The organism is Thermocatellispora tengchongensis (assembly GCF_014202315.1).
Taxonomy (GTDB): domain Bacteria; phylum Actinomycetota; class Actinomycetes; order Streptosporangiales; family Streptosporangiaceae; genus Thermocatellispora; species Thermocatellispora tengchongensis.
Genome location: NZ_JACHGN010000029.1, coordinates 1 through 56111, shown reverse-complemented (window position 1 = coordinate 56111; position 56111 = coordinate 1). Strand labels below are relative to the sequence as shown.

Below are 56111 nucleotides of genomic sequence, written 5' to 3'. Positions count from 1 at the left end.
GGATCGGCGGGCCGCTGTTGGCCACGGTCAGCGCCGCGCGGCCGTCGTGGACGCCGGTCGTCACCCTGATCCAGCCGCCGGGCACGTTGTAGCGCAGGGCGTTGTCCACCAGGTTCGCCGCCAGGCGGTCGAGCAGCGCGGAGTCGCCGGACGCCGGTGCCGGGCGCAGGTCCGTCTCGATCCGCACGCCGCCTGCGTCGCGCCCCTCCAGGGTCTGCGCGGCGACCTCGGCCAGGTCGAGCGGGTCGCGCCGGTGCAGGCCCTGCTGGCTGCGCGCCAGGGTGAGCAGGGCCTCGATCAGCCGCTCCTGGTGCCTTCCCGCGGCCAGCACCCGTTCGAGCACCGCGCGCAGCGACGCGGCGTCGGCGTCCGGGTCGGCAAGGGCGACCTCGGCCATCGCCTGTTGCAGCGTCAGCGGGGTGCGCAGCTCGTGCGAGGCGTTGGCGACGAAGCGCCGCTGCGCGGTGAAGGCCCCCTCCAGCCGGTCCAGCAGCTCGTCGAAGGTGTCGGCCAGCTCCTTCAGCTCGTCGTCCGGGCCCGTCGCGGCCAGCCGCCGGTCCAGCCGGTCGGCGGTGATCCGGCGTACGGTGGCCGTCATCTCGCCCAGGGGCCGCAGCACCCGCCCGGCCGTGTACCAGCCCAGCGCCACCGCCGCCACGGCCATCACCACGAGCGCGATCAGCGAGTTGACCAGCAGCCGGCGCAGCGTCTCGGCCTGCCGCTCCTCGAACGGGAGCGGAGGGAGGGGCAGCCTCGCCCCGCCCGGCGGCGCGGGGGCGGGCGGCGGGCCGGGGAAGGGGGAGTGCTCCACCAGCAGGTAGATCAGGGCGACCAGCACCACCCCGGCGGTCAGGAACAGGCCGGTGTAGAGCAGGGTCAGCCGCAGGCGTACGGTCCGGCGCCGGCTCATATCCGATAGCCGGCCTGCGGCACGGTCTCGATCAGCGGCGGGTCGCCCAGCTTGCGGCGCAGCCTGCTGACCGTCACCTTCACGGTCTGGGTGAACGGGTCGGCGAACTCGTCCCACGCCCGTTCCAGCAACTGCTCGGCCGACACCACCGCGCCCCCGGCGGCCAGCAGCAGCTCCAGCACCGCGAACTCCTTGGGGCTCAGCGCGAGCCGCCGCCCGGCCCTGGTGACGGTCCGGGCCGCCGGGTCGAGGCGCAGGTCACCGTGGACGAGCACCGGCGGCAGGGCCGGCTGCGCCCGCCGGGCCAGCGCCCGGACCCGCGCGACCAGCTCGGCGAAGGCGAACGGCTTGGCCAGGTAGTCGTCCGCGCCCACGCCCAGGCCGGTCACCTTGTCGTCGATCGTCGCGGCGGCGGTGAGCATCAGCACCCGCGCCGGGTCGCCGGCCCCGACCAGGGCCCGGCACACGTCGTCGCCGTGCACGCCGGGCAGGTCGCGGTCCAGCACGATCACGTCGTACCGGTTGGCCGAGGCGCGGTCGATCGCGGCCTCGCCGTCGAGCACGACGTCCACGGCCATGCCCTCGCGGCGCAGCCCGGCGGCCACCGTGCGGGCCAGCTCCTCGTGGTCTTCGGCGATCAGCACTCTCATGGTCCCGCCAGCATGCCCCGCCGGGGGTTACAGCGCGGTAAGCGCGGCCGTTCCGGCCCGGTAACCGCGGCCGGGCTCTCCTGGTGCCACCGGACCGAGGAAGGGAAACGGACGATGTTCGGATCGACGATCAGGCGGCTGGTCCTGGTGGGAGCGCTCGCGGCGGCGGTGGGCGGTGTCGCGGCCCCGGCCGGCGTGCACGGCGCGGCGGACGGCGGGGACGGGGGGAAGGCGTTCACGGTCTGCATGCGCGCGCACGGCCTGCCCCGCTTCCCCCAGGTCACCGTCTCGAAGGAGGGGCCGGTCAACCTCACCCTAGGCGGAGAGCGGGTGGACGTGCTGTCGGAGAAGTACGGCGCGGCGGTGCGGGCGTGCGAGCACCTCCTGCCGGCCGGGACCGGGCTGCCGCGACCCCCGAAGCCCCCGCCCGCCCCCCGGTCGCCCTTCTGAGGGCGGCCCGGCCGGTCACTCGATCACGGTCGCGCAGGCGCGGGGGCCGAGGACGGCGAGCGACTGGAAGGCGGTCTTCAGCTCGGCGATGACCCCCTCGGCCTCCTGCAGCCGGGGCAGCAGGAGCAACATCGTCGCCGGGTCGGCGTCGCGGGCGTTCTCCAGGGCGACGCCCAGGGCCTGGATCTTGTTGCTGCCGGCGTTGAGCCTGTCGATCGAGGCGTTGAGCTGGGCGCGGGCCGCGGCGGGCGGGGGAGTGGCGGCCAGTTCGTTCGCGGCGGCGTTGGCGGCCGCCGCCACGCCCTGGAACGCCCCGGCGCTGATCTCCAGGTAGCGGTACAACTCGTCGGACGGGCGGTCGCCGAGGCCGGACGGGAGGGTCTTGGGCAGGTCCTTCGTCGGCGCCCAGGCCGTGGCGATCTTCCGCTCGGCGCGGGCGCACACCGCGTCGGCGGCGGCGATCCACTCACCGCTCACCGCGCCGTCGGCCGCGCCGTCGCCCGTGATCACGACCGGCGGGGCGGTGTCGCCCGCGGGCGGCGGTGCGGGCTGCCCGCCCGGGGCCAGCACGATCGCGGCCACGGCGGAGATGACGCCGGTCACGGCCGCGATGAGCGCCAGGACGTACTTGTTGTTCTCGGTCGGGCGCAGGGCCCCGCCTAATCGCGCCCGCATGCCCTTGCGCGCGTTCCGCCCCGTCCCCTGGCCGCTCACGTGGCATCACCCTCGCCGGATGTGTGGCAGTGCCTCCGTTATCGATCGTGCCGCACTGATCGCTCCGCCGCGCGTACGAGGGGGCGCTTGCGGGCGCGCAGGCCGGCCGCGGTCAGGCGGCGGACCAGCTCGCGGGAGGTGACCGGCTCGGCGCCCAGGGCGATGGCCCGCGCGTGGACGGTCTCGGGCACGTCGTAGTGGTCGCGGTCGAAGGCCCGGGGCGGGACGCCGAGGAGGGCGGCGAAGTCGTGCAGCTCGGCCAGGGAGGCGTCGCTGACCAGGTGCGACCACATCAGGCCGCGCGGGCCGGGCCAGTTCGGCGGGTCGATCAACACGGTCATCCGGCAAGGGTAACCCCCGTAAACTTACGGAATGGCTTTCCCCGAGAACGGCCCCGGGTACGGCCCCGAGGCGGACGAGCTCCCGCCGTTTCCGTTCGAGCCCTACGACGACGAGCCGCACTTCGAGCCCCACTTCGAGCCGGGCGGCGGGTTCGAGGAGGGGTTCGACGACGCGCTGCCCGCGCCGGGGGCCAGGCCGCGGCGGCACGAGTACGGCGACGCCGCCGACGTCCTGCGCCGGGTGTTCGGCTACGACTCGTTCCGGGGACAGCAGCAGGAGATCATCGACCACGTGGTCGCGGGCGGCGACGCCCTGGTGCTGATGCCCACCGGCGGCGGCAAGTCGCTGTGCTACCAGATCCCGGCCCTGGTCCGTAAGGGCACCGGCGTGGTGATCTCGCCGCTGATCGCGCTGATGCAGGACCAGGTCGACGCGCTGCGCGCGCAGGGCGTACGCGCCGGGTTCCTGAACTCCACCCAGGACTTCGAGGAGCGGCGCCTGGTCGAGGCCGAGTTCCTGGCGGGCGAGCTCGACCTGCTCTACCTCGCGCCCGAGCGGCTGAAGGTGCCCGCCACCGCGCAGCTCCTCGACCGGGCCGAGGTCTCGCTGTTCGCCATCGACGAGGCCCACTGCGTGGCGCAGTGGGGGCACGACTTCCGGCCCGACTACCTCGCGCTGTCGGCGCTGCACGAGCGCTGGCCCGACGTGCCGCGCATCGCGCTGACCGCGACCGCCACCCCGGCCACGCACCAGGAGATCGCGCAGCGGCTGAAGCTGGAGCAGGCCCGCCACTTCGTGGCCAGCTTCGACCGGCCCAACATCCAGTACCGCATCGTGCCCAAGGCCGAGCCCAGGCGGCAGTTGCTCAAGCTGCTGCGCACCGAGCACGCGGGCGAGTCGGGCATCGTCTACTGCCTGTCGCGCTCCTCGGTGGAGAAGATCGCCACCTTCCTCACCGAGAACGGCATCCAGGCCCTGCCCTACCACGCCGGCCTCGACGCGCGCACCCGCGCCGCCAACCAGGCGCGCTTCCTGCGCGAGGACGGCCTGGTGATGGTGGCCACGATCGCGTTCGGCATGGGCATCGACAAGCCCGACGTGCGCTTCGTGGCCCACCTCGACCTGCCCAAGTCGGTCGAGGGCTACTACCAGGAGACCGGGCGGGCGGGCCGCGACGGCATGCCGTCCACCGCGTGGCTGGCCTACGGGCTGCAGGACGTCGTGCAGCAGCGCAAGCTGATCGACACCTCCGAGGGCGACGACGCGCACCGGCGCAGGCTCGCGGCCCACCTCGACGCGATGCTGGCGCTGTGCGAGACCGTCGAGTGCCGCCGGGTGCGGCTGCTGGCGTACTTCGGCCAGCAGGCCGAGCCCTGCGGCAACTGCGACACCTGCCTCGACCCGCCGGAGACGTGGGACGGCACCGTCGCCGCGCAGAAGCTGCTGTCCACGGTGTGGCGGCTCAAGCGCGAGCGCAACCAGAGCTTCGGCGCCGGGCACGTCATCGACATCCTGCTCGGCCGCCAGACCCCCAAGATCGCGCAGAACCGGCACGAGTCGCTGAAGACGTTCGGCATCGGCACCGAGCTGAGCGAGGGCGAGTGGCGCGGCGTGGTGCGCCAGTTGCTGGCGCAGGGGCTGCTGGCCGTCGAGGGCGACTACGGCACGCTGGCGCTGATTGAGGCGAGTCAGGAGGTGCTGCGGCAGCGCCGGCAGGTGCCGATGCGCCGCGAGCCCGCCAAGCCCGCCGCCGTGCTGCTGCCCGGCAAGGCGCCCGACAAGGGCGGGCGCGGCGGCAAGGCCGCCAAGGGCGCGGCGGTCGAGCTGCCGCCCGAGGCCGCGGCGGTCTTCGAGCGGCTGCGGGCCTGGCGCGCGGCCACGGCCAAGGAGCAGGGCGTGCCGGCGTACGTCGTCTTCCACGACGCGACCCTGCGCGAGATCGCGCTGCGCGCGCCCTCCTCCCTGGCCGAGCTGTCCGGCGTGAGCGGGGTCGGCGAGAACAAGCTGAACAAGTACGGTCAGGAGATCCTGGACACCCTCGCCGCCGCCGAATGACCCCGCGCTCCTGACCCCGCGCTACATCGGGAACAGCTCGAACGCCGCCGCGCGGCGGTCGCCGTAGCGGGGGGCGGTCAGGTCGGCCAGCCACTCCAGGAACTCGCGGGCGGCGGCCATCGGGTGGTCGCCGAGCCCGTCGAGGTAGGCCCGGTGCGCCTCCAGCGAGGCCACGGCGCGGTCCAGCGTGGCCGAGATGTCCACGGCGTGGGTCGGTTCGGGCGAGCCCGCGACGGCGACGTACTTGACGCCCTGCCACGGCTCGGCGGGCTCCAGGTCGGGGAAGATCCACCGGTTGCCGGCGTCGCCCACCGCGTCGAGCACGGCACGGCCGACGTTGCGGTGGTCGGGGCTGTTCCACCCGCCGCCGCCCCAGGTGTCGCGGTGGTTCCCGGTGATGATCATCTCCGGCCGGTGGCGGCGGATCGCGGCGGCCAGGTCGCGGCGGAGCGGCAGGCCGTACTCGATCACGCCGTCGCGGTGGTCCAGGAACTCCACCACCGACACGCCGACCTCGGCCGCGCCCGCCCGCTGCTCGGCCTCGCGCAGCGGGCCGCACTCGTGCGGTGGGATGCCGTCGATGCCCGCCTCACCCCGGGTCACCAGCAGGTAGCGCACGTCCTTGCCGGCGTCGGTCCACCGGGCGATGGCCCCGGCCGCGCCGTACTCCAGATCGTCGGGGTGGGCCGCGATGGCGAGCGCGCGGGTCCAGTCCTCGGGCAGCGTCTCCAGTTGCTCCATGCTCATGACTTTATGGGTTCATGACTTTACGGCCGGAATGCCGGAGAACTCGGTGGTCGTGGTGGTGCTCGCGACGACCCTGCCCCCGACGATCACGTGCCGGGGCGGGGCGTGCCGGGTCAGCGCCTCGCGGACGGTGCGGCCGTCCAGGACCACCAGGTCGGCGGGCGCCCCGGGCTCCAGGCGGGCGGCGGGCCGGCCGATCACCCGGGCGGCGTCCACCGTCACCATGTCGTACAGGCGCTCCAGGTCGGGGTCCGTCCGCGCGCCGAGCAGGTGCGCGGCCAGGAACGCGACCTCCAGCAGGTTGTGCCGCCCGAAGGGGTAGTAGGCGTCCTCGATGTCGTCCTGGCCCAGCGCCACCGGCACCCCGGCCGCGGCCAGGGTGAGCGCGGGCAGGTGCAGCGGCCCGGTGTGCGGGTCGGTGACGAACCCCAGCCCGGCCGCGCGGCACAGGCCGGTGAGGCGGCGCAGGTACGGCTCGGGGTACAGCGCCATCGCGCGGGCGTGCTGCGCGCTGCCGCGACCGGCCATCCGCCGGTCCAGCAGCGCCTGGGCCAGCATCTCCGTCGTACGCAGCCCGGGGTCGCCCGCGTCGTCCACCAGCATCGCCACCCGCAGCCCGTGTTCCAGCGCCAGATCGGTCACCCGGTTGACGTGCTCGGCGGCGTCGGCGTCGGTCCACTCGATCCACGGGATGCCGCCCACCACGTCCGCGCCCCGCCGGATCGCCTCCACCAGCAGCTCCTCGGTGCCGGGCTCGCGCAGCAGGCCGTCCTGCGGGAAGGCCACCACCGCGATCTCCACCAGGCCGTGGAACTCCTCGCGCAGGGTGAGCAGGGCGTCCACGCCGGTCAGGTCGGCCTTGGGATCGACGTCGGCGAACGCCTGGACGGCGCGCACGCCGTGGCGTACGGACTCGCGCAGCACGGGGCGGGCGCGGGCGAGCACGTCCTCGGTGGTCTGGTCCCGCTTGACCGCCGCCGCGCCCTCGATCGCGGCCATGGCCGCGCCCATCCCGTCGCCGGTGTAGTGGGCGAGCGCCGCCGGGCCCGCGGCGTCCAGGGTGCGCACCTTGCACAGGTGCAGGTGCGCGTCCACGAACGGCTCGGTGACCAGCGCGCCGTCGGCGTCGATGGTCGTCGCGGCGTCCGGCAGGGCGGGGTCGTCCCGCGCGATCAGCGTGAGGTGGCCCGCGGTCGCGGCCAGCGTCCACCTGCCCGCGCGCCCTCGCAGGGCCGCGTTGCGGATCAGCAGGTCGGGAGGTCTCATGACAGCACGGTAGAAGACCCGGGCCGCCGCACGTCATCGGCGAGATCTGCCAATCGGCGGCTCCACCTGTGCACGCCCCGAGGGCGGATAGACTGGTCTTTCCGCTGGTCCGGCTTCTGGGGGTTATGCGCGTGTCCGATCACGTGTCGGATTTCGACACCGTTCTCGTCGTCGACTTCGGCGCGCAGTACGCGCAGCTCATCGCGCGCCGCGTGCGCGAATGCCACGTCTACTCCGAGATCGTGCCGTGGTCGATGCCGGTGGAGGAGATGCTGGCCAAGAAGCCGAAGGCGATCATCCTCTCCGGCGGGCCGTCGTCGGTGTACGCCGACGACGCGCCCTCGGTGCCGGTCGGGCTGTTCCAGACCGGGGTGCCGACCTTCGGCATCTGCTACGGGTTCCAGGCCATGGCCCAGGCGCTCGGCGGCCAGGTGGCGCGCACCGGCGTGGCCGAGTTCGGCGGCACCGACCTCAACGTGCTGTCCGAGGGCGTGTTGTTCGCCGGGCTGCCGGCCGCGCAGCGGGTGTGGATGTCCCATGGCGACGCCGTGGCCGCCGCGCCCGAGGGGTTCGCGGTCACCGCGGCCACGGCCGAGACCCCGGTCGCGGCGTTCGAGCACCCCGGCAAGGGGCTGTACGGCGTGCAGTTCCACCCCGAGGTGCTGCACTCCGAGCACGGCCAGGCCGTGATGAAGCACTTCCTCGACGCCGCGGGCTGCCGGCCCACGTGGACCATGCTGAACATCGTCGAGGACGCGGTCGAGGCGGTGCGCAAGCAGATCGGGCCCGAGGGGCGGGCGATCTGCGCGCTGTCGGGCGGCGTCGATTCCGCGGTCGCCGCGGCGATCGTGCAGCGGGCCATCGGCGACCGGCTGACCTGCGTGTTCGTCGATCACGGGCTGCTGCGCAAGGGCGAGGCCGAGCAGGTCGAGCGCGACTTCGTGGCCGCCACCGGGGTGAACCTGCGGGTGGTGGACGCCTCCGACCAGTTCCTCAAGGCGCTTGAGGGGGTCACCGAGCCGGAGGAGAAGCGCAAGATCATCGGCCGGGAGTTCATCCGGGTCTTCGAGGACGAGCAGCGCGCGATCCTGGCCGGCGCCGACGGCGCGGTCGACTTCCTGGTGCAGGGCACGCTCTACCCCGACGTGGTCGAGTCGGGCGGCGGCACGGGCACCGCCAACATCAAGTCCCACCACAACGTGGGCGGGCTCCCCGACGACCTGGCCTTCGAGCTGGTCGAGCCGCTGCGCACCCTGTTCAAGGACGAGGTGCGCCGGGCGGGCGAGGAGCTGGGCCTGCCCGCGGCGATGGTGTGGCGGCAGCCGTTCCCCGGCCCGGGGCTGGGCATCCGGATCATCGGCGCGGTCACCCGTGAGCGCCTGGAGATCCTGCGCGAGGCCGACGCCATCGCCCGCGAGGAGCTGTCCCGTGCCGGGCTCGACCGTGACATCTGGCAGTGCCCGGTGGTGCTCCTCGCGGACGTGCGCTCGGTCGGCGTCCAGGGCGACGGGCGGACCTACGGCCATCCGGTCGTGCTCCGGCCCGTCACCTCGGAGGACGCCATGACCGCCGACTGGGCGCGGGTGCCCTACGACGTGCTCTCGCGGATCTCCACCCGGATCACCAACGAGGTGCGCGAGATCAACCGGGTGGTGCTCGATGTGACCAGCAAGCCGCCGGGCACCATCGAGTGGGAGTGACCCCGGGTCACACCGCGGGCGACTCCAGCTCGCTCGGCTGCACGTCGGGGTCGGGGTAGATCTCGCCCGGCTCCAGCTTGCGGCCGTCGCGCAGCAGGTCGGTGACCGTCACCATGTGGTAGCCCTGCTTCTCCAGGGCGGTGAGCAGCCTGGGCATCACGGTGACGGTCTGCTGCACCCAGTCGTGCATCAGGATCACGCCGTCGCGCTTGGCGCTGCGCAGCACTTCCTTGTAGATCGCGTCCTCGTTCTTGGTGGCCCAGTCGCGCGATCCGCCGTTCCACAGCACGATCGGCAGGCCCATCTCGGTCGCGATCGACACGACCCGCTCGTCGAACTCGCCGTACGGCGGGCGGATCATGGTCGGGCTCTTGCCGGTGACCTTCTTCACGATCTCGGCGGTCGACTCCAGCTCCTCGCGGATCTGGTAGTCGCTGATCTCGCGGAAGTGCGGGTGGGTGTAGCTGTGGTTGCCGATCTCATGGCCTTCGGTCACCATGCGCTTGGCGAAGGCCGGGCGCGACTTGACGTACTGGCCCTCCAGGAAGAACGTGGCCTTGGCCTTGTGCTTCTTGAAGGTGTCCAGCAGCTTGTCGGCGTACTTGCCCGGCCCGTCGTCGAAGGTGAGCGCGATGCACTTCACCTTCGCGCAGTCGATCTTCGTGGTCTTCTTCGGCTCCTTCTTGGGTCCCTGGTCGGTGCTCGCCTGGGCGGGGGGCGCCGCCAGGCCGAGCAGTGCGGATGAGAGCGCCACGGCGAGGGTGAGCCGGGCGCGGTGATGGCGAGCCATCGGGGGTGCTCCTCGCAAATCTCGGGAACTTACTCGGAGCCGTATACCGTACCGCCCCAAGCTGTAAATTTCGTCCCAAGCTTCACAGGAATCCCGGAGGTCACGGGTAGCGCTGCCCCGGCGCGAGCTCCCGGCCGCGCAGCACCGAGGACACCGTGACCACGTGGTAGCCGCGTTCGCGCAGCTCAGTGAGGATCTTCGGCATCGCGGCGACGGTCTGGGGCACGATGTCGTGCATCAGGATCACCGCGTCGCGCCGGGCCAGACCGAGTGCCTTCGCAGCGATCTTCCGGGTGTCCTTCAGCTCCCAGTCGCGGGTGCTGCCGGTCCACATCACGACCGGCAGACCGGCGAACTCGGCCACCGCCTGGACCCGCTCGTCCACGGCGCCGAACGGCGGGCGCATCAGCGCCGGCTCGCGTCCGGTCGCGGCCCGGATCGCCTGCTGGGCGTCGGTGACCTCCGCCAGGATCTCCTGCTCGCTCAGCTCGGTCAGCCGGGCGTGGGAGTAGGTGTGGTTGCCGATCTCGTGCCCTTCGCGGGCCATCCGGCGGGCCACGCCGGGCCGCTTCTCCACCTGCCTGCCGACCAGGAAGAACGTGGCCTTGGCCCGGTGCCTCTTCAGCGTGTCCAGCAGCTTGGCGGTGGAGGCGGACGGCCCGTCGTCGAAGGTGAGCGCGATGCACTTCACCCTGGCGCAGTCCACCGCTTTCGACGCCGTTTCCAGTGCCGTTTCCGGTGCCGATTTCGGTGCCGCTGCCGGTGCCGCCTGGGTGCCGCTTCGTGCCGCGCTCGCGCTCTCGCCCGCGCCGACCAGCGCGGCGGCCGTGATGGCCCCGGCCAGCAGCGCGGCGCCAACCCGCCGCCTTATCGCCCTTCCGCCCTTCCTCACCTCAGTGCGCCCGGACGGTATCTCACCATGAAGTCATGCGAAGTTCATGGCTTATGGGGTGATAGTTACCAAGCGGGTGAATTCGGGGAGCAGGTCGTAGCCGTCCCAGACGCCGCTGAAGCCGAGGGCGGCGCCGAAGGGCACCATGCGGTCCACGCCGCGCCCGGCCAGTGCGCGGGCCAGCGCGTGCAGCTCCTCGGGCGTCAGGCCGAAGTGGGTCATCGTCTGGTCCTTGCGCCGCACCACGGCGGTGAGGTCGGCGAGCGCGTCGAGGCGGGCGTGCGCGAAGGTGCCCGTGCCCAGCCAGTGCCGGGGCGGGGCGGCGGGATCGGCCAGGTCGAGCACCGCCAGCGCGTTGCCGTGGAAGGCCACCCGCGCCGCGCCGCCGTCGGCGGCCATGCCGTAGGCCGCGACGTGCTTGTGCACCGCCATGGCCGCGTCCACCGGCCAGCGCCGCGCGGCCAGCTCGGCCAGCCGGGCGGTGAAGTCGTCGCGCGCCGGCCGCGCCACCTCGGGCGGCCCGATCCAGTACACGGTACGCGGCGAGGCGCAGGCCGCCTGGCCGAACCAGTAGGCGTCGTTGGCGAAGCCCTCGACCGCCCGCTCGCGTGCCTCCTCCACCGCCGACAGCCAGGCGGCGGCCCCGATCACCGCGAACGACGAGCGGTCGGGGAAGGTCAGGTCGCGGGCGTGCGGGGCGAGCGGATGGCGCCTGATCGCGCGCACGGCCGCGTCGCCGCCCCACACCACCCGCAGGTCGCACGCCGCCGACAGCGCCGCGGTGACCTCGTCGGAGCGGTCGTAGGAGATCACCCGCTGCGAGGCGGCCACCGCCGGGTGGGCGTCGGCCAGCACGTCGAGCAGCACGTCGAGCACGGTCAGCGCCGCCTCGCCGGCGCGCGGCGACAACCGTACGACGTTGTGGTTGCCGGCCAGCGCCGACAGCGCCCACGAGTAGACGAACACGGTGTCCACGTTGGCCGGCGGGATGTGCAGCACCAGCCCGCGCGGCATCCGCAGGGCGGCGTCGCCGGTCGCGGCGTGCAGCCGCTCCAGCGCCCGGGAGACCTCGGCCCGGCGCAGGAAGAACCCCAGCGGGACCAGCTCGGGGTGGGTGCGCGCCACGCCGGGGGAGGCCAGCCGGCGGGCCACGGCCTCCAGGAACCCGCGCACCCGCTCGTCGCCCACGGTCAGCGGCCCGTCCGCCGGCTCCGCGGCGACCTGCGCCAGCACCTCGGCGACCGGCGCGAGCCCTCCGGCCGGCAGCCGCAGCTCCACCGCGCTCACGCGGCCTCCTGGTAGGTGTCGCCGCACCCCCGGGCCTCGGCGCGGGGCAGGCGGCCGAGCACCGAGAAGCGCTTGCCGGGCCAGGCGCCGTCGTCGATGCCGTGCACGATCCCGAGGTCCTCGGTGAGCAGCACGTGCCCCGGATAGGAGGTGGGCAGGGTGCTCACCACCTCGATCACGCCCGGCGTGCCGACCGGGGCCTCACGCCAGGTCTCGGGCTCGCGGATCACGACGTCGGCGAAGTCGGGGCAGTACAGGCCGCAGCCGTCGGGGCCTTCCAGGAAGATCGTGCCGATCTGCTCGACCATGCCGTAGAAGTCGTGGATGCGGCGCAGCCCGGTGTCGGCGGCGAACTTCGCGCGGAACTCGGCCGGGTTCACCGCCCGGTCGGCCAGCTTCTTCCAGCCGCCGGAGTGGATCAGCACGCCGTTGGACAGATCCAGGCCGTGTTCGCGGGCCGGCGCGTACAGGTGCAGCCAGGCCATGAACGTGAAGCCGAAGATCAGGAACGGCCGCCCGCCGTGCGCGGCCAGGAAGCCCTTGACGGCCTCCGGGTCGGGCGCGCCGCGCTCGTCCAGGGCGAAGGTGTGGGCGCGGCCGAGGTTCATCATGCCGAGCACGCCCGCGCCGCGCGCGCTGAGCGCCGGGTCGGTCACCACCGACCGGGTGTCCACGATGAGCATCGGCAGCCGCTCGGGGCCGAGCACCTGGCGCAGCGTGGCGGCGAGCATGCGCGGCTGGGCCGCGGCGGCGGCGCGGTCGAGGTGGATGCGGCTGCGCCCGCCGCCGCTGGTGCCGCTGGAGGTGAGCACCCGGAACACCTCGGCGTCGGGGATGCTCTTCAGCTCGTGCGTCTTGAACAGCCGCACCGGCAGCCAGGGCAGCCCGGCCACCCGATCCCACGGCGGCGCGGCCCCGATCGCGTCGAGGATGCGCCGGTAGGGGGCGCAGGAGCGCCGGTGGTGCTCGGTGAGCGCGGCCAGCTCGGGCAGCAGCCGCGCCTCGCGCTCGGCGCTCGTCAGGGTGAACAGGCCGGTCATGGCATGTTCTCCAGCGTGCGGTAGTCGATCTTGCCGGTGGGGAGCAGGGGCAGCGCGCCGATCCCGCGCACGTCGATGCCCGACGGGTGGGTGCGCAGCCCCGCGGCCAGCTCGCGGGCCGTCTCGGCGCACCCCGCGCGGTCGAGCCCTTCGGCCCACACCACCAGCCGGTCGTCGCCGCCCACCACGGCCACCGGCAGGCCGCGCCCGGCCAGCATCCGCTCGACGTCGTCGAGGTTGACCCGCACGCCGAACACCTTGCCGATGCGCCGGATGCGCCCATCGAGGTAGAGGAAGCCGTCGTCGTCGAGGTGGCCCAGGTCGCCGGTGCGGATCACGCCGCACAGGTCGTCGCCGCGCGCCAGGTCGGCCCCGCACTCGGCGTAGCCCATCATCACGTTGGGCCCCTCGTAGACCACCTCGCCGTCGTCGATCGACAGCGCGCCGCCGGGGATCGCCGTGCCCACCGAGCCGATCTTGTCGGCCAGTCGCTCGGGGGCCAGCACCGACATGCGCGGTGCCTCGGTCATGCCGTACATCTTGACCAGGTGGCCGCCGGTGACGGCCATGCGCCGGGCGAAGTCGGCGATCCGCTGCTCCGACAGCCGCCCTCCGGCCTGGGTGATCATGCGCAGCTTGGGGTGGTCGGCGGCGTCGAAGCGCAGCCGGGCCAGGATCTCGAAGTGGTACGGCACCGCGGCCAGCGAGGTGGCGCCGTGGGAGTCGGACAGCTCCCAGAACTCGCGGTCGAGCAGGGAGTGGCCGGTCACCAGCACCCCGCCCCCGGCCGCCAGATGGGCGTTGAGCGTGGTCAGCCCGTAGGTGTAGTGCAGCGAGAGCGTGGTGGGCCACAGGTCGCCGGGGGTCAGGCCGAGCGCCTGGGCCACCGCGCGGGCGTTGGCGGCCACGGCCGGGCGCGACAGGCGTACCAGCTTGGGGTTGCCGGTGGAGCCGGAGGTGGCGAGCAGCACCCCCAGCTCGGGATGGTGCGGCGGGGCGCCGGCGCGGATCCAGTAGGTCTCGCTCCCGGTGCGGTAGCCGTCGGGCGTGGCGGCGGCGGGCGGCGGGCCCGCCACGATCGCGGGCGTGAACCGGTTGACCAGGTCGAGCAGGGCCTCGCCGCGGATGCCGGGATCGAGCAGCGCGATCGGCCGCCGCGACAGCAGCGCCGCCAGGTAGCGGATCACCGAGCGGGCGTCGGCGGGCATGACGCTGAGCATCAGGCCCGGCGGCAGCGCGAACATGCGCTCGGCGGCGGCGTGGATCTCGCGCACCAGCGCGTCGCCGGCCAGCTCGCGGCCGGTGAGCCCGTCGATCAGCCGGGCGCCGGGGTGCAGGAAGGGGATCACAGCACCACACCGCCGTCCACGCCGAGGACCTGCCCGGTGATGAAGGAGGCCGATCCGGACAGCAGGAACGCCACCGCGGCGGCGACGTCGGCGGGCTCGCCGAGGCGGCCCAGCGGGGTGGCGCGCACCCGCTCCTCGCGGCCGTCGTCGCCCAGCGAGGCCAGCAGGTCGGTGCGGATGAAGCCGGGCGCGACCGCGTTGACCCGGATGCCCACCGGGCCCAGCTCCTTGGCGGCGGCGGCGGTCAGGCCGAGCAGCGCGGCCTTGGCCGCGCTGTAGGCGGCCTGGCCGGGCGCGCCCCGCCGCGCCAGCACCGAGGACACCAGCACCACGGCCGGGTCGGTGCCGCGGCGCAGCAGCCGGGTGGCCGCCTGCAAGGTGTGCACCGCGCCCGCCGCGTTGACCTGGAACAGCCGGTCCACGGCCGCGCTCGCGTGCATGCCGAGCATCGCCGCGTCGTGGTGGCCCGCGTTGATCACCAGCCCGTCGAGCCGCCGATGCCGGTGGTGGATCTCGCGCATCAGCGCGGCCAGCGCCGCGGGGTCGGCGACGTCGCCGTGCACGGCGTGGACCGGCGCGCCGGTCTCGGCGGCGAGCTTGGCCGCGGCCGACTCGGCGGACTCGGGGGTGCGGCCGTGCACCACGACGGACTCGCCGAGGCCGGCGAGCGCCCGCGCCACGGCCAGGCCGATGCCCCGCGACGACCCCGTGACCAGTGTGAGGCGCGCCCGGCCGGGGTCGCCGCCCGGCCCGGGGCGCTCAGCCCGCGGTGACGACACCGTGCTTCTCCAGCAGCGCGACGGCCTTGTCGAAGGAGCTGAGATCGAGCACGTCGTCGGTGTCGATCATGATGTCGAACTCGTCCTCCAGCGCGGCGACCAGTGTCATGTGGGCCAGGGAGTCCCACTGCGGGATCGCGCGGTAGGCCAGGCCGTCGACCTCGGCGTCGGGCGCCAGGTTGAGCGAGCTGCGGAAGACCGCGCGGATGCGATCGAGATGAGCCATGCTCCCTCACTGTTCGTATCGAGGTATGGGCGGAGTGTAGCCAACAATGGGCATCGCGGCCGGGCGCTCCCGGGGATTGCGGGGGGCGTGGACTAAGGTTACGTGCCGCATCCAGACGATCACCAAAGGTAATAGATCAAGGTAATGGAACCGTATAGGGCGCCTCGCCCGGACGCGGCGGCTGGTTAGGTCTGTGCGGAAGAGAGCCGACGAGGGCGCTGAGGGGGTGTGATGGACGAGTCCAACCACTGGTACGGCCATTCGCGGATACTCGCCCGCTACTGCGGCCTGGACGCGCGGCGTGTCCCGCGGATCCAGGGGTTCGTGCAGCACGGGTGGAACTACCTGCACGGCTTTCCGCCCAACGACCGCTGGGCCTCGCCCGGCTACCCGCGCTTCGTCTGGTCCGACGTGCTGGCCAGGCGCGGCTGGTCGATGGGGCGGCGCGGCCACTACGTGATCGGCTCGCCGTGGGCCTACCTGCTGGCGATGGAGCCCGACCTGGGCCGCCTGCCCGACTCCGAGCGGCGGGGCACGATCTGGTACCCGTTCCACGGCTGGGAGAAGCACTCGGTACGCGGCGACCACGCGCGGCTCGTCGAGGAGATCAAGAGCGTGGAGCCGGGGCCGGTGACGGTGTGCCTGTACTGGCTGGAGTACCGGAACCCCCAGATCCGGAAATGGTATGAAAAAGCGGGGTTCCGGGTGATTTGCCATGGCGACCGCGGCTCCCGCTGGGACACCAAGGGCGTGGACTTCCTGCGCAACCAGATGGTCGAGCTGCGCCGCCACCGGCGCGTCGCCTCCAACCGCCTGGGCAGCGCCGTCTTCTACGGCGCCTCGGTGGGCTGCGACGTCGCCGTCTACGGCGACCCGATGGAGCTGGAGGGCGAGCGCCCCGAATACGGCGGCACCGCGCGGCGCCTGCGGCTGTGGCCCGAACTGCACGGCCTGGACGTGGACCGCCGCACCGCCCGCGAGATAGCCCGCTACGAGCTCGGCTTCACCCACGTCGCCGGACCCGACGAGCTGAGGAACCTGCTGGGCTGGGAGAAAATCAAGGAGGCGTCGTGAGGACGACGGAGGTCCCGTCGATACCGGCGAGCCCCGCCAACGTGCATCTCGTCGGGGGCGAGATGCTCCTGTGGTCCGACGCGCCCGAGAGCGCGCAGGACGGCGGCCAGTGGGCCGCGCTGCGACCGGGCGGCGCCGGCGGGGCGGCCTGGGGAGGCGCCGGCCACGGGGCGGCGTGGGCGTGCGGCGAGATCGTGCGGGAGCTGATCCGCCGCGTGCGGCCCATGCCGGGCCGGGTGCTGCTGATCGGCCCGCACCCCGAGGACTTCGTGGACTGGCTGGTGGCCCGCTCGCGCTCGGTCGCGGTCGCGGTGCGCTCCTATCCCGACGCCGTGCGCCTCGGCGCCCGGCACGCGGGCCGCGCCGGGTTCGCGGTCTACTGCGGGCAGCTCGCCAAGCTGGGCGGGCTCGACCCGTTCGACGTGGTGCTCGCCCTGGACGGGTTCGAGCGGGTGCACTCGGCCGAGTCGCCCTACCGGCCCTGGCGCGAGACCCTGGCCGAGGTTGCCGCGCTCGTCGCGCCCGGCGGCACCCTGCTGCTGTCCACCCGCAACGACCTGGGCATCGAGTCGCTGGTGGAGGCCCGGCCGCACGAGCGTACCGACGCCGACTGGCATCCCCGGGGGCTGGACCACACCCGGCCCAACGGCCACCAGACCCTCGCCGCCGAGCTGGACGCGCACGGCCTGCTCGTGGACGACTGCTACGCCGCCTATCCGGCCGCGGGCGCGCCCCGGGCGCTGTTCTCCGTCGAGACGCTGGCCCGCGGACGGACCCTGCCCGACGCGGTCACCGTGGCCGCCTGCGCCCGCGGCTACCACGGCAGGGCCGTCGTCGCCGACCCGGTCCAGCTCACCCGCAAGGCGTTCCGGCACGGGCTCGCCGCCAGGCTCGCCCCCGCGTGGGTGACCGTGGCCCGCAAGCAGGCCCCCGGCCGTACCGGCGGCCCGGCGCTGCCCGCCGCGCTGCTGGAGGACGACGTCTGCGCGCCGCCCTGGACGCTGGTGCAGGAGCTCGCCCGCGGCGAGCAGGGGAAGTGGGTGCGGCACGTGCCGCCGGCCTCGCGCCCGTTCGCCCTGGACCGCGTCCACCGTGATCCCGCCCTGCTCTCCGGCCCCATCCCGGAGGGCAGGGTGCTCGACGAGGTGCTGCTGACCGCGTGCGCGTACGACGACATCCGCGCCATCAGGGAGCGCCTGCGCCACCTCGCCGGCTGGCTGTCGCGCTGGAGCGACGCCGGCATGGTCCCCGGCGAGCTGGCCTTCGCCACCACCGACAACCTGGTGTGGGACGGCGAGCGGCTGGACCTGATCGACCCGAGCTGGGCGCTGGCCGACGCGCTGCCCACCGAGGTCGTGCTCACCCGCACCCTGTGGCGCTTCGCCGTGCGCCTGCTCGGCTCCGGCCACCACCACCCCTGGCCGTGGTCGGTGGACGCCGACCGGCTGACCGCGACCCTGGTCGCGATCAGCGGGTTCCGGCACGACCGGCGGCATCTGGAACGCGCCAAGGCGCTGGACCGCGAGATCGGCACCACGCTGGGCGTCGGCGCCACCGCGGCGGCCGACGCCCCGGAGAGCTACCGGCAGGTGCTGGCCGGTCGCGAGCGCCTGCGCGACACGCTCACCGCCGCGCAGGCCCGCATCGACCGGCTGGAGGTCAAGCTCACCCACCGCGAGCGCGAGCTGCGCAAGACCCGCTCCAAACTCCGCGCCGCGCGGCGCAGGATCGCCGGGCTGCGCCGCAGGCTCGGCTTCCGCCTGATGCGCCGGGCGCGGGCGCTGACCCGGCCCCTGACCCGCCCGGTGCGCCGCCGCCTGCGGGCCGCACGCCGGATCGCGCGCGGGTAACGGGGTGGGAGGAACCGTGCCGCAGCCGCTGCTGTCCGTCGTCGTCCCCTACTACAACGTCGAGAAGTACGTCGGCGAGTGCCTGGACTCCATCGCCGGGCAGACCCTCCGCGACCTGGAGGTGATCTGCGTGGACGACGGCTCGGCCGACGGCAGCGCCGAGATCGTCCGCGCCCGCGCCGCCGCCGACGACCGGATCACGGTCCTCGTCCAGCCCAACCGGGGCCTCGGCCCGGCCCGCAACGCCGGGGTGGCCCGCGCCCGCGGGCGGTACCTCGCCTTCGCCGACAGCGACGACGTGGTGCCGCCCGACGCGTACGCGACCATGGTCGCCTCGCTGGAGGAGACGGGCTCCGACCTGGCCTGCGGCAACGTGCGCCGGCTCCAGGGCGACCGGCTCACCCAGTCCTACGCCCACCGCGAGGCGTTCCGCGCCACCGTCCGGCGCACCCACGTGCGCGAGCACCGCGACCTGGTCCGCGACCGCATGGCGTGGAACAAGGTCTTCCGGCGCGCGTTCTGGGACCGGCACGGGCTGGCCTTCCCCGCCCGGCTGTATGAGGACCAGCCGGTCACGATCCCGGCCCACGTGCTGGCCCGCACCGTGGACGTGCTCTCCGACGTCGTCTACCACTGGCGCGAGCGCGAGGAGGGCACGTCCTCCATCACCCAGCGCCGCCTCGAACCCGGCAACCTGCGCGACCGGCTGCTGTCGGTACGCGATACCGCCGCCTTCCTGGCCGCGCACGCGCCCGAGCTCAAGCCGCTGCTCGACCGGGAGTCGATGGAGATCGACCTGAAGGTCGCGGTCGAGGCGATGCCGCTGCTGGCCGGCCCCGAGCGGGAGGAACTGCTCGCCCTGGCCCGCGGCTACCTCGACGGCGTCGCCGCCGCCACCTGGGGCGACGTGCCCGCGCTCACCCGGCTCCAGCTCCGGCTGCTGCAACGCGGCCTGATCGAGGAGATCGCCCCGGTGCTCGCGTACGAGGAGGGGGCCGATCTCGGCACCACCACCGCGGCGGGCGCGGTGGCCGACGAGCGCCGGGTCCGCGTACGCCCCCGCGGCCTGCTGCGCCGCCGCTGGTACGCCGACTACCCCCTGTACGGCGACCCGCGCCTGCCCGCCGACTGCCACGACGTGACCGGCGAGCTGAAGCTGGCCGGCGAGATCGACCGGGTCGCCTGGCGCGAGGAGCGCCTGGTCGCCGACGGGCGGATCTGGGTGCCCGGCGTGGTGGCCCGCGACCTGCGCGGCGCCCGCCTGGCGCTCGCCCTGCGCCAGGGCCCGCCCGGCGGCGCGGACGGCCCGCGCCTGCCGGTCGCCGCCTGGCGCGTCTCCGCCCGCCCGCGCGACGGATTCGCCGTACGCGACGACGGGGCCACCATCGCCTTCACCGCCGACCTCACCGCGGCGCTGGACGAGAGCGGCGAGCAGAACCCGGCGGTGCCGCACGAGGGGTTGTGGCAGCTCCACGCCGAACTCCAGGCCCGCGGCCTGCGCCTGGCGGCCAGCCTGAAGGGCCAGGTCGGCGACGAGATCTACGCCCTCGGGCCGCTGCGGATCGGCGACGGCCTGTGGCTCATCCCGTCCATCGGCCCCGGCCGCCGGTTCCGGCTCAAGGTGCGCCAGGCCAAGGCCGCCGTGACCGCGTGCGCGATCGAGTCGGGCCGCCTGGTCATCTCGGGCTGGGCGCGCGGCCCCGCCGCCGACGCCGCAACGATCACCGCGTCGGGCTCCGACCTCATGGCCTTCCCCGCCCGCATGCGCGACGACGGCGCGGGCGGGGCCACCTTCACCGCCGTCATCCCGCTGGGGTCGGGCGACTTCGGCGAGGGCGGACGGCGGCTGGTGCTGCAGCGTCCGGGCGGGAGCGGCACACCGCTCGCGTTCGACGCCGCCGCGCACATCGGCGGGACCACCGGACCGCGCCGGTACATCGTGACCCGGTCCGGCCAGTGCCACCTGATACTCAGAGAAAGGACCGACATCCGTTGAGCGCAGTGCCACCGGCGCCCTGGACGCTGGACAGCATCCCCGGCACCCTGCCGGCCACCGACATGCGTGTGTTCGACTGGCTGCTCAGCTACCAGTCCCGCTTCTACACCGCGGGCGACCTGCTGGAGCTGGGCGCCCACCTCGGCCGCAGCGCCGTGCTCATGGCCCGGCACCTGCGCGAGGAGGAGCGCTTCACGGTCTGCGACCTGTTCCCCGCCGAGCCCGGCGCCCAGCCGGTCCGGGGCCTGTTCGAGACCAACTACCTCGCCTTCCACGAGGCGCTGCCGGTGATCGTGGAGGGGCCCAGCTCCGCCATCCGCGACCACGTCAAGCCCGCCTCGTGCAGGTTCGTCCACATCGACGCCTCCAAGCGCTACGAGGACGTCACCGAGGACCTGACCTCCGCCCGCGACCTGATCGTGCCCGACGGCATCGTGGCCGTGGACGGCTACCGCGACGAGGACGCGCCCGGGGTAGCCGCGGCGGTGTGGGAGGCGTGCTCGGCGCGCGGCCTGCGGCCGATCTGCCTGACCCCGCAAAAGTTCTACGGCACCTGGGGCGACCCCGGCCCGGTGCAGGAGCAACTGGCCGCCTGGCTGGCCGAGCGCGCCGACGAGTGGGCGACGTCCGAGGAGCGGGTGTGCGGCCACCGGGTGCTGCGCGTCGCGCCGCGCGCCGACGCGGGCGAGGAGGAGCGCCGCGACACCAAGCCACTGCCGGAGATCGTGCCCGGCGCGCCGGCGTGGACCAGCAAGCGCACCGGGCGCAAGGGCCGCCGCGTGCGGCGGATGCTCAAGCTGTTGTTCCCCAGCCGGATGCGCAAGCTCAGGTGAGGATGCGGGTCAGCTCCTCGATCACCCGCGACTGGTCGGCGAAGCTCAGGCCGGGGTGCAGCGGGAGCGAGAGCTGCTCGGTGTAGTAGCGCTCGGCGACCGGGCACATGCCCCGGCGGTAGCCGAGATCCTCGAACGCGGGATGCCAGTAGGCCGGGATGTAGTTCACCTGAACTCCGATCCCGGCCTTGCGCATGCGGTCGTACACCTCGCGGCGGCGCCCGTCGAGCACCCGCACCGGGTACAGGTGGCGGCACGGTGAGACGTACGGGCGGCAGGCGGGCAGCGCGAGCCCCGGCACGTCGGCCAGCAGCGCGTCGTAGCGGGCGACCAGCTCGGCCCGGCGGGAGCGGAACTCGGCCAGCCGGCCGAGCTGGGCGATGCCGAGCGCGCACAGCACGTCGGGCAGGCGGTAGTTCAGCCCGAAGGAGTGGACCTCCTGGTGCCAGCCGCCTTCGTCGGGGTGGCGCTGCTCGGCCGGGTCGCGCACCAGCCCGTGGTTGCGGAACCTGGCCGCGGTCGCCAGCCGGGCCGGGTCGGTCGCCACCACCGCGCCGCCCTCGGCCGTGGTCACGGTCTTGGTGGGGAAGAAGGAGAACGTGGTCAGGTCGGCGAGGGTGCCGACCGGGCGGTCGCGGTAGAACGAGCCCAGCGAGTGGGCGGCGTCGGCCACGAGCACCGCGTCCGCCGCGCCGGTGAGCTCGCGCAGCGCGTCGTACTCGGCCGGGTGGCCCGCGTAGTCGACCGCCGTCACGACCCGGGTGCGCGGCGTCATCGCCGCCTCGGCCGCCGCCGGGTCGAGGTTGGCCGTGTCGGGCTCCACGTCGGCGAACACGACCTTGCCGCCGAGCAGGTGGGCGGTCGCGGCGGTGGCCACGAACGTCATCGGCGGCATCACCACCTCGTCGCCGGGGCGCAGCCCGGCCGCGACGTAGGCGACGTGCAGCGCGGCCGTGCCGGAGGTGACGCTCACGCACGGCATGCCCCCGGCCCAGCGCGACAGCTCGTCCTCAAAGGCGCGCACCGCGGGCCCCGTGGTCAGCCAGTCGCCGCGCAGCACCTCGCTCACGGCGGCGATGTCGTCCTCGGTGACGGAGTGGCGGCCGTAGGGCATCATCGCACCGGCTCCGGACAGGTCATCTCGCGCAGCCGCTCGACCGACAGCCACTGGTCGTTGGTGTCGGAGCGGTAGGAGAAGCCCTCGGGCACCGCCTCGCCGGTCAGCGGCGGCACGTAGCCCCAGGTGGCGATGGTGGGCTGCACGATGTAGCGGTCGGCCAGGCGCAGCGTGCGGCGCCCGTCGTCGGGCGCGATCATCTCCTCGTGCAGCTTCTCGCCCGGCCGCACCCCGATCTCGTACGTGGGGCACTCGGGCGCCAGGGCCTCGGCCAGGTCGGTGATGCGCATGCTGGGGATGCGCGGGATGTACAGCTCGCCGCCCTGCATCTGGTCGAAGGAGTCGACCACGAACCTGACCGCCTGCTCCAGGGTGATCCAGAACCGGGTCATGCGCTTGTCGGTGATCGGGATGCTGCGGCCCTCGCGGGCCAGGCGCTGGAAGTAGGGCACCACCGACCCCCGGCTGCCCACGACGTTGCCGTAGCGCACCACGGCGAACCTGGTCGGGTGGGCGGCGGCGTAGTGGTTGGCCGAGACGAACAGCTTGTCGGCCACCAGCTTGGTGGCGCCGTAGAGGTTGATCGGGCTGGACGCCTTGTCGGTGGACAGCGCGACCACCCGGTGCACGCCGGCGTCGATCGCCGCCTCCACCACGTTCTGGGAGCCGGAGACGTTGGTGCGGACGTACTCGAACGGGTTGTACTCGGCCGTGTCGACCTGCTTCAGCGCGGCGGCGTGCACCACGTTCTCCACGCCGTGCATGGCCCGGGTCAGCCGCTCGCGGTCGCGCACGTCGCCGATGAACCAGCGCAGCCGGTCGTCGCCGCCGAAGAGCTGGCGCGCCTCGTACTGCTTCAGCTCGTCTCTGGAGAAGACCACCAGGCGGCGCGGCTCCAGCTCGCGCAGGACGTGGCGGATGAACTCCTTGCCGAAGGAGCCGGTGCCACCTGTGATCAATATCGACGACCCGGTAAGTACGCTCACGCAAGCCCCCTGGAATTCGTGACTACCCGCGGTAGTCGCCCCCGGAGCCGGTAGCATAGCGCGACCGAATGGAGACGCACGGTCACACAGGAGAATGAGGCATCGATGCGGATTGTCGGGATCATCCAGGCTCGGATGGGGTCCTCGCGGCTGCCGGGCAAGGTGCTGCGCGAGCTGTCCGGCAGGTCCGTGCTCGGCTGGGTCGTACGCGCGGCGCGCGCCGCCGGCTCGCTCGACGGCCTGGCCGTGGCCACCACCGCCGAGCCGCCGGACGACGCGGTGGCCGCCGAGTGCGCCCGCCTGGGCGTCGCCTGCTACCGCGGGCCCCGCGACGACGTGCTCACCAGGTTCATGCGCGTGGTCGAGGACGACGCCCGCTGCGGGGCCGTGATGCGCTTCACCGCCGACTGCCCGCTGCTCGACCCCGACGTCATCCGCGAGGCCGCCGAGGTCTTCCGCGTGGTGCCCGGCCTGGACTACCTCAGCACGTCGCTGCCGCCCGCCCTGCCGCGCGGCACCGACGTCGAGATCGTCGGCCGCGAGGCGCTGGAGGAGGCCGACCGCAAGGCCCGCGGCTACCACCGCGCCCACGTGACCTCCTACGTCTACACCCATCCCGGCCGCTTCCGGGTCCTCGGCCTCACCCACCACCCCTCGGCCGCCCACCTCCGCGTCACCCTGGACACCGAGCCCGACTGGCAGGTCATCCAGCGGATCGTGGCCAAGTTCGGCGACCAGCCGGTCTCGGTCGCCGAACTGATCGACTGGCTGCACCTCCACCCCGAGGTGGCCGAGCTCAACGCCCACGTCCGGCAGAAGTCGCTGCAGGAGGCGTGAGCGGCCGTGCGAGTGGGAGTTCGCTGCGACGCGGGGCGCGGGATCGGCGTCGGCCACCTGGTGCGGTGCGTGGCGCTGGCGGAGGAACTGGTGGCCCGCGGGGCCGAGGTGCTGTTCCTGGGCGACCTCGGCGGGGTGGAGTGGGCGCGGGCGCAGTTGTGGCGGCGCAGGCTGTCGCTGCTGCCCGCCGCGGCCGAGCCCGCCCGGTTCGCCGCGCAGGCCACGGCGCTGGGGCTGGGCGTGGTGGTGCTCGACCGCTACGACCTGCCCGAGGGCACCGGGGCCGCGCTGCGGGGGGCGGGCGTGCCCGTGCTGCACGTGATCGACGCCCCCGAGCCGCGGCAGGAGGCCGACCTGTACCTGGACCAGAACCTCGGCGCGGAGGCCAGGTACGACCCCGGCACGCCCGTGCTGGCCGGGGCCCGCTACGCCCTGCTGCGCGACGACGTGGTCCGCGAGGGCGGCGAGGTGCGGCCCGACGCCGCCGCGCCGCCGCGGGTGCTGTGCTTCTTCGGCGGCACCGACGCGGCCGGGGTGACCGGGCGGTGGCTGCGGGCCCTGGCCGACACCGGCGTGCCGTGCGTGTGCACGGCCGTCGGCGACGCGCCGGCGTACCCCGGGATGACCGTCATCCCGCCCACCGACGAGCTGCCGGCGCTGATGGCGCGGGCCGACCTGGTGCTCACCGCGGCCGGGTCGGCGACCTGGGAGCTGCTGTATCTCGGGGTGCCGGCCGCGCTCACCTGGGTGGCGGCCAACCAGCTCGTGGGCTACGAGGCGGTGGTCGGCAACGGGCTGGCCACCGGGCTCGGCGCCGACCCCGAGGCCGCCGTGCCGGTGCTGCGGGCGCTGCTGGCCGAGCTGGCCGCCCCGGGCGCGCGGGCGCGGCTCGGTGGCCCGGGGCGCGCGCTGATCGACGGGCACGGGCGCTCCCGGGTCGCCGACGCGCTGCTCGCGCTGTCTAGATCAAGTTCCAGGTCAGCGGCGTCCCCTTGGGCGTGTCACGGGTGAAGGTGCGGCCCATGACCAGGCGGGCGGCGTCGGGGTGCAGGCCGCCCGCCGGGCGGATGGAGCGCACGTTGGCCGGGGTCACCCGGTCGCCGGCGCGCACGTCGGCCACGACGTAGAGCGAGCGCCTGAAACGCAGGCCCTCGCGCTCGCTGGGCTTGGGGCCGATGCGGGCCTCGCCGATCGACTGCCAGGCGCGCTCGGTCTCGGCCACCAGCGCGGCCAGCTCGGCCGGCTCCAGCGAGAACGCGGCATCGACGCCGCCGTCGGCGCGCGAGAGCGTGACGTGCTTCTCGATCACGCACGCGCCCAGCGCCACCGCCGCGACCGCCGTCCCGATGCCCGGCGTGTGGTCCGACAGCCCGGTGACGCAGCCCGTGAGCGCGCCCAGCAGCGGCAGCGCGGCCAGGTTGCTCTCCTGCGGCGGGGCCGGGTAGGTGGCGGTGCACGACAGCACCGCGATCTCGTCGCAGCCCGCCTCGCGCGCCGCCGCCACGGCGGCGCAGACCTCCTCGGCCGTGGCCATGCCGGTGGAGATGATCAGCGGCTTGCCGGTGGCCGCGGCCATCCGGATCAGCGGCAGGTCCACGATCTCGGAGGAGGCGATCTTGTACGCCGGCGCCCCCAGCGACTCCAGCAGCTCGATCGCGCTCGGGTCGAACGGCGAGGAGAACGCGACCAGCCCGTGCTTGGCCGCCCGCTCGAACAGCGGCTCGTGCCACTCCCAGGGCGTGTGGGCCCGCTCGAAGAGGCGGTACAGGGTCTCGCCGCCCCACAGCTCGTGCCGGCGCCCGATGCGGAAGGCCGGCCCGTCGGCGTCGATGGTGAGCGTGTCGGGCAGGTAGGTCTGCAGCTTCAGCGCGTGGGCGCCCGCCTCGGCCACCGCGTCGACGATGGCCAGGGCGCGGTCGAGGTCGCCGTCGTGGTTGCCCGACATCTCGGCGATCACGAACGGCGGGTGTCCCGCGCCGATGGCGCGGCCGGCAATGGAGATCACGTGCTTTCCCTTCGATTGTCGCGGTCCAGGCGGACGCGTACGACCTCGCGCGGCTCGCCGTCGATGACCCGGGTGTAGGAGCCCACCTCGGCGAAGCCGAAGCGGCGGTGCAGGGCGCGCACCTGCCGGTTGCCGGCCAGCACCTCGCCGTGCAGCGTGAGCAGGCCGAGCGGCCCGAACGCGTGCTCGACCGCCGCCCGCTCGCAGCCGAACCACGCCCGCAGCAGCTCGCCCGAGGCGAGCAGCCCGTCGATGTCCAGGTAGAAGCCCCACGTCGCACCGCCGCCGGGGGCGTCGAGCCCGCTGAAGGCCACGACCCCGGCCGGGACGCCGGCGTGCTCGTACATCAGCACCCGCCGCGACGGGTCGTCGCGCACGGCGGCCCACCAGCGGGCGTGTTCGTCGGGCCGGATGACGTGGGTGGTGAAGCTGGCCGCGCGCACCTTGGGATGGTTGCGCCAGCGGCGTACGGTTTCGAGCTCGTGGTCGGCGATTCCGCGCAGCATGGCCTCGTATTCCTCACTCGTCGCGTTCATTTTGCCGCAGACAGTGATCGTTCGGGATGTGGACGGGGAAGCCCAGGCTTGGGCAAAGGCCGGGCAAGCGGCGGGTAGTCCTTCGCCGCAGAGAGGGCCCCGGAAGGCACTCTGATTCGTATGGCACCGTTACTCTCTGTTGTCGTACCCTTCCATAACGTAGTCGCATATCTGGAGGAGTGTCTCACCTCACTCGCCTCGCAGACGCTGGACGACCTGGAAGTCGTCATGGTGGACGACGGGTCCGCCGACGGCAGCAGGACCATCGCCGACGTGTTCGCCGCATGGGACCCCAGGTTCGTCCTCGTCGGCACCGGCGCCAACGTCGGGCCGGGGCCGGCGCGCAACCTCGGCATCGAGGCGGCCACCGGCCGGTACCTCGCCTTCGCCGACGCCGACGACGTGCTCCCGCGCGACGCGTACGAGCGGCTCGTGCGCGCCCTGGAGGACAGCGGGTCCGATCTGGCCTGCGGCGGGGTGCAGCGGCTGGAGTCGGGCACCCTCGGCCCCTCACCGCTGCACGCCAGGACGTTCCGGCGCGGGGCCAGACGCACCCACATCACCCGAGCGCCCAAACTGGTCCGCGACCGCACGGTGTGGAACAAGGTCTACCGGCGCTCCTTCTGGGACGCCTGCGGCCTGTCGTTCCCGCCGGGCCTGTACGAGGACCTGCCGGTCGCCCTGGAGGCGCACGTGCGCGCGTCCGCCGTGGACGTGGTGCCCGAGGTCGTCTACCACTGGCGGCTGCGCGAGTCGGGCGCGTCCTCGATCACCCAGCGCCGCACCGAGGCGGCCAACATCGCCGAGCGGCTGGCCTCGGTGCGCACCGCGCGCTCGCTGCTCGCCCGGCGCGCGCCCGCGCTGCTCGCGGCGTACGACGGGATGGTCGCGTCCTGGGACCTGGCGATCGTGGCCAAGGCGGTCGAGGCCGCCGCCGAGCCCGACAGGTCCGCCCTGCTCGGCCTGGTCGGCGCGTACGTGGACCAGATCGACGGCGAGGCCGTGCGCGGGCTGCCCGCGATCCGCCGGCTGGAGCTGTACCTGCTGCGGCACGGCATGGTCGGCGAGCTGGCCGAGGTGCGCCGGTCCAGGCGCGAGCACGGCGGGCGGGTCAGGGTGGTGCCGCGCGGGCTGCGCGAGGCGCGCTGGTTCGCCGCCTACCCGTACTACGGCGACCGCGCCCGGCGCATCCCGGCCCACCTGTACGACGTGACCGAGGAGCTGGAGCTGCGCGCCGGCGTCGAGCGCGTGTCCTGGCGCGGCCGGTCCCTGGCGATCGAGGGCTACGCCTACATCAGGCACGCCGAGGACGTACGCACGCGCATGAAGCTGTGGCTGGTCTCACCGGGCACGCAGGAACGCATCCCGGTGGTGACGTTCGCCCGCACCCGCCGCCCGCACCCGGACGGCGCCGACGGCCCCGCCACCGGCTTCGTGGCCACCCTGAACCGCAAGCTGGTCAAGGAGCTGCGCGGACGCTGGTCGCTGCACGTGGAGCTGACCGGGCCGCGCGGGCTGCGCCGCGAGGGCCCGGTGAAGCACGGCACCCTGCGGCGGCGGCAGTTGCGCAGGGCCAAGCGGGCGCGGGCGGGGCTATCCGACAAAGTCTCAGATAAAGCCACCGGTAAAGAGTCAGTCAGGACAGTTTCCCAAGGTGGCTAGGCTCCCATGGCGATCCGTCCGGCTTCATCATGCTGGCTGTCATGACGACGTACTCGCTGGCGGACGTACGTGCCGTGTGCAAACCGCGCGACGCCTGGTGGACCGTGCTGTTGGTGGATCCGATCGCGTGCAGGCTCGTACGCGTGCTGGCCTCCCGTACGTCGATCACGCCGAACGCGCTCACGGCGACGGCGTTCCTGTTCGGCATGTGCGCCGCCGTCTGCTTCGCGCTGGGCGAGTGGCACACCCTGGCGCTCGGCGCGCTGTTCTTCCACCTCGGCTTCATCGCCGACTGCATGGACGGCAAGCTCGCCCGGCTGAAGGGCAACGGCACCACGTTCGGCCTCTGGCTGGACTTCAGCCTGGACCAGGTGCGGATGGTGGTCTGCGCCTTCGCCCTGGCCTACGGCCTGTTCCAGCACGGCGGGCGGCCCGAGGCCGCGTTCCTGGCCGGGGTGATCATCGCCTTCGACCTGGTCCGCTACCTCAACGGCCCGCAGATGGCCAAGGTGCGCAGGAACATGCGCGAGAAGCTGGTCAGCGCGATGAGCTCCGCCGAGGGGGGCCAGCGGCAGGCCGCGCTGGAACGCCTGGCCGCCCGCACGGCCGGCCACGACGACCACGACGACCACGACGACATGGACGGGGCCCTCGGCCACGCGGTGCCCGGACCCGCGACGGGCCTCACGACGGGACTCGGGACGGGCCTCGGGACGGGACTCGCGACGGGGAACGCGTCGGGGGACGCGCCCGAGCGCCCGCGCCGGGGGCTGCGCTCGCGGGCCAACCAGGGCCTGCACCACGGCTTCCAGTCCCGCTTCCCGTGGTACACCCGCCTGCGCGGGATGCTCCTCGCGCACCGGATCCGCACCCACCTGGTCAGCGGGATCGAATACCAGATGGCCGTGTTCGTGGTCGGGCCGCTGCTCGGCCCGGCGGCGGTGCCGTACGTGATCGGGGTGGCGGGGGCGCTGCTGCTGATCTTCGAGTCGGCGCTGGTCTACAAGCTGTGGATGTCCACCCGTGACTTCGGGCGGGTCATGCGGCGCATCCAGCGGCAGGACGAGAAGAACCGCGTCGGCACTCCACTCGCGCGCTGAGGGCGCGCACAGACACACACGCGACTACACCACACGCGACTACACCACTACCGCGACACGCGAGAGACGCGACATGCGCGCACGCGCGGCAATCTCATCGGGGGTTTGTGCAATGCAATCGGATCGACCGATCTTCATCGTGGGGTGCCCGCGCTCGGGGACCACGCTGCTCCAGCTCATGATGCACTCGCATCCGCGGATGGCCATCCCGCCGGAGACCAGGTTCGTGATGACGGCCTACAACCGGCGGCTCACCTTCGGCGACCTGAACGACCCGGCCAAGCGGCGCGCCCTGGCCGAGTGGATCGTCACCCGCCGCCAGACCCGGTTCTACGAGCTGGGCCTGGACGCCGCCGAGGTCTCCCGCCAGATCGTGGAGGGCCCGGGGACGCTCGGCTCGGCGCTCGGCATCGTGCTGCGCGCGTACGCCGCCCGCTTCGGCAAGCCGCGCTGGGGCGACAAGCGCCCGTCGTACTTCCAGAACGTCGATGTGCTGCTGCGGCTGTTCCCCGACGCGCAGTTCATCCACCTGATCCGCGACGGGCGCGACTGCGTCGCCTCGCTGAAGGAGATGCCCTGGTACAAGGGCAACATCTACAGCGCCGTCTCCGGCTGGGCCGAGGCGATCGACTTCGCCCGCAACGGCGCGCTGCGCATGCCCAAGGGCAGCTACCACGAGCTGCAGTACGAGAACCTGATCAGCGACCCCGAGAGCACCCTGCGCACGCTGTGCGAGTTCATCGGCGAGGAGTTCGACCCGGCCATGTGCCGCCCGCACCTGGTGGCCAGCGTGGCCGTGCCCGAGCGCAAGACCTGGCACTCCCGCACCCACGGCGAGGTCACCACGTCCCGCTCCGGGAGCTGGCGCACCCGGCTTGAGCCGTGGGAGATCTCCCTGTGCGAGAGCGTGCTCGCCGAGCGCCTGGACGCCTACGGGTACGAGGTGACCGGCGCGCCCAAGGCGCCGATGACCAAGCTCGCGGCGTACGAGCGGATGGCCGCCAGGCGCAAGCTGTCGCGCCTGCGCAAGAAGGCGTTCGACCGCCTCATCCGCATGCGCGAGCAGAACCCGATCGGCGCCCAGCTCACCTCGGGCCAGCTCGCCATCACCGGCGTACCCCGCCAGCGCACCGGCTCCCCCGAACTCGCCGGCACCAGAGCCGCCGCCAAGTGAACCCGGCGCCCCATCCGGTAGACGGGTAGTGGTGGCTTGGGCGCGGGTCGTGTCTGGACTGAGGAGCGTAGGGAGCGTAGCGACCGGAGCGACGAGGGGAAGACGCGACCCTGCAGAGCGCCCAAGCCCGCGTATTGCGAAGCAATCGCAATTATCGCGCGATGTGCTCGAACAGGGTCTCCCATCCGTCGAGCACGCGGTCCAGCCGGAACTGCTCGGCGTGTGCGCGGGCGGCGGCGCCCATTCGCCGCCGCTCGTCCGCCGAGCCCATCAGGCGGGCGAGCGCCGCACCGAGCGCGTCCACGTCGCCGGGCGGGGCGAGCAGCCCCGTGCGCTGGTGCCGCACCAGTGACCTGACCCCGCCCGAGACGTCGAAGGCCACGGCCGGCACCCCGTACGAGGCGGCCTCGCACAGCACCAGCGGCAGCCCCTCGTGCTCGCTGGACAGCCCGACCACCGCCCCGCCCAGGTACTCCGCGCGCATCAGCGCCGCGGGCACCCGGCCGCGGAACACCACCCGGTCGCCGACCCCCTCGGCGCGGGCGTGCTCGCGCAGCAGCGGCACGTCCTCGCCGTCGCCGATCAGGTGCAGCTCCCACGGGTCGCGGCCGGTGCGCACGGCGCGGGCGAAGGCCGAGATCAGCCGGTCGAACCGCTTGACGCCCTCCAGCCGCCCGATGCCGAGCACCCGGGGCGCCGACAGCGGCGACGGGCGGGCGGGCCAGTCGGGCAGCGGGTTCGGGATCGTCCAGGTGTGCGGCAGCAGCGCGTGCGCGGCGAAGCCGGCCGCGTCGTCCGGGCTGAGGAACACCGACTGCTCCAGCCGCCCCCAGTGGCGGCGCACCGAGCCGAGGTGCCAGGTGCCCTGGGCGTGCTCGAAGGAGCCGTGGTAGTGCCCGATCGGGGTCATGTGCGGCGGCAGCAGCGCCAGCATCCGGCTCACCACGCCCGGCGAGGTCAGCACGATGTGCGCCGGGCCGAGCCGGTCGAGCAGCGCGCGCAGCCTCCGGTCGCCCAGGCGGCGCGCGAGCGGGCCGACCGGGCCCATGGGCGTGCGGTGGATCTCGTGCGAGCGGTACGCCGGCCGCTCGACGTACCGGAACGGGGCCGGGGAGCGGTGCAGGCCCAGCACGTGCACCTCGTAGCCGCGCCCGGCCAGGCCCTGCGCCAGGGTGTGGGTCACCCGCTGGATGCCGCCCAGCGTGTGGGCGTCCATGCAGGCGAACACCACCCGCTCCGGCAGGCCGCGCCGCGCGTACGGCCGGGCGGGAGCGAGGGAGGTGGTCACAGCAGGGCCCCCGCGGTGACGGCCTCCCGGCGCTCCGGCGCCCCGCCCGGGAAGACGGCGTTCAGGAAGAACGCGTCCACGACCCGCGCCGCCGCGTCGCCGCGCTCGTCCGCGCACCAGGTGCGGCGGAACTCGGCGTACTTGACCGCGAACGCCTCCGCCAGCCCGTCCAGGCCGCGTACCGCGTCGATCAGCGCCGCCGTCGTGGTCACGCACGGGCCGGGGGCGATGGCCGGCAGGTCGTAGACGCTGCCGCGCTCGCGCAGCCGGTAGTCCTCCCAGTCGTCGATCAGGAACACCATCGGCTTGCCGGTGACCGCGTAGTCGCACATCAGCGACGAGTAGTCCGTCACCAGCGCGTCGGAGGCCAGCATGAGGTCGTTCACCTCGGGATAGGAGCCCGCGGGGCGGACGAAGTGGCGCACGTGCCGCGGCACCGTGTAGCGCTCCACCGGGTGCGTGCGCAGCACCAGCACCCACTCCTCGGCCAGCGCCCCGGCCAGCTCCGCCAGGTCCGCCCGCACGGAGCGGCCCGAGGACATGCCCCGGTCGCGGTACGTCGGCGCGTACAGCAGGATGCGCCGGTCGTCGGGGATCTCCAGCCGCTCCCGCACCCGCCGCTCCGCGCCGGGGTCGCCGTGCACCAGCACGTCGCAGCGCGGCGAGCCGAACCGCAGCACGGGCCCCGTGTAGCGGTTGGCGGGCAGGAACGTGCGCTCGAACTCCGCGCCCGGCGAGACCAGGGCGTCCCACCGCGCCACCGCGCGCCGCCACTGCTCGCGCGGCCCGGCGAAGTCGCCGCGCAGGTCCGGGGCGTTGTAGCCGATCGACTTCACGCCCTGCCCGTGCCAGGTCTGCAGGTAGCGGGTGCCCTTGGGCTTGGGGAAGTCCAGCGGGAAGCCGTGGCTGTCCACCCAGTACGCCGCGCGGGCCAGCGTCCACACATAGCGCCAGCTCATCCGGCGCACCAGCACGGCCTCGGCCGGGAAGTCGGCCCGCCGCCGCGCCACCGACCACACCGCCTTGATCGGCAGGCCGCGCCGGCGCACCTCCTCGTAGATGTAGCGCGGGTTGCCGGTGTAGCCCTTGCCCACGTCGGACTCGAAGATCGCCAGGTCCGCCCGCCGCGGCACCACCTTGATCAGCCCTTTGTACGCGCGCAGCTTCAGCTCCGGGGAGGACAGCCGGGCGATGACACGCCGCTTGAGCCGGCCCAGCCTGGGCACCTGGCGCAGCAGCCCCTCGCGCCGCCACTCCACCCGCAGCACCCCCGCCGGCCCGTCCGGCCGGACCGTCACCCCGTGCCCCGGCACCCGCGTCCGGATCGGCGGATGGGCGGGGGAGAGGAGCAGCTTGTCGGTGGTCGCGTGGCCGTCGGGCCGTACGATCGCCACGCTGGGCTCCTGCCGCCCGTCGAACCCGAGCGGCCCCGGGGTGGCCGCGGCCAGGTCGATCGCGACCTCGCTCTCCCAGATGCCCTCGCCGTCCTCCAGGCGGCGGCGCGGCGCGAGGCGTACGCGGTGGCCGCGCAGCCGCAGCTCCGCCCGCCAGCCCGGCGTACGCTCCAGCACCCCGAACGGGTCGTAGGTGTGCACCGCCAGCGTCAGCACGCTCCCGCTCGCGGTCGCCTCCACCACCTCGTGCCGCAGGGCCGAGGCCGAGAACGGCAGCTCGGCCAGGCGCAGGCCGGTGATGTCCAGCATCGGCTCGGCCGTGCCGCCCCAGTAGGTCTTCCCGTCCACCCGCAGGACCCGCCGGGGCGCGGCCCGCGGCCCGTTCAGCGAGCGCGCGGCGACCTCCAGCTCCTCGATCTGATCGGTGAGGATGGAGTGGCAGCAGACGCGGATGATCGGGTCCACCCGCTGGAACACGTCCGGGTCGGTCCCGATGATCTCGGTGAGGTAGGGCCGTACGATCGAGGCGAACTCCTTGACCCACACCCGGTCCCGCGCCGGCAGGGGGTTGAGGTAGACCCGCAGGTCCTGGCGCAGGAACCGGTGGTGCCGCTCCGGCAGCAGGTCGGCGTGCCCGGTGTCGCGCAGCACCTGGTCGCTCAGCCGCGCGGCCAGCACCCGCTGCCGCACGTTGTCCATCTCCTTCACGCTGAGCGAGATCGAGGTCCGGGTCCCGGGCCGCTCCACCGCCCGGTGCCAGTCGTAGACCACCCACGGCACCACCGCGAACCGCCGGGTGGCGCAGAACAGCTTCGCCGAGAACACGTGGTCCTCGAAGTGGATGTCCTCCCGGAACCACAGGTTGTGCCGCCGCAGGAACCCGGCCCGGTACAGCTTGTTGGTCGCGAAGGTGTCCAGGAACATCTCCGGGTCCTCGCGAATGCCGTTTATCGTCCTGCGCCGATACAACGACGGAAAATAGAACCGCTTTTTGCCCGTCGCCTCGTACAGGCGGGCGACCTGGCCGGTCACGAAGTCGGCGCCGGTGCGCTCGATCTCCATCAACATGCTCTTGCACGCGTGCCTGGGCAGCCGGTCGTCGCTGTCCAGGAACATCACGTACGGCGTCGTGGTGGCGGCGAGCCCATCGTTGCGCGGCGCCCCGCACCCGCCGCTGTTGACGTCCCTGCGAATGGACCGCACCCGCGGGTCCTCCCGGCACAGGGCGGCCACGACCTCCGGAGTCCGATCGGTGCTCGCGTCGTCCACCACGATCACTTCGAGATTCCGCAGCGACTGTCCGAGCACGGACCGCACGGCACGAGGCAACCGCCCCGCGTCGTTGTACGTGATCACGACCACGGTGCAATCGGGCATGCGACCCCCCCAAGTCGGCATTGATCCCTATTGCAGACTGTAAGGGCGAAGTGTCCGATTGCATGGAGTGATGACGGTGTTTTTAGTGGATAGTGCCGTTTATCGCCCTTCGCCGGATTCTGTACGGGGCCGCGTGCCCGCGGCGGCGAAGCGCGCGGCCCTGGCAGTGGGCGCTCCGCGCCACCAGGCCAGGGCTGTGCCTCCCAGGGGGGCTCACGCCCCCCTTCGACCCCCCGGCAGGGGGCTCCGCCCCCCGCACCCCCCGGCTAGCGCCCCCGGCCACCGTCACCCGACCACCAGGACACCCGTGAAGCCCAACCGTTGGAAACCGGCTCACTCCCCTGAGCGTCAGAAGTGGGCTCATGATCGTCCCCCATCCCGCCCCGGACTCCGGGCACGAAGTGACCTCAGCTCACCTCCGTCCGACCAGGCGCCGTTACCGCCGCCGGGCCACCGGGGAAGCCGCCTCAGCTTGCGCTGCTTCGCAGCCCTACGGGTGGCCTTCGGCCATTCAGCAGGCCCAACCTCCCGCCGTACCCAACTGCTTGGTCAGTGCGGAATACCCCGGATGATGTCGCGAGCCCCCTTACGTGCCAGCACCGCCGCCACATACCCGCCCAACTCTTCCGGCCGCTCCATCACGTCCCACTCATGCGCGTACGCGAACTGGCCACCCTCACGCGTGAACACCATTCCGATCAGCGAGAGCTGACCATCCAACGTGGTCGAGCAATGCCCGGCGATCGGTGAATTGCAGTGCCCCTGCAACGCATGCAGCATGGCCCGCTCCGCCCGCACATGCACCCGCGTCGCGGCATGATCCAAAAGCCGCACCAGCTCCACCATCGGTTGATCCGCCGTCCGGCACTGCACCCCGACCACCCCCGCGCCCACGGCCGGGCACATGATGTCCAGCGGCAGCACCTGACCGATTCGCTTGTCCATCCCGATCCGCCGCAGCCCCGCGCACGCCAGCACCAACGCCTCGAACCGCTGCTCGGCGTCCAGACGCGCCAGGCGCGAGTTCACGTTCCCTCGGATGCGATCCACGTACAGGTCCGGCCGATACCGCAGCAGTTGCGCCTTGCGCCGCACCGAAGAGGTGCCGATCCGGGTACCGGGCGGAAGGTCGGCCAGGCTCGCATACGGCGAACCCGCGCGCCACACCACCGCATCCTGCACGTCCTCCCGTTCCAGGTAAGCGGCGAACGTCGTCCCCTCCGTCAGCGGCACATCACCGGGCACGTCCTTGATGCAATGCACCGCCGCATCGATCGCCCCCATCACCAGCGCGCGATCGATTTCCTTCATGAACGCGCCCTTGCCGCCCAGCTCCGCAAGATCACCCTGCCAGCGGTCCCCGCTGGTCGCTATCCCCACGATCTCCACCTCAAGGGAGGGGGTCAGACGTTGCAGCAGACTCCTCACATGCTCGGCCTGGTAGATCGCCATCGGTGAGGTACGCGAGCCCAGCCGCACCCGCCGCCCGGCCGGCGACCGAGCCACGAACGCGCCGACCGCTTCCGCCACTGCGACATTGCGCTCGTGGGCATCGCGGGCCACCAACTCCACGCCGATCGGCACTTCCATTGCGCACACTCCCTTCCCGTCCGGTCGATGCCAACTGTGGCCTACAGGTCACCGTGAGTGCCTGCGTTTTCCTCAGTCCCTCCCGGCCCGGGGCTGCCTGGGGTAGAACGTCACCTGATAGGCCCCCAGCGCCACCCCGGACACGAACCGGCCCCAGCACTCCAGGCTCACCAGCATCCGCTCACTGTGGCCGGGGAAGCTCACCCACGCGTACCCCCGATCGAACTGCGGCATCACCGACCCGTCGATCACCCCGTCATGAAAAGCCCGCCACTGCTCGAACGTCAGCAGCCAGGACCTCCGGGGAGGCTCATCCCGGCGCGCTCTCACCTGGACACCCGAGGCGATCCGCCGTACCTCGATCCGTTCCGTCCCCGCCGGCCCGGCCGCAACCCATGGATCGGTATGACGCCAGAGGGGCAGCGTCCAGCACTCCGACCTGCCCACCACCGGCCGCCAACGAGACCGCCGCGCACGCCATGCCATGCCCCGCTCTCCCAGCACGGCCCGCAAGGTCAGGTAACGCCGACGCCGCATGACCACCTCTCTTCTCCTGCTCCCGCGTCCGGATTCAGGGCCGCCGACGCGTCCTCCACAAGCTCCATGCCGCAAGACCGCAGAACGCCCCCACCGCGCTCATCACCATCGACGGCCACTCATCCGTCAGAAACGACCACAGGTCCATGACCTCTCACCTTCTCTCCATGCCGACCAAGCGCGCCCCATGGCCCCGCGAAGACACCCACCGGGGGGAAGCGCCGGCAGGCCCGTTCCGCTTCGCGGGGCCGAACCCCTGTCCCATCGGTGCTTATGCCATCTGCTCTCCCTTCGCCGACGACGAGGGGCCGAACCGCAGCCGACAAGGCCCCTCCGGCCTTTCTCGCTGCGGAAGCACACGCAGGTCATCCAGATGCAGCACCAGCCTTACGCCCCCCAAGATCCGCCGCTCATCCTCCGCCGCGTTCAGGCTCACCAGGGCGTACTGTCCGCCGCGCATCAGCCGCTCCACCCTGCCGGTCATGCCGAGCAGCACGTCGGCGTACACATGCAGGCGGCTGTGGCTGTGCAGCACACGCACAACGGCGACCACATCACCCGGCCGCGGCTGCGACAGGTCATCCGGTGGCGGCGGTTCGACCGGGGGATGCTCGCGCCTTCTCCCCACCGCTCAGCCCACCAATGCGCGGTGCAGGCGCAGATAGGCCGGGTCCGCGATCTGGTCACCCTGACAGACCCGGATCTCGACCATCGGCCCCGGCACGCGGCGGGCCTCGATCCGCTCGCCCCGCATCGACCTCAGCACCACCCACGAATACGGGTGCGGATGAATCGTCACCATCCCGAACCCTCCGCGAGCCGCGCCCAAACGACCTTGCCGCCCGGCTTGACCCACCGGTACCCCCAGCAGGCCGCCACCGCGTTGACCAGGTGCAAGCCCCGCCCGCCGACCTCATCCCACGCAGGGTCCAAGAGCTTCGGCGGTTCGGGGCTGGGGTCCCACACGTCCACGACGATCCCGGCGCGCCACGGGTACAGCGCCACGCAGACATACCGGCCGACCCCGGCGCACCCTCCAGCCGTCCGCCCCCCGGACTCGTGCCCCTCCCTCTCGCAACCACCGAGCGCCAGCGCCGCACGCAGACCGTTGGTCACCAGCTCACTGACCACCAGGTGCGCCGCGTCGGTCATCTCCTCTCGCCCCAGAAGCGCCAGCCTCACGGAGGCGTACACACGAGCCGACGACACCGACGCCGGATGGACCGGCAACACCACGTGACCAGCACCGACGCAGCCGGCGCTTCCAACCGGAAGCCTCCCGCTCACAGCCGAGATCACCGCTCCCGGCCTGGGTTCTCCCGATTTGGTGCGCAATCCAGGGCGCACGGCCCTACTCTCGTTCACAGGTCAGGAGCACCTTCCTGATTGAGGAACCCGTCGCAGCGCTCCCAACGCTCGGCGGGTTCCGTGCTTGTGGTCACTGATGGACCTGCCGCGATTTTGCCCGTGAGGATTACTGTTTTGCAGGTGCGTCAATACTGAGAGCAATACCCTGACGTCATGGATGCCCGCAGTCTTCCCGAAGCCCTTAAATTGATCATGCAGCAGCGCGGCTGGACACAGACGCAACTGGCGAAAGAGCTGAACACATCTCAGACATGGGTATCCCAGATCACTTTAGGACACAAGGACACCGGGATCGCGAAGGCGATCACACTCCTTGCGCGCGTAGACTGGGAAGTGGTCATAAGGCCCAAAAGGGAGGGTCCGGTGAAACGGAGAGAATTCAACACGAAGATCGCCCAATCCGCCGCCGGGGTGATCTTGATTCCTTCCGCGAAGACTGACGCATTCCAAGATCCGGAATACGTTCACGCACTGGCCGACCGCGCCGCCAGCACTCGCCACGAGCTAGGGGGGCACCCTGTGCTCCCTTCGCTACTGGGCCAGGTCCGGCGCACCGAGAGCGCTGTCCATGGGACCGACCAGAAATTGCAGGCCGCTGCTTCAAGGCTTGCCAGAGAGGCAATGCTCGCACTCTATGATGCTCAGCGATACGACGAAGCGGAACGGATCGGACAGTTCTCTCTGGCTCTAGCGCGTCGCGCCAAGGACTACCCGGCTCAAGCGACCGCCTACACCATTCTCAGCCAGATCAACACTCACCAGGGAATAGGTGATCGCGGAGCGGTATATGCTGAGCGCGCGCTGCAACTTCCCGACTTGAGTAACGCCAACAAGGCATACGTCAGGATACGGCTAGGGCGGGCTCTATCCCTCGTCCCGGGCAAGGAGCGTCAGGCACGTACCATGCTTGACCAGGCGCGAAGTCTTGACGGAATTCCCGCCTTCGAGGCTGCCGACGTAGCCGGAAACGTCGCTATCGCACTAGATCGTCTTCACCTACACCACGAGGCGCACTCAACCTTCGATGAAACGGTCTCGCGCATGGGGCAATGGTCAACGCTATACCGGGCACAGTATCTTGCGCATCAGACCAAAGCGGCCGTGCGCGCACGTGAGCTTTCTCTTGCCGCCGATCTCATGCACACATTTGCTGCGATTCTTCCGTTTCTCGCATCGGCGAGAACTCATTCTCTCGCGCAGGAGATTCTTTCCACCTCTGCCGCATGGGCCAACGTGCGAGAAGTGCGGGACGCTCGTCAGCAACTACAGGCCGCAGTCTCATCCATGCCGTCACCGAGGAGCACCAAGCCGACGTCGGCCTGAGCCACAACAAAGCCCTTGGCGGGGGCCTCAGCTCCGGGATGGGGAGGCCCCGCACGCCCGCTCGGTTCGTTGTGGCTGAGGTGGGCTGGTCACCCGCCCGCGTCGGCCCCGGGCATGACAGCACACCGGGGACTCTCCGCGTCAAGGTCGTCTGTACAGGACGGCATCTCATGCCCGAGGAACCGTGACAGGCTAAGGGAACGCGCGAAGACGACCTTGACGGTCCCGCCCCCGGCGCACTGGCCCGATACCCGCCCAAGCAGACGGGATGACCAGCCGGCGGGTATGGTCCGGGACGCGAGGCGACCCCCTACGCCACCGGCCCGCGAACCGACGCGGAATGGGCCCCTGGCCTGGGGACACGGCCCGCCGACGTTGGCCCGTGGATGGCCCGTGAACAGTGAGCCTCGGCGAGTCTCGGCGAGTACCAGTGAGACGCCTCCACCCGCTCCAACGCCACATCTGCCCAGATCAGGGCACGGACGGACCAGCCCCATGAGCGACTACCCGGCTCCACCGTGGGATCGTGCCTCCTTTTGTGGTGCGGATCTTCCCTGACCGGGCGGCGATCATCCGTCTTATCGGTGCGGTGCTGGCCGAAGCTTGCGGGTGGTGGTGCCCAAGGACGGGACTCTTCGGGCGGCTGGTCGGGGCAGGTGCTTACACGGCGTTGCTATCGGGGATCGGGGCGAGGGTGGGCGATCGGAGGTAGGCGGTAACGGGTGGGCGCTAGCGTCGGGCGTCAGCCCGACACTCGGAAGAACGGCCGAGCGTCAGCGAGGGCCTTTGGCGCGCGGGACGCGCGCCGGGTGGGCGCCAGGCGGGTAACCACCTACTACGGCAACGGGTGGGCGGCAGCGGGGGGTGCGGGGGGCGGAGCCCCCCGCCGGGGGGTCGAAGGGGGGCGTGAGCCCCCCTGGGGAGCACAGCCCTGGCCTGGCGGCGCGGAGCGCCCCCTTGGCAGGACCTTTCGCCGGGACCGGGCTCCCTTGGAGGGGGTTGCGATATATCTCGTCTTGGGCGCATACTCGGAGACATCGCGATGTATCGCGTGTGTCCAGAATACTCTGAGTCGAGTATTCGAGAAAGGGGAGAGGTATGTCCGACTCGCAGGTGCGTGTGCCCGTGCTGGTCGTCGGGGCCGGTTATGCAGGGCTGAGCGCCGCCGCGTTGCTGGCCCGGCGGGGCGTCAAGGCGATGTTGGTGGAGCGGCATCCCAGTACGTCCGTGCAGCCCAAGGCGTTCGGGGTCAACTGGCGGGCGCTGGAGATGCTGCGGCCGGTGCCGGGGCTGGAGCGGGCGCTGGTGGAGATCTGGGAGGGGATCGGGGACGGGATGCGGATCGCCATCGCGTCCAGTCTGAGCGACCCCGACCCGCACATGATCATCGAGGACGAGGAGAGCGAGTTCGCGTTCCTGGCCGGGCTCACGCCGGTGCCGAACGTCGGGGCGCCGCAGTCGCGGGTGGAGGCGCTGTTGCGGAGCGCCGCCGAGGAGCTGGGGGCCGAGCTGCGGTTCTCCACCGAGCTGGTCTCGGTCGAGCAGGACGCCGACGGCGTGACCGCGCTCGTACGCGACCTCGGCACCGGCGAGGAGACCACCGTGCGGGCCGACTACATGGTGGCGGCCGACGGGTACCGGAGCCCGGTGCGGCGGATGCTGGGGATTCCCACCTCGGGGCACGGGGAGCTGGGGCAGACGTGCGCGATCATGTTCCAGGCCGACCTGGGCGGGCTGGTGCGCGAGCGCGAGGTCACGCTGTGGTACCTGCAGAACGAGACGTTCAACGGGGCCATCGTCACCGGGACCGGGGTCGGGTACCACGTGCTGGCGGTGAACTACGACCCCGCGCGCGGCGAGAGCGAGGACGACTTCACCGAGGAGCGCGGCGTCGAGCTGGTGCGGGTGGCCACGGGGCGTCCCGGGCTGGAGGTGAAGGTGATCGACCGGACCAGCTTCGCCGTCGCGCACATCCTGGCCGACCGCTACCGCGAGGGGCGGGTGTTCCTGGCCGGGGACGCCGCGCACACCATGCCGCCGACGGGCGGGCAGGGCGGCAGCACCGCGCTCCAGGACGGGTGCGACATCGCCTGGCGGCTGTGGCTGGTGCTGTCGGGGCAGGCCGGGCCGGGCCTGCTGGACTCCTACGACGCCGAGCGCCGCCCGTACGGGAAGCTCGTGGCCGACGCCCAGCTCGCCAACCTCGGCGTACGCATGCCGCCCGCGATGCGGGCCGGCTTCCCGGAGCCGATCGAGGACCCGATCGCGCCCATCCTGGGCTTCCGCTACCGGTCGGGCGCGGTCGTGGCCGAGCCGGGCGACGACGACGGCGCCCTGATGGAGGACCCGCGCGAGCCCTCCGGGCGTCCCGGCACCCGGGCTCCGCACGTCCTGCTGGAGCGCGGCGGGCGGGAGATCTCCACGATCGACCTGTTCGGCGAGGGCTTCGTGCTGCTCGCGGGCCGGTACGGCGCCGCCTGGGCGGACGCCGCCCGGACCGTCGCGGGCAGGCTCGGCGTCGCCCTCACGCCGTACCGGATCGGGGGAGAGGTCGCCGACCGCGAGGGCGCGTGGGAGGGCAGGTACCACGTGGGCGGGAGCGGCGCGGTGCTGGTGCGTCCCGACGGCGTCATCGCCTGGCGGGCCGTCCACGCCGCGTCCGACCCGGCCGTCGATCCGGCCGCGGAGCTGGAGCGGGCGCTGACCGCCGTGCTGGCCAGGTCCTGAGCGCGGCTACCTGGTGCGCAGGAGCCGGCGCAGCAGCCAGATCGCCGCGACCAGCAGGACCACGGCGCCCGCCACGGGGGCCAGGCGCTTGAGCAGGGGCGTGCCCGCGATCTCCAGCAGGTCCAGCGCCTCCTCCTGCGGGGTGCGGGAGGTGCGGGCCGTCCCGACCGGGTGCGGGTCGCGCGGGATCTCGGGCACGGCCGACAGGTGGCGCGGCTCGTCGGCGGCCCTGGACGGTTCGGGGGCCGCCGGCGCGATCCCGGCCGTCTCGGCGGGACGGGGCTCCTGCTCCTGTTCTCCCGCCGTCTCGCCGCCCGTCAGGAGGGTGGACAGGTTCTCGGCGAAGCGGTCGATCAGCTTCGCGCCCACCTCGGCCATCACGCCCCGGCCGAACTGGGCCGGGCGCCCGGTCACGTTGAACGTCGTCTCCACCCTGACCAGCGTGGTGTCCTCGCGGGGCTCAAGGCGGGCGTGCACGGTGGCGCCGGCCGTGCCGGTGCCCTTGGTCTCCTTGCCGGACGCCTTGAGCGTCACCGTACGGGCGTCCTTGTCGATGTCCTCGAAGACGGCGGTGCCGCGGTAGGTCACGTTGATCGGGCCGACCTTCACCTTCATGGTGCCGGTGATGTCATCGCCCTCCACCGACTCGACCGACGCCCCCGGCAGGCACGGTGCGACCCGTTCCACGTCGAGGAGCGTCGTCCACGCCTGCTCGACCGGCACCGGCACAGAGAATTCATGCTCGAATCGCATCGCCATGGTCAGCTCCTTGCTCCGATCCTGTGACACTACGACCCCGGGTCCAGGATTGATAGCCCTGTGCCCGCACCGGCGATCCCCATGCCGGGCGGGAACCCCCGCCCGGCATGGGCTCGCTTCCGGCTCCTACGCCCGCGCCGCCGACAGCACCGCGCGGTGGGTCAGCACCCTGGCGAGGTGCCTGCGGTAGTCGGGCTGGGCGTGCAGGTCGGCGGGGGGCGAGGTGCCCGCGGCGGCCTCCCCGCAGGCGTCGCGGATCGGGTCGGGCCCGCCGTTGCCGCCGCCGGGGACGGGCACGGTGATCGGCGTGCCGCGCAGCGCCTCCTCCACGGCGCTCGCGCGTACGGGCGTCGGCCCCATGTTGGTCAGGCCGATCCTGGCCTCCTCGATCGAGCCGTTCGAGCGGCGTACGGCCGCCGCCACGCCCACGATCGCCCACGACTGGGCGGTGCGGTGGAACTTCTCGTAGTGGTAGCCCCAGCCGGGCCCGAGCTTGGGCACCTTCACCCCGACCAGGATCTCGTCGGCGCGCAGCGCGGGCTCCAGGTAGTCCACGAAGAACTCCGAGGCCGGGATCTCCCGCTCGCCGCCGGACGCGGAGCGCGCGACGAACGCGCAGTCCAGCGCCACCGCCACCGCGGGCAGGTCGCCCGCCGGGTCGGCGTGCGCGAGCGAGCCGCCGAAGGTGCCGCGGTGCCGTACCTGCGGGTCGGCCACCGTCGCGGTGGCCATCGCCACGAGCGGGCACTCGGCCTGGACGACCGGCGAGTGCACGACGTCGTAGTGCGTGGTGGCCGCGCCGATGAACACGTGGTCGCCCTCGTCGCGCACCCCGTGCAGCTCGGACAGGCGGCCCACATCGACCAGGGAGCTCGGGTAGGACAGCCTCAGCCGCAGCAGCGGCAGCAGCGACTGGCCGCCGGCCAGCACCTTGGCGTCCTCGCCGGCCTCCGCCAGCGCCATCGCGGCCTCCTCCAGGGTCTGGGGCCGGACGTAGTCAAAGGCGGCCGGGATCATGCCGCACCTCCGTTCACGCTCTGCAGGGTCCGCCAGATCCGCTCGGGGGTGCACGGCATCCGTACGTCGTGCACGCCGTGCGGGCGCAGGGCGTCCACGATCGCGTTCACCACGGCCGGGGTCGAGGCGATCGTGCCGGCCTCGCCGACGCCCTTCACGCCGAGCGGGTTGCTGGTGGCCGGGGTCTCGGTCCTGTCGGTCACGAAGTCGGGCAGGTCGGCCGCCGACGGGATCAGGTAGTCGGCCATCGTGGTGGTCAGCAGGTTGCCCTCGGAGTCGTAGACGGCCTCCTCGTACAGCGCCTGCGCGATGCCCTGCGCCAGGCCGCCGTGCACCTGGCCCTCCACGATCAGCGGATTGACGACCTTGCCCACGTCGTCCACCGCGACGTACGAGCGGATCCTGCTCTGCCCGGTCTCGGTGTCCACCTCGATCGCGCACAGGTGGGTGCCGTGGGGGAAGGAGAAGTTCTCCGGGTCGAAGGTCGCGTCGGCGTCCAGCCGCGGTTCGAACCCGTCGGGCAGGTCGTGCGCCGCGAACACGGCGAAGGCGATCTCCTGGATGGTCTTGGCCGCGCCGGTGCCGCGCACCCGGAAGGAGCCCTGGTCGAACTCCACGTCGTCGGCGGACGCCTCCAGCATGTGCGCCGCCACCTGGCGGGCCTTCTCCTTGACCTTCTCGCACGCCTGGAGCACGGCCATGCCGCCCACGACCAGCGAGCGCGAGCCGTAGGTGTCCATGCCCTTGGTCGCTATCGCCGTGTCGCCGTGGATCACCGACACGTCCTCGAACGGCACGCCGAGCGCGTCGGCCGCGATCTGGCTCCACGCGGTCACGTGGCCCTGCCCGTGCGGGCTGGACCCGGTGACCACCTCGACCTTGCCGGTGGGCAGCATGCGCACGTTCGCGTGCTCCCAGCCGCCCGCGCCGTACGCCAGGCTGCCCAGCACCCGGCTCGGCGCCAGGCCGCACATCTCGGTGTAGGTCGAGATGCCGATGCCGAGCTGCACCGGGTCGCGGCGCTCGCGCCGGTCGGCCTGCTCGGCGCGCAGCTTGTCGTAGCCGAACAGGGTCATGGCGCGGTCGGTGGCGGCCTCGTAGTTGCCCGAGTCGTAGGTCAGCCCGGCGATCGTGGTGTAGGGGAACTCCTCGTGCCTGATCCAGTTGCGCCTGCGGATCTCCATCGGGTCCATGCCCAGCTCGGCCGCCAGCTCGTCCATCACGCGCTCCAGCGCGTACGTCGCCTCCGGCCGGCCCGCCCCCCGGTACGCGTCCGTGGGCATCTTGGTGGTGAACACGCCCGTGCACGCGAAGTGGTAGGCGTCCATCTTGTAGATGCCGTTGTACATGAACGCGCCCAGCAGCGGCACGCCCGGCGTGACCAGCATCAGGTAGGCGCCCATGTCGGCGAGCAGGTCCACCTTGATGCCGCGCAGCCGCCCGTCGCGCTCGGCGGCCACCGAGATCCGCTGGATCTGGTCGCGGCCGTGGTGCACGGTGAGGTTGCCCTCCGAGCGCGACTCGGTCCACTTCACCGGCTTGCCCAGCCGCCGGGTGATCAGCAGCGTGAGCACCTCCTCCGCGGTGACCTGGAGCTTGGAACCGAAGCCGCCGCCCACGTCGGGCGCGATCACGCGCAGCTTGTGCTCCGGGATGCCGGTGGTGACGGCCAGCATCACCCGCAGCACGTGCGGGATCTGCGTCGCGGAGTAGATCGTGAAGGTCTCGCCGTCGGTGCTCGCCACGACCGCGCGCGGCTCCATCGCCGTCGGGATCAGCCGCTGCTGGACGTACTCCCGCTCCACCACGACCGGCGCGCCCGTGAACGCCGCGTCGATGTCGCCCCCGGAGAACGTCCAGGTGAACGCCTTGTTGCCCGACTCGTGCACCTTCGGGCTGTCCTCGGTCAGCGCCTCGCGCATGTCCAGCACGGCGGGCAGCGGCTCGTAGTCCACCTCGATCGCGTCCAGCGCGTCGGCCGCCTTGTAGCGGTCGGTCGCGACCACGCACGCCACCGCCTCGCCGACGTACCGCACCTCGCTGACCGCCATCGGCGGGTGGTCCGGGATCACCACGTCCTCGCTGACCGGCCACGCGCACGGCAGGCTGCCCTGCTCGGCGGCGAAGTCGCGGCCGCTGTAGACGGCCACCACGCCGGGCCTGCCGCGGGCCGCCGAGGTGTCCACCCGGGTGATCCGCGCGTGCGCCATCGGGCTGCGCAGGAACGCCACGTACAGCATGCCCGGCATCTGGATGTTGTCGGTCCAGCGGGTGCGCCCCGTCACCAGCCGTGCGTCCTCCTTGCGCCGCCGCGCCCGGCCCACCTCGGTCATGACGCCGGCACCTCCTGGTTCGCCGCGGCGGACTGCCCGCTCATCGCCTGCGCGCCCCGGCGCACGGCCCGGACGATGTTGCAGTAGCCGGTGCACCGGCACAGGTTGCCCTCAAGGCCCTCCCTGATGGCCTCCTCGGACGGGTCGGGGTTCTCGGCGAGCAGGTCGATCGCCGACATGATCATCCCCGGGGTGCAGAAGCCGCACTGGAGCGCGTGCTCCTCGTGGAACGCCGTCTGCATCGGGTGCCACTGCCCGTCGGCCCCCGCGAGCCCTTCGATCGTCAGCACGTCGCAGCCGTCGGCCTGGACGGCCAGCACCGAGCAGCTCTTGACGCTCTTGCCGTCCAGCATCACGGTGCACGCGCCGCAGTTGGTGGTGTCGCAGCCGATCGGAGTCCCGGTCTTGCCGAGCCGATCTCTCAGGAAGTGGACGAGGAGCAGGCGGGGCTCCACCTCCTCCTCGTACTGGATGCCGTCGACGGTGACGGTGATACGGGGCATACATCCTCCAAGCGCGCCCAGGTACATCACGGACGGTGCACCGATGAGAGGTTGGGAGTAGTGAGAACCGACAAATGCGAACGTACGCCGCTGTTAGCGCCGGTCAAGCCCTCGTTCGCGTTCCGGCCCGCCTTTTACCCAGCTCATCCCGCGCATTGCCGAAGCGTGAACCGCTTCACGCCCGTGGAATGCCCGCCTGTGGAGGTGCGTGTCACCGCCCGCCGCGGATGACCCGGGCGATCACCGCCACGAAGCCCGCCAGCCCCAGCCCCGCCAGCAGCAGCGGGATCGCCACGAACGGGTCGTCGAGATCGCCCGAGACGAACGCGATGCCCAGCACCACGAACAGCAGCCCGCTGAGCAGCGCCATCCAGTCGGTCCTGTGCGTCCGCTTCGGCTTGTCCACCTCCGCGCCGTACGGACCCGGCACGCGGTAGGGGTCGTGCGCGTCGTCGCGCCCGCGCTCACGCGGCACGGCGCACCTCCACGTCGCCCACACCCGCACGCAGATCCAGCACGATCGTCGCCACCTCGCCCCGCGGCCGCACTTCCGGCTCCAGCACCGTGTTGACGGAGACCTCGGGGCCGCCGCGCACCGAATGCTCGATCTTGACGTCGCCGACCCGGCTCTTCGCCCGAACCGCGACCCGGACGTCGGGCGGCACCGTCACCGTGAACTCGCCCACCGACACCGAGCCGGACACCTCCACCCGCGAGCCCGGGGGCAGTTCCAGATCGGTGAGGTCCAGGTTGCCCTCGCCGATCCCGACCCGGTGCGGGAGCATGGCTTCGGCGACCGTGACCGGACTCCAGGAGTAGCTGCCCACCGTCCTCGGCACGTCGGTGACCGTCGAGCTCGCCACCACGCCGAGCGTCACCAGCGCGCCCGCCACCACGAGCCCCGCCCCGCGCCCGAACCAGGTCGCGACCAGCAGACCCGCCCCGATGGTCAGCAGCACCGCCCCGCCCACCACGGGCGCGGAGACCGGCTGTCCGGACGCTGACTGGGCCGCCATGACGATCCCTCCCACGATGATGGCGAGCAGCACGGTGATCGTGCCGATGTACGACTTCGGCCTGCGCTGCCGCGGCCGGGGCGCGGTGACCGGGGGCGCGTAGGCGTACGGGCTGTGGTACGGCGCCCGCCGCCGCGGATCGAGCGGCTGGTACGCGGCCGGCGCCGGGTAGGGCTCGCGCGGGGCGTATGGACCCCGGGGCGCGTACGGCGCACCCGAGGAGTCGTAGGACCCGTGCAACGCCGCCGACCACCGATAGGGCCGCGCCCCGGGCTCGTCCCGCGCGCCCGGCTCGCTCCGCTCCTGCCTATCCCGCTCGGCCGTGTCCCGCTCGGCCGTGTCCTGCGCGGAGGTGTCCTGTGCCGGGGCGTCCTGCGCGGGCGTGTCCTGCACTGCGGGGTCCTGCGCTGCTGTGTCCTGCCCCGGTGCGTCCTGTCCCGGTGCCACGTATTCGGCCGTCTTCGGCTCCTGCGGCGGTGCGGCCGGCGGTTGCAGGAACGCGGCCGACACCTGTTGCGTGGGTCCCGTGGCCGCCTGGGGCCTCGGGGTCCCGGCCCAGGGACGCGGCGCGGGCCCGTGCGGCGGCCCCGCAGGGGCGGGCGGTGCGTACGGCCCATGTGGCGCGGGCGGGCCCCCCGCCATGCCCGGGGCGTGCGCCGTGCCCGGGGCCTGTGGCCCGCTCCCCGCCCAGGGGGCGCCGGGGGCCGGGGGCGCGCTCGGCGCCGGCGGTGCGTTCCGGGTCTGCGGTGCCTTCCGGGGCTGCGGTGCGCTCGGGGCCTGCGAGAACCCGGCCATCGGCCCGTACACGGGGGCGGGCCCAGGCTGGGGCGTACGCCGCGTCCCGCGCTTGCCGACCAGCCGTTCCGGCAGCGACCGGGCCAGGGCCAGCACGTCCACGCCCCCCGCGTGCGCGGCCAGCAGCACCAGCGCCATGGTCGTGCCCACCACCACCGTCCCCGGCCCGATGCCGCCGGAGGCGAGGTTGATGATCAGCCCGAACGCGAACACCCCGCACAGCAGGGCCATCACGGTCTCGGCGTCGAACTCCCGTCGCGTCCACTGCTCCAGGTAGCCGGGGCTCTCGTCGGTGTCGCGCATGAGCAGGAACGCCGCAAGATACAAGATGATCCCGATCCCCGACCCGAGGACCAGGACCGCGAACGCCACCCGGATCAGCACCGGATCGATCCCGCAGAACCGCCCGAGACCCGAGCAGACCCCGGTCAGCATCCGCCCCTCGGCGCTGCGCGCGACGATCCGCCCGGCCAGCGACACTCGGGGCTTCTCGGCCGCCTTCTCCTTCTCGGCGCCACCCCGGCGCTCCCGGCCGGCCCGCCCCCCGGCGTCACCGCCCCGACCGGTCTCACCCCCGGCACCGGCCTCGCTCCCGGCACCGGCACGATCATGCGCGCCGCCCTCCGCGCCGCGTCCGTCCGCGCCCATGTCGTGAGCACCCGCGCCCACATCCTGAGCACCCGGGCCCACGTCGTGAGCGCCCGTGCCCTCCGGAACCTGATGGGGGGCGGGCGTGGCGGGCGGGACGGGCCGGCGGGGGATGTCCTCCTCGCGAGCCTCGTCCTTGCCGGTGTCGGTCATGGGTCCATCGTGGCCGGTGCGGGGGCCGGGTAGCCATCCGGGACACCCCTGAGACATCCCCGATGGGCCCGCGACCTGCCGCACTCAGGGTCCCGTCAGGGCAGCGCCCTGATGCGGTGGGCCGGTTGACGTGTGACGATGTCGTCATATGGCTGACCGACACAAACTCCGCGACGCGCCGCCGCCGGTGGCGCCACCTCCGCCCGTAGAGGAGGAGGCCGCGCCCTATCTCCGGCTGACCAGGCCGGCGGAGGGGCGGCTGGTCGCCGGCGTCGCGCAGGGCGCCGCCGAGCAGCTCGGGCTGGACCCGGTGGTGGTCCGGCTCGCCTTCGTGCTGCTCACGGTGGTGGACGGCATCGGCTTGGTCGCGTACGCGGCACTGTGGATCTTCACGCCCCAGCGCCCGCACGTGGGGCCGGAGCCGCAGCGCGACTGGAGCCAGTTCACCGCCTTCGGCGCGATCGGGCTGGCCCTGCTCGCGTTCGGGTGGCTGACCGGGTCGGCGGCCGGGGGCGTGGGCTTGCTGCCCATCGGCGTCGGCGGCATCGGCGCGCTGATCCTGTGGCAGCAGGCCGCGCCCGACCGCCGCAAACGCTGGATGAGCGGCGTACGCCACAACCGCATCCGCACCGGGCTCGGCATGGTGCTGGTGATCGTCGGGGCGATCGGGTTCCTGGCCGCCGAGGGCGAGCTGGCCCAGGCCCGGCCGGGGCTGCTGTTCACGGCGGTCGTCGTCGGCGGCCTGGCGATGATCGCGGCGCCGTACCTTGCGGGACTGTGGAAGGAGCTTCAGCTCGAACGCCGCGAGCGCATCCGGCAGGAGGAGCGCGCCGAGGTGGCCGCGCACGTGCACGACTCCGTGCTGCACACGCTCACCCTCATCCAGCGCAACGCGCACGACGCTCGCGAGGTGCTGCGCCTGGCCCGCTCCCAGGAGCGCGAGCTGCGCAACTGGCTGTACCAGCCCAAGCAGGACGCCGACGCCACCCTCGCCGCCGCCGTACGCCGCGTCGCCGCCGAGGAGGAGGACGCGCACGGCGTGCCCATCGAGGTGGTGTGCGTGGGCGACCGCGCGCTGGACTCCCGGCTCACCGCGATGCTGCAGGCCGCGAGGCAGGCTATGGTCAACGCGGCGAAGTACTCCGAGGCCGCGGTGGTGTCCGTGTACGCCGAGGTGGAGCCCGAGGAGGTGACGATCTTCGTGCGCGACCGGGGCAAGGGCTTCGACCTGGACGCGGTGCCCGAGGATCGCATGGGCATCCGTCAGTCGATCATCGGTAGGATGGAACGCAACGGCGGCAGCGCTCGGGTGCGTACCAGTCCCGGTGAAGGCACTGAGATCATGCTGACCATGAAGCTGGAGCAGCCGTGAGTATCAAGGTTCTGATCGTCGACGACCACCGGCTGTTCCGGTCCGGTGTCCGCGCCGAGCTGGGCGATTCGGTCGAGGTCGTGGGCGAGGCCGAGGACGTCGAGACCGCCGTGGCCAAGATCGCCGAGCTGGCGCCCGACGTCGTGCTGCTGGATGTGCACATGCCCGGCGGGGGTGGCCAGGAGGTCCTGCGCCGCGTGCTCGGCTCGGGCTCGCAGGTCCGCTTCCTCGCGCTGTCGGTCTCCGACGCGGCCGAGGACGTGATCGGCGTGATCCGCGGCGGCGCGCGCGGCTATGTCACCAAGACCATCAGCGGCAAGGAGCTCACCGACGCCATCCGCAGGGTGGCCGAGGGCGACGCGGTGTTCTCGCCGCGGCTGGCCGGGTTCGTGCTCGACGCGTTCGCCTCCTCCGAGGCGCCCTCCATCGACCCCGAGCTCGACTCGCTGACCCAGCGCGAGCGCGAGGTGCTGCGGCTGATCGCGCGCGGTTACGCGTACAAGGAGATCGCCAAGGAGCTGTTCATCTCGGTGAAGACGGTCGAGACCCACGTGTCGTCCGTGCTGCGCAAGCTCCAGCTCTCCAACCGGCACGAGCTGTCCCGCTGGGCGACCGCGCGCCGCCTGGTCTGAGGGGCCAGGATGGGGGTGTGACGACGACCCGGCGCGGTGCGGTTCCCCTGGTCCTGGCGGCGCTCGTCGCGCTCGCCGTGAGCTGCGGGGGGCTGCCCGGCCCCGGCTCGGCCCCCGAGACCGCTGGGCCCGGGGCGTCCACGCCCGCCGAGGTGACCGGGCAGACGTTCGAGGAGGACGTCGAGCTGATCAAGAGGCTCACGGAGGAGTTCTGGGTCGGCACCTTCGAGGCCAGCGGGCGCACGTACCGGCCGTTGCAGGGCTTCGTCCCCTACAGCGGCGAGAACGGCCCCGAGTGCGGCGGGCAGCCGTCGGTGCCGAACAACGCGTTCTACTGCCCGGTGGGCCACTTCGTGGCCTATGACGAGCAGTGGATGCGCGAGCTGTACGACCGGATGGGCGACGGGTCCGTCTACCTGATCATTCCGCACGAGATCGGGCACGCTGTGCAGGCGCAGCTCATGTCCGACTTCGAGCTCAACCAGCAGCGGGAGCTCCAGGCCGACTGCTACGCGGGCGGCGCCCTGGGCGCGCTCGTACGCGGCGGCAGTCTCACCGCCGAGCCGGGCGACGAGGACGAGCTGCTGCTCAACCTGGCCGCCGCGGGCGACCCCGAGGACGCCTGGTGGCGCCCCGACGCCCACGGCACCGCCGAGCAGCGCCAGACCGCGTTCGCCGAGGGCTACAACAACGGCGTGGACTCCTGCTGACCGGGGCCGGGCGGGTACGCCGACACGCGGACGGGCGTCTCCGTCCGGAGGCGGATGTGTGAGGGCGCGCGGCGTCCTAAGGTCGTCCTCGTGGATCCGAACGCGCGCGGAGCCGAAGCGTACCGGCCCGACGGGCCGGAACCGCCGGTCACGATCAGGGAGGACCTGATGGAAGCAGCGGTGCAGGAGATCGCCTGGGCCAGGCGCGGCGCGTGCCGCGCCGCCGACCCCGACCTGTTCTTCCCGCTCGCGCCGTCGCCGCAGCAGGAGGCGCGCGCCAAGGCGATCTGCGCGGGGTGCCAGGTCCTGGCCGACTGCCGCGCGTACGCCCTGCGCGCGGGCGAGCCCGACGGCATCTGGGGCGGCCTCACCCCCGAGGAACGCCGCCGGCTGCGCTTCCCCGAGGGCTGGCGCCGCGGCGCGCGCGGGGCCGGAGTGGCATAGCCTGCGGGCGTGACGCTGGGACGCTCCCTGGCCGTGCTGGCCGCCGCCAACGTGCTCAACAACCGGGTCGCGCCCCGGTTCGCCCCCCTCACCTCCGCGGTGGCCACCGCCCTGCTGGTGACCATGGCCCGCCGCTCCGGCCTGACCTGGTCCGACCTCGGCTTCGCCCGCCCCGCCCGCGGCGCCGCGCTCGGCGGCGCCCTGGCCGCCGGCGTCGTCGCGGTCTACACCGCGGGGATCGCCCTGCCCGCCACCCGCCGCTTCTTCCGCGACGAACGCGCCCTGGCCCTCTCCCGCGCCCGCGTCCTGGAGGAGGCCCTGCTCCAGGTCCCGATCGGCACGGTCCTGCTGGAGGAGGTCGGCTTCCGCGGCGTCCTGTACGCCCAGGTGGCCCGCTCCCACGGCCCCGCCGCCGCCACCGCCGTCTCGTCGGCCTGCTTCGGCCTCTGGCACATCCTCCCCGCGATCGACATGGCCGCCGCCAACCCGGCCCTGGGCGGCCTGGCCGCCGGCGAGGGCGTCGAGGAAGCCCCCGGAGATCCCACCGCCGACCCGCCCCAGCAACCAGCCGACCTCCCCCCGGCCCCCACCGCCCACCTCAGCGCCCCCGCCGACCTCCCTCCGGACCTCTTCGGCCACTTCAGCGCCTCCGCCGACCTCCCCCCGGTCCCCACCAGCCCTCTCAGCGCCCCCGCCGACCCGCCGCCCACCGGCGCCGCGTCCACGGATGCCGCCCCCGCGGATGCTCTGTCCACGGATGCCGCGTCGGCGGGCGCGCTGCCCACCGACGCCGCGCCCGCGGACGCCTCGGCGGTCGTCGGCGCGGCGGGTGCGCCAACCGTGGCCGCTCCGGCAGTGGCGGCAGCACGCGCCCAGGGAGCCGGAGCCGCCGCGCCCGGTCGGCTGGACCTGGTGCGGGTGGTGGCGGGCAGCGTCGTGGCCACGGCGGCGGCCGGGGTGCTGTTCTGCGAGCTACGCCGCCGCGGCGGCCTCCTGGCCCCCTCCCTGCTGCACACCGCCACCAACAGCCTCGGCTACGCCTTCGCCCGCCTGGCCGCGGCCCGCGACCGCGCTGCCTGACCGGCGATGGCGGTGCCTGATCGGGGATGGGTGGTGCCTGGCCGGGGATGGGTGGTGCCTGGCCGGGGATGGGTGGTGCCTGATCGGGGATGGGTGGTGCCTGGGCGGGGATGGGTGGTGCCTGGGCGGGGATGGGGGTGCCTGGGCGGGGATGGCGGTGCCTGACCGGCGATGGCTGGCCCGCGACCGCGCTGCTGACCGGCGATGGCGGTGCCTGACCGGCGACGGCGCTGCCTGGCCCTCGACCGCGCCACTGACCCGCGACGGCGCCCCTTGACCCCGTGACCGCGCCCCCTGATCCCGCGAGCGCGCCGCCTGACCCGCGGGCGCGTCACCTCGGGGCGTCGTGCTGCGCGCCGGATCTTTCCGGCGCGGGAAGATCGCGGTGTTCGCGGGGCTGATGGCCCAGCCGGGCGTGCTGGAGCGCTTCGGCGCCCCGCCCTCAGCCGGTCGGAGAGGGGCGAGGGCTGCACGATCCGAGGTGAGTTCCAGCTCGGCCGCCCGCGGCCGAGTCGCGGGTGCTCTCCGGGTGGCTCGCCCAGCCCGGCCCCAGTCGGCCGGAGAGGGGCGGGGGCTGCGTGACCGACCGGCCGCGTATCTGTGGGCCGAGGCCGAGCCGGCGCCGCGTCTCGCCGGTCGTGAACCCCGATGCCGCCGTGACCATGGTGATCGGGGCGGGCCCGCCGGCCCGCGTGCCACGAGCTGATCCCGCCCCGCCTGTACGCCGCCCACCCGGCGTCCGTGATCGAGGTGCGGCCCGATTTCGCGGCCGGCCTGACCGCCATCTACTCGACGACATCACCCTCGATGACCAGGAATGATATGGATTCGGATATCGATGCGACCGTGATATCGATATTGGACATTTACTGATCGAGTCTGATTTGCTCCATGCCCTCTGTAGGGCGAGAGCAAAGGACTTCACGCATGCGACACCTCCGGGTGCGTCTGAAGGCGGCCGTGCTGACCGTGGCGACGGCCTCGCTGGTAGCGACCGGCGCGGGGGCCGCGACGGCGTCCGTCTCCACCGCAGCGCCTGTCTCCATCGCAGCGCCTGTCTCCGCGCCGGGCGCCGTGGTCCTGGATCTGCGTGGGCCCGTCCTGGACCAGGCGGGCGTACGCCGTGAGCTGCGGGAGCTTGAGGCGCGCTTCAAGGGCCGCATCGGCGCCTGGGCCCTGGACACCGGCACCGGCAAGACGGTCGGCAACCGCACCGGGCAGCGCTTCCCGATGCTGTCCACGTTCAAGGCCGTGGCCGCCGCCGCCGTGCTGCACAAGGCCCGCACCTCCGACCCGGGCCTGATGGACCGCGTCGTACGCTGGACGGCCGCCGACCTGAAGCCGAACTCCCCGGTCACCGAGAAGCACGTGCACGACGGGCTCACCGTCGCCGAGCTGTGCGAGGCGGCGATCACCCGCAGCGACAACACCGCGGCCAACATGCTGCTGAAGCAGATCGGCGGCCCCGCGGGCCTGACCCGGTACTTCCGCAGCCTCAAGGACCCGGTCTCGCGGCTGGACCGCTGGGAGACCGAGCTGAACGACTGGAGCCCCAAGGAGAAGCGCGACACCACCACGCCCGCGGCCATGGGCCGCGACCTCGCCGCGCTCACCACCGGCTCCGCGCTCGACGCCAAGGACCGGGCCCGGCTGAACGGCTGGCTGCGCGCCAACAAGACCGGCGACAACCGCATCCGCGCCGGCCTGCCCGCCACCTGGACGATCGGCGACAAGACCGGCACCGGCGGCACGTACGGCACCGCCAACGACATCGCCGTCGTGTGGCCGGCCGAGGGAGGCGCGCCGATCATCATGTCGATCTACACCAACCGCCGGGCCGCGGACGCCGCCGCCGAGGAACAGGTCATCGCCAAGACGGCGGCCATCCTCGCGCGCGGCCTCGGCAGGCTCTCCTAGGCGCCGGTCATGTCCGGACGGGGGGAGAGCACGGGGCCGAGGGCCCTGGCGAAGGCCGTACGTCTCGCCGCGGCGGGGGCGGCGGCGGGCGTGCTGGCCGCGGGCATCGCGCTGCCCGCCGTGGGCGGCGCGGGCCTCGGGCTCGTGGCCGCCACCGAGCAGGTGGACCTGCGGCCCGCGGAGCTGAAGGAGCCGCCGCCGGCGGAGGTGTCGCGGGTTCTGGACGCCGACGGCGAGGAGATCGCGCGGTTCTACGAGGAGTACCGCGAGGCCGTCAAGCTGGATCAGATCGCCGATGTGATGAAGACGGCGATCATCTCGATCGAGGACTTCCGGTTCTACGAGCACGGGGCGATCGACATCGAGGGCACGATCCGGGCTCTCGCCAAGAACCTGAACGCGGGCGGGGTCAGCCAGGGCGGTTCGACGATCACCCAGCAGTACGTCAAGCAGGTGCTGCTGAACTCGGCGGTGACGGAGGAGGAGAGGGCGAAGGCGATGGCGCCGACGTATGCGCGCAAGCTGAAGGAGTTGCGGCATGCGATGTGGGTGGAGGAGAAGTACACCAAGGATGAGATCTTGGAGAAGTACCTCAACATCGCCTACTTCGGCGCGGGGGCCTACGGTGTGGAGGCGGCGGCGAAGCGGTTCTTCGGGGTGTCGGCGTCGGAGTTGACGCTGACGCAGGCGGCGACGCTGGCGGGTGCGGTGCAGGAGCCGAACGCGACCGATCCGAACCGGGGGCGGAAGTTCCGGGAGCG

The 56111-nt window shown here is 72.9% G+C and carries 52 protein-coding genes (1 of these 52 running past the window's edge); 22 read left to right on the top strand and 30 right to left on the bottom strand.

What is annotated here, in order from left to right:
• Positions 1 to 910, bottom strand: partial view of a sensor histidine kinase gene (locus HNP84_RS44725; RefSeq protein WP_185056193.1) — the 5' portion only. The gene continues 191 nt to the left of window position 1, outside the view; only the first 910 of its 1101 coding nucleotides appear in the window; its start codon is at positions 908 to 910; its stop codon lies off the left edge, out of view.
• On the bottom strand, positions 907 to 1560 hold the full coding sequence (locus HNP84_RS44720; RefSeq protein ID WP_185056192.1) for a response regulator transcription factor: 654 nt from the start codon (positions 1558 to 1560) through the stop codon (positions 907 to 909). Before HNP84_RS44720 ends, HNP84_RS44725 begins: the two co-directional genes overlap by 4 nt.
• A gap of 114 nt (positions 1561 to 1674) precedes the next feature.
• On the opposite strand from HNP84_RS44720, the gene HNP84_RS44715 reads away from it, so the two are divergent.
• On the top strand, positions 1675 to 2010 hold the full coding sequence (locus tag HNP84_RS44715) for a hypothetical protein (protein ID WP_185056191.1): 336 nt from the start codon (positions 1675 to 1677) through the stop codon (positions 2008 to 2010).
• 15 nt (positions 2011 to 2025) lie between these two features.
• Here the strand turns inward: HNP84_RS44715 and HNP84_RS44710 are convergent, their stop codons facing one another.
• Both HNP84_RS44710 and HNP84_RS44705 read right to left on the bottom strand, forming a co-directional pair.
• Complete coding sequence (locus tag HNP84_RS44710) at positions 2026 to 2724, bottom strand: hypothetical protein (RefSeq protein ID WP_185056190.1); 699 nt, start codon at positions 2722 to 2724, stop codon at positions 2026 to 2028.
• A gap of 38 nt (positions 2725 to 2762) precedes the next feature.
• The gene (locus HNP84_RS44705; RefSeq protein WP_185056189.1) at positions 2763 to 3065 is read right to left on the bottom strand and encodes a DUF4031 domain-containing protein; all 303 of its coding nucleotides are present in this window, start codon (positions 3063 to 3065) and stop codon (positions 2763 to 2765) included.
• A 31-nt stretch (positions 3066 to 3096) separates the two neighbouring features.
• Between HNP84_RS44705 and recQ the strand changes: the two genes are divergently transcribed.
• The gene (recQ, locus tag HNP84_RS44700) at positions 3097 to 5121 is read left to right on the top strand and encodes a DNA helicase RecQ (protein WP_246519446.1); all 2025 of its coding nucleotides are present in this window, start codon (positions 3097 to 3099) and stop codon (positions 5119 to 5121) included.
• A 21-nt stretch (positions 5122 to 5142) separates the two neighbouring features.
• Here the strand turns inward: recQ and HNP84_RS44695 are convergent, their stop codons facing one another.
• Together HNP84_RS44695 and HNP84_RS44690 are read right to left on the bottom strand one after the other, a co-directional pair.
• The gene (locus HNP84_RS44695) at positions 5143 to 5862 is read right to left on the bottom strand and encodes a PIG-L deacetylase family protein (protein ID WP_185056188.1); all 720 of its coding nucleotides are present in this window, start codon (positions 5860 to 5862) and stop codon (positions 5143 to 5145) included.
• An 18-nt stretch (positions 5863 to 5880) separates the two neighbouring features.
• Entirely contained in the window at positions 5881 to 7134 is a 1254-nt protein-coding gene (locus tag HNP84_RS44690) for an amidohydrolase family protein (RefSeq protein ID WP_185056187.1), read from the bottom strand.
• Positions 7135 to 7259: 125 nt separating this feature from the next.
• Between HNP84_RS44690 and guaA the strand changes: the two genes are divergently transcribed.
• On the top strand, positions 7260 to 8834 hold the full coding sequence (gene guaA, locus HNP84_RS44685) for a glutamine-hydrolyzing GMP synthase (RefSeq protein ID WP_185056186.1): 1575 nt from the start codon (positions 7260 to 7262) through the stop codon (positions 8832 to 8834).
• Positions 8835 to 8841: 7 nt separating this feature from the next.
• Here the strand turns inward: guaA and HNP84_RS44680 are convergent, their stop codons facing one another.
• Both HNP84_RS44680 and HNP84_RS44675 read right to left on the bottom strand, forming a co-directional pair.
• Complete coding sequence (locus tag HNP84_RS44680; RefSeq protein WP_185056185.1) at positions 8842 to 9624, bottom strand: polysaccharide deacetylase family protein; 783 nt, start codon at positions 9622 to 9624, stop codon at positions 8842 to 8844.
• Positions 9625 to 9724: 100 nt separating this feature from the next.
• Complete coding sequence (locus HNP84_RS44675; RefSeq protein WP_185056184.1) at positions 9725 to 10315, bottom strand: polysaccharide deacetylase family protein; 591 nt, start codon at positions 10313 to 10315, stop codon at positions 9725 to 9727.
• Here HNP84_RS44675 and HNP84_RS44670 point away from each other — a divergent pair.
• Positions 10305 to 10547, top strand: coding sequence for a hypothetical protein (locus tag HNP84_RS44670; protein WP_185056183.1), 243 nt, complete (start codon positions 10305 to 10307; stop codon positions 10545 to 10547). The genes HNP84_RS44675 and HNP84_RS44670 overlap by 11 nt on opposite strands.
• Before the next feature lie 20 nt (positions 10548 to 10567).
• On the opposite strand, the gene HNP84_RS44665 is transcribed toward HNP84_RS44670, so the two are convergent.
• Genes HNP84_RS44665 through HNP84_RS44645 form a run of 5 tightly spaced genes read right to left on the bottom strand, consistent with a single transcriptional unit; the run spans position 10568 to position 15197 of the window.
• Positions 10568 to 11803 carry an acyl-CoA reductase gene (locus tag HNP84_RS44665; protein WP_312927109.1) on the bottom strand — a complete coding sequence of 412 codons (1236 nt, stop codon included), beginning with the start codon at positions 11801 to 11803 and terminating at the stop codon, positions 10568 to 10570.
• Positions 11800 to 12843, bottom strand: a complete 1044-nt coding sequence (locus HNP84_RS44660) for a LuxE/PaaK family acyltransferase (RefSeq protein ID WP_185056182.1) — start codon at positions 12841 to 12843, stop codon at positions 11800 to 11802. Before HNP84_RS44660 ends, HNP84_RS44665 begins: the two co-directional genes overlap by 4 nt.
• On the bottom strand, positions 12840 to 14192 hold the full coding sequence (locus HNP84_RS44655) for an AMP-binding protein (protein ID WP_185056181.1): 1353 nt from the start codon (positions 14190 to 14192) through the stop codon (positions 12840 to 12842). Before HNP84_RS44655 ends, HNP84_RS44660 begins: the two co-directional genes overlap by 4 nt.
• Complete coding sequence (locus HNP84_RS44650; RefSeq protein WP_312927107.1) at positions 14189 to 14971, bottom strand: SDR family NAD(P)-dependent oxidoreductase; 783 nt, start codon at positions 14969 to 14971, stop codon at positions 14189 to 14191. Before HNP84_RS44650 ends, HNP84_RS44655 begins: the two co-directional genes overlap by 4 nt.
• The gene (locus HNP84_RS44645) at positions 14952 to 15197 is read right to left on the bottom strand and encodes an acyl carrier protein (protein WP_185056180.1); all 246 of its coding nucleotides are present in this window, start codon (positions 15195 to 15197) and stop codon (positions 14952 to 14954) included. The genes HNP84_RS44650 and HNP84_RS44645 overlap by 20 nt, the downstream gene beginning before the upstream one ends.
• A gap of 231 nt (positions 15198 to 15428) precedes the next feature.
• Between HNP84_RS44645 and HNP84_RS44640 the strand changes: the two genes are divergently transcribed.
• Genes HNP84_RS44640 through HNP84_RS44625 form a run of 4 tightly spaced genes read left to right on the top strand, consistent with a single transcriptional unit; the run spans position 15429 to position 20950 of the window.
• Complete coding sequence (locus HNP84_RS44640; protein WP_185056179.1) at positions 15429 to 16271, top strand: hypothetical protein; 843 nt, start codon at positions 15429 to 15431, stop codon at positions 16269 to 16271.
• Positions 16268 to 18121, top strand: coding sequence for a class I SAM-dependent methyltransferase (locus tag HNP84_RS44635; RefSeq protein WP_185056178.1), 1854 nt, complete (start codon positions 16268 to 16270; stop codon positions 18119 to 18121). The genes HNP84_RS44640 and HNP84_RS44635 overlap by 4 nt, the downstream gene beginning before the upstream one ends.
• A 16-nt stretch (positions 18122 to 18137) precedes the next feature.
• Positions 18138 to 20117 (top strand): glycosyltransferase family 2 protein, encoded by a 1980-nt coding sequence (locus HNP84_RS44630; protein ID WP_185056177.1) that lies wholly within the window; start codon positions 18138 to 18140, stop codon positions 20115 to 20117.
• Positions 20118 to 20122: 5 nt separating this feature from the next.
• Positions 20123 to 20950: a class I SAM-dependent methyltransferase gene (locus tag HNP84_RS44625; protein WP_312927135.1), complete on the top strand. Its 828-nt coding sequence runs from the start codon at positions 20123 to 20125 to the stop codon at positions 20948 to 20950.
• Here HNP84_RS44625 and HNP84_RS44620 read toward each other — a convergent pair.
• Entirely contained in the window at positions 20943 to 22067 is a 1125-nt protein-coding gene (locus HNP84_RS44620) for a DegT/DnrJ/EryC1/StrS family aminotransferase (protein WP_185056175.1), read from the bottom strand. The genes HNP84_RS44625 and HNP84_RS44620 overlap by 8 nt on opposite strands.
• Positions 22064 to 23053, bottom strand: coding sequence for a UDP-N-acetylglucosamine 4,6-dehydratase (inverting) (gene pseB / locus HNP84_RS44615; RefSeq protein WP_312927106.1), 990 nt, complete (start codon positions 23051 to 23053; stop codon positions 22064 to 22066). The genes HNP84_RS44620 and pseB overlap by 4 nt, the downstream gene beginning before the upstream one ends.
• 105 nt (positions 23054 to 23158) lie before the next feature.
• On the opposite strand from pseB, the gene HNP84_RS44610 reads away from it, so the two are divergent.
• Both HNP84_RS44610 and HNP84_RS44605 read left to right on the top strand, forming a co-directional pair.
• The gene (locus HNP84_RS44610) at positions 23159 to 23890 is read left to right on the top strand and encodes a cytidylyltransferase domain-containing protein (RefSeq protein WP_185056173.1); all 732 of its coding nucleotides are present in this window, start codon (positions 23159 to 23161) and stop codon (positions 23888 to 23890) included.
• Between the two features lie 6 nt (positions 23891 to 23896).
• Positions 23897 to 24901 carry a PseG/SpsG family protein gene (locus tag HNP84_RS44605; protein ID WP_185056172.1) on the top strand — a complete coding sequence of 335 codons (1005 nt, stop codon included), beginning with the start codon at positions 23897 to 23899 and terminating at the stop codon, positions 24899 to 24901.
• Here HNP84_RS44605 and pseI read toward each other — a convergent pair.
• Positions 24852 to 25895, bottom strand: coding sequence for a pseudaminic acid synthase (gene pseI, locus HNP84_RS44600; RefSeq protein WP_185056171.1), 1044 nt, complete (start codon positions 25893 to 25895; stop codon positions 24852 to 24854). The two genes, HNP84_RS44605 and pseI, sit on opposite strands and share 50 nt — an antisense overlap.
• The gene (gene pseH / locus HNP84_RS44595) at positions 25892 to 26431 is read right to left on the bottom strand and encodes a UDP-4-amino-4,6-dideoxy-N-acetyl-beta-L-altrosamine N-acetyltransferase (RefSeq protein ID WP_246519445.1); all 540 of its coding nucleotides are present in this window, start codon (positions 26429 to 26431) and stop codon (positions 25892 to 25894) included. Before pseH ends, pseI begins: the two co-directional genes overlap by 4 nt.
• A 120-nt stretch (positions 26432 to 26551) precedes the next feature.
• Between pseH and HNP84_RS44590 the strand changes: the two genes are divergently transcribed.
• From HNP84_RS44590 to HNP84_RS44580, 3 genes are all read left to right on the top strand, one after another.
• Complete coding sequence (locus tag HNP84_RS44590; protein WP_185056170.1) at positions 26552 to 28093, top strand: glycosyltransferase family 2 protein; 1542 nt, start codon at positions 26552 to 26554, stop codon at positions 28091 to 28093.
• A 41-nt stretch (positions 28094 to 28134) separates the two neighbouring features.
• On the top strand, positions 28135 to 29193 hold the full coding sequence (locus tag HNP84_RS44585) for a CDP-alcohol phosphatidyltransferase family protein (RefSeq protein ID WP_221337543.1): 1059 nt from the start codon (positions 28135 to 28137) through the stop codon (positions 29191 to 29193).
• Between the two features lie 112 nt (positions 29194 to 29305).
• Complete coding sequence (locus HNP84_RS44580) at positions 29306 to 30367, top strand: sulfotransferase family protein (RefSeq protein ID WP_185056168.1); 1062 nt, start codon at positions 29306 to 29308, stop codon at positions 30365 to 30367.
• Positions 30368 to 30518: 151 nt separating this feature from the next.
• On the opposite strand, the gene HNP84_RS44575 is transcribed toward HNP84_RS44580, so the two are convergent.
• The 7 genes from HNP84_RS44575 to HNP84_RS44545 form a co-directional block, all read right to left on the bottom strand.
• Positions 30519 to 31655 (bottom strand): glycosyltransferase, encoded by a 1137-nt coding sequence (locus HNP84_RS44575; protein ID WP_312927103.1) that lies wholly within the window; start codon positions 31653 to 31655, stop codon positions 30519 to 30521.
• Positions 31652 to 34426 (bottom strand): bifunctional glycosyltransferase/CDP-glycerol:glycerophosphate glycerophosphotransferase, encoded by a 2775-nt coding sequence (locus HNP84_RS44570; RefSeq protein ID WP_185056167.1) that lies wholly within the window; start codon positions 34424 to 34426, stop codon positions 31652 to 31654. The genes HNP84_RS44575 and HNP84_RS44570 overlap by 4 nt, the downstream gene beginning before the upstream one ends.
• A 549-nt stretch (positions 34427 to 34975) precedes the next feature.
• Positions 34976 to 36016: a hydroxymethylbilane synthase gene (hemC, locus tag HNP84_RS44565; RefSeq protein ID WP_185056166.1), complete on the bottom strand. Its 1041-nt coding sequence runs from the start codon at positions 36014 to 36016 to the stop codon at positions 34976 to 34978.
• A 72-nt stretch (positions 36017 to 36088) separates the two neighbouring features.
• Positions 36089 to 36346, bottom strand: coding sequence for a hypothetical protein (locus HNP84_RS44560; RefSeq protein ID WP_185056165.1), 258 nt, complete (start codon positions 36344 to 36346; stop codon positions 36089 to 36091).
• A gap of 478 nt (positions 36347 to 36824) precedes the next feature.
• Entirely contained in the window at positions 36825 to 37094 is a 270-nt protein-coding gene (locus HNP84_RS44555) for a hypothetical protein (RefSeq protein ID WP_185056164.1), read from the bottom strand.
• 90 nt (positions 37095 to 37184) lie between these two features.
• Positions 37185 to 37355: a hypothetical protein gene (locus HNP84_RS44550; RefSeq protein ID WP_185056163.1), complete on the bottom strand. Its 171-nt coding sequence runs from the start codon at positions 37353 to 37355 to the stop codon at positions 37185 to 37187.
• On the bottom strand, positions 37349 to 37735 hold the full coding sequence (locus HNP84_RS44545; RefSeq protein ID WP_185056162.1) for an ATP-binding protein: 387 nt from the start codon (positions 37733 to 37735) through the stop codon (positions 37349 to 37351). Before HNP84_RS44545 ends, HNP84_RS44550 begins: the two co-directional genes overlap by 7 nt.
• A gap of 339 nt (positions 37736 to 38074) precedes the next feature.
• Here HNP84_RS44545 and HNP84_RS44540 point away from each other — a divergent pair, with 339 nt between their 5' ends.
• Together HNP84_RS44540 and HNP84_RS44535 are read left to right on the top strand one after the other, a co-directional pair.
• On the top strand, positions 38075 to 39244 hold the full coding sequence (locus tag HNP84_RS44540; protein ID WP_185056161.1) for a helix-turn-helix domain-containing protein: 1170 nt from the start codon (positions 38075 to 38077) through the stop codon (positions 39242 to 39244).
• A gap of 1098 nt (positions 39245 to 40342) precedes the next feature.
• Positions 40343 to 41971, top strand: a complete 1629-nt coding sequence (locus HNP84_RS44535; RefSeq protein ID WP_185056160.1) for an FAD-dependent oxidoreductase — start codon at positions 40343 to 40345, stop codon at positions 41969 to 41971.
• Positions 41972 to 41977: 6 nt separating this feature from the next.
• Here the strand turns inward: HNP84_RS44535 and HNP84_RS44530 are convergent, their stop codons facing one another.
• The 6 genes from HNP84_RS44530 to HNP84_RS44505 form a co-directional block, all read right to left on the bottom strand.
• Complete coding sequence (locus HNP84_RS44530) at positions 41978 to 42730, bottom strand: SRPBCC family protein (RefSeq protein ID WP_185056159.1); 753 nt, start codon at positions 42728 to 42730, stop codon at positions 41978 to 41980.
• Between the two features lie 126 nt (positions 42731 to 42856).
• Entirely contained in the window at positions 42857 to 43747 is an 891-nt protein-coding gene (locus HNP84_RS44525; protein WP_185056158.1) for an FAD binding domain-containing protein, read from the bottom strand.
• A complete protein-coding gene (locus HNP84_RS44520; protein WP_185056157.1) occupies positions 43744 to 46080 on the bottom strand; it encodes a xanthine dehydrogenase family protein molybdopterin-binding subunit in 2337 nt (778 codons plus the stop codon). The genes HNP84_RS44525 and HNP84_RS44520 overlap by 4 nt, the downstream gene beginning before the upstream one ends.
• Positions 46077 to 46583, bottom strand: coding sequence for a (2Fe-2S)-binding protein (locus HNP84_RS44515; protein ID WP_185056156.1), 507 nt, complete (start codon positions 46581 to 46583; stop codon positions 46077 to 46079). Before HNP84_RS44515 ends, HNP84_RS44520 begins: the two co-directional genes overlap by 4 nt.
• Positions 46584 to 46794: 211 nt before the next feature.
• Positions 46795 to 47058, bottom strand: coding sequence for a hypothetical protein (locus tag HNP84_RS44510; RefSeq protein WP_185056305.1), 264 nt, complete (start codon positions 47056 to 47058; stop codon positions 46795 to 46797).
• Positions 47048 to 49195, bottom strand: a complete 2148-nt coding sequence (locus HNP84_RS44505; protein ID WP_185056155.1) for a PspC domain-containing protein — start codon at positions 49193 to 49195, stop codon at positions 47048 to 47050. The genes HNP84_RS44510 and HNP84_RS44505 overlap by 11 nt, the downstream gene beginning before the upstream one ends.
• Positions 49196 to 49343: 148 nt before the next feature.
• Here HNP84_RS44505 and HNP84_RS44500 point away from each other — a divergent pair, with 148 nt between their 5' ends.
• From HNP84_RS44500 to HNP84_RS44470, 7 genes are all read left to right on the top strand, one after another.
• Positions 49344 to 50567: an ATP-binding protein gene (locus tag HNP84_RS44500; RefSeq protein WP_185056154.1), complete on the top strand. Its 1224-nt coding sequence runs from the start codon at positions 49344 to 49346 to the stop codon at positions 50565 to 50567.
• Positions 50564 to 51199, top strand: coding sequence for a response regulator (locus tag HNP84_RS44495; protein WP_312927098.1), 636 nt, complete (start codon positions 50564 to 50566; stop codon positions 51197 to 51199). The genes HNP84_RS44500 and HNP84_RS44495 overlap by 4 nt, the downstream gene beginning before the upstream one ends.
• A 17-nt stretch (positions 51200 to 51216) precedes the next feature.
• A complete protein-coding gene (locus HNP84_RS44490; RefSeq protein WP_312927096.1) occupies positions 51217 to 51909 on the top strand; it encodes a neutral zinc metallopeptidase in 693 nt (230 codons plus the stop codon).
• Positions 51910 to 51999: 90 nt separating this feature from the next.
• Positions 52000 to 52353 carry a WhiB family transcriptional regulator gene (locus tag HNP84_RS44485; protein WP_376772039.1) on the top strand — a complete coding sequence of 118 codons (354 nt, stop codon included), beginning with the start codon at positions 52000 to 52002 and terminating at the stop codon, positions 52351 to 52353.
• A gap of 9 nt (positions 52354 to 52362) precedes the next feature.
• Entirely contained in the window at positions 52363 to 53433 is a 1071-nt protein-coding gene (locus tag HNP84_RS44480; protein WP_185056153.1) for a CPBP family glutamic-type intramembrane protease, read from the top strand.
• 927 nt (positions 53434 to 54360) lie between these two features.
• A complete protein-coding gene (gene bla / locus HNP84_RS44475) occupies positions 54361 to 55350 on the top strand; it encodes a class A beta-lactamase (RefSeq protein WP_185056152.1) in 990 nt (329 codons plus the stop codon).
• Between the two features lie 9 nt (positions 55351 to 55359).
• The coding region (locus tag HNP84_RS44470) for a transglycosylase domain-containing protein (protein WP_185056151.1) at positions 55360 to 56111 on the top strand (752 nt) is incomplete at its 3' end.

What these genes read in the sequence shown, in the direction of transcription:
- HNP84_RS44720 (WP_185056192.1), bottom strand. Translation starts at nt 1,560, where the DNA reads ATGAGAGTGCTGATCGCCGAAGACCACGAGGAGCTGGCCCGCACGGTG.
- HNP84_RS44715 (WP_185056191.1), top strand. Translation starts at nt 1,675, where the DNA reads ATGTTCGGATCGACGATCAGGCGGCTGGTCCTGGTGGGAGCGCTCGCG.
- HNP84_RS44705 (WP_185056189.1), bottom strand. Translation starts at nt 3,065, where the DNA reads ATGACCGTGTTGATCGACCCGCCGAACTGGCCCGGCCCGCGCGGCCTG.
- recQ (WP_246519446.1), top strand. Translation starts at nt 3,097, where the DNA reads ATGGCTTTCCCCGAGAACGGCCCCGGGTACGGCCCCGAGGCGGACGAG.
- HNP84_RS44695 (WP_185056188.1), bottom strand. Translation starts at nt 5,862, where the DNA reads ATGGAGCAACTGGAGACGCTGCCCGAGGACTGGACCCGCGCGCTCGCC.
- HNP84_RS44690 (WP_185056187.1), bottom strand. Translation starts at nt 7,134, where the DNA reads ATGAGACCTCCCGACCTGCTGATCCGCAACGCGGCCCTGCGAGGGCGC.
- guaA (WP_185056186.1), top strand. Translation starts at nt 7,260, where the DNA reads ATGCGCGTGTCCGATCACGTGTCGGATTTCGACACCGTTCTCGTCGTC.
- HNP84_RS44680 (WP_185056185.1), bottom strand. Translation starts at nt 9,624, where the DNA reads ATGGCTCGCCATCACCGCGCCCGGCTCACCCTCGCCGTGGCGCTCTCA.
- HNP84_RS44670 (WP_185056183.1), top strand. Translation starts at nt 10,305, where the DNA reads ATGCACTTCACCCTGGCGCAGTCCACCGCTTTCGACGCCGTTTCCAGT.
- HNP84_RS44660 (WP_185056182.1), bottom strand. Translation starts at nt 12,843, where the DNA reads ATGACCGGCCTGTTCACCCTGACGAGCGCCGAGCGCGAGGCGCGGCTG.
- HNP84_RS44645 (WP_185056180.1), bottom strand. Translation starts at nt 15,197, where the DNA reads ATGGCTCATCTCGATCGCATCCGCGCGGTCTTCCGCAGCTCGCTCAAC.
- HNP84_RS44640 (WP_185056179.1), top strand. Translation starts at nt 15,429, where the DNA reads ATGGACGAGTCCAACCACTGGTACGGCCATTCGCGGATACTCGCCCGC.
- HNP84_RS44620 (WP_185056175.1), bottom strand. Translation starts at nt 22,067, where the DNA reads ATGATGCCCTACGGCCGCCACTCCGTCACCGAGGACGACATCGCCGCC.
- HNP84_RS44610 (WP_185056173.1), top strand. Translation starts at nt 23,159, where the DNA reads ATGCGGATTGTCGGGATCATCCAGGCTCGGATGGGGTCCTCGCGGCTG.
- pseH (WP_246519445.1), bottom strand. Translation starts at nt 26,431, where the DNA reads ATGAACGCGACGAGTGAGGAATACGAGGCCATGCTGCGCGGAATCGCC.
- HNP84_RS44590 (WP_185056170.1), top strand. Translation starts at nt 26,552, where the DNA reads ATGGCACCGTTACTCTCTGTTGTCGTACCCTTCCATAACGTAGTCGCA.
- HNP84_RS44585 (WP_221337543.1), top strand. Translation starts at nt 28,135, where the DNA reads ATGACGACGTACTCGCTGGCGGACGTACGTGCCGTGTGCAAACCGCGC.
- HNP84_RS44580 (WP_185056168.1), top strand. Translation starts at nt 29,306, where the DNA reads ATGCAATCGGATCGACCGATCTTCATCGTGGGGTGCCCGCGCTCGGGG.
- HNP84_RS44570 (WP_185056167.1), bottom strand. Translation starts at nt 34,426, where the DNA reads ATGCCCGATTGCACCGTGGTCGTGATCACGTACAACGACGCGGGGCGG.
- hemC (WP_185056166.1), bottom strand. Translation starts at nt 36,016, where the DNA reads ATGGAAGTGCCGATCGGCGTGGAGTTGGTGGCCCGCGATGCCCACGAG.
- HNP84_RS44550 (WP_185056163.1), bottom strand. Translation starts at nt 37,355, where the DNA reads ATGGTGACGATTCATCCGCACCCGTATTCGTGGGTGGTGCTGAGGTCG.
- HNP84_RS44540 (WP_185056161.1), top strand. Translation starts at nt 38,075, where the DNA reads ATGGATGCCCGCAGTCTTCCCGAAGCCCTTAAATTGATCATGCAGCAG.
- HNP84_RS44535 (WP_185056160.1), top strand. Translation starts at nt 40,343, where the DNA reads ATGTCCGACTCGCAGGTGCGTGTGCCCGTGCTGGTCGTCGGGGCCGGT.
- HNP84_RS44530 (WP_185056159.1), bottom strand. Translation starts at nt 42,730, where the DNA reads ATGGCGATGCGATTCGAGCATGAATTCTCTGTGCCGGTGCCGGTCGAG.
- HNP84_RS44525 (WP_185056158.1), bottom strand. Translation starts at nt 43,747, where the DNA reads ATGATCCCGGCCGCCTTTGACTACGTCCGGCCCCAGACCCTGGAGGAG.
- HNP84_RS44520 (WP_185056157.1), bottom strand. Translation starts at nt 46,080, where the DNA reads ATGACCGAGGTGGGCCGGGCGCGGCGGCGCAAGGAGGACGCACGGCTG.
- HNP84_RS44515 (WP_185056156.1), bottom strand. Translation starts at nt 46,583, where the DNA reads ATGCCCCGTATCACCGTCACCGTCGACGGCATCCAGTACGAGGAGGAG.
- HNP84_RS44505 (WP_185056155.1), bottom strand. Translation starts at nt 49,195, where the DNA reads ATGACCGACACCGGCAAGGACGAGGCTCGCGAGGAGGACATCCCCCGC.
- HNP84_RS44500 (WP_185056154.1), top strand. Translation starts at nt 49,344, where the DNA reads ATGGCTGACCGACACAAACTCCGCGACGCGCCGCCGCCGGTGGCGCCA.
- bla (WP_185056152.1), top strand. Translation starts at nt 54,361, where the DNA reads ATGCGACACCTCCGGGTGCGTCTGAAGGCGGCCGTGCTGACCGTGGCG.